The following is a 44255-nucleotide window of genomic DNA, read 5'->3' as shown; positions in this document are numbered from 1 at the left end:
CAAAAAGCCTGTAAACATTCATGTTTACAGGCTTTTTTATTGTTTACGATAAATCACAATCAGACAAGATAAGTGAAGTCTGCTAATAATATAGTTTTACCCCGTACTTTTAAAAAGTACGGGGTTTTTAATTAACTTAATCCATGAAAAGTCATGGTTTTTTTTACTGCATTGATTTTAAACAATATGAAAGATAATAACTGAATAACCTATCTTCTTAATCTCAATGCTCAAAAATTATACAGTGATTAAAAAATGAACAGTTATAATAAAGGTATTTTGCTCAAAAAATTAGCAATCAATGTTAATAAAAAAACAATATTACATAAAATGGCATATCCCAGTTAATGGCATAAGACTTGCTATATATTTTAATGTATACAACTATTTTACAAATTAAATAGACTTACAAAGGGGGAGTGGGTTGTGAGGTTACTACCTGTTCAGGAAGCAGTGGGAATGGTACTTGGGCATGATATGACTGAAATAATTCCTGGGGAGCACAAAAAAGTCGCATTTAAAAAAGGACATATAATAACTGAGGAGGAGATTCCGAGATTTTTAAATATGGGAAAAGAACACATATTTATTATGGAATTTAATGAAGGAGACTTGCATGAAAACGATGCCGCAATAAGAATGGCAAAGGCAGCAGCTGGAAAGGGAGTAACTTTTTCTGAGCCTAAGGAAGGAAAAGTAAGTCTATTATCAAAGTACCCAGGTTTATTAAAGGTAAACTATAGGGCTTTGGATGATATAAATAGTGTTGATGATATAATGTTTGCCACATTGCATACCAATCAATTAGTAGAAGGAAACACAGTTATTGCAGGAACTAGAATTATACCATTAGTAACAAAAGAGGAAAAAATTAAAAGTATAGAAAGAATTTGCAGCGATAAGTATCCTATAGTGCAGGTATTACCTTTACAAAACAAGAAGGTTGGAATTGTTACAACTGGAAACGAAGTATTTTACAAAAGAATTGAAGATAAGTTTGGACCAGTAATACGTAGTAAGTTTGATAAATTAGGATGTACTGTAGAAAAACAGGTATTTGCAAAGGATGATTCAGAGTACATTGCCGCGTCTATTAAATCTCTTATAGAAGAGGGAGTGGAGCTAATAACTGTTACAGGAGGAATGTCTGTAGATCCAGATGACGTAACTCCTCTAGGAATTAAAAAGGCAGGTGCAGATATTGTCTCTTATGGTGCACCAACTTTGCCAGGTGCAATGTTTTTGCTGAGCTATATAAATGATATTCCTGTTCTTGGTTTACCAGGTTGTGTTATGTACAATAAAATAACGATTTTTGATTTAGTAATACCAAGACTATTAGCAGGAGAAAAAGTAACTAAGAATGATATTGTAAAATTTGGACATGGGGGAATGTGTTTACAATGCAAAGAGTGCAGGTATCCAAACTGCAGCTTTGGAAAAGGGGGATTATATTAATTTTTTAATATAATATATTTTTATTTATCCTTGAAAGGAGACAGGTATATGATAAAAAAGAATTTAACTATTAATGGGGTTCAAAGAACTGTTATTGCAGAAGCAGAGGGGCTTTTATCTGATGTTTTAAGAAAACAATTACTTTTAACAGGTACTAAGGTAGGTTGTGGAAAAGGAGAATGTGGAGCTTGTTCTGTAATTTTAAATGGCAAGGTTGTAAGATCTTGCATAACTAGAATGAAAAGAGTTCCTGATGAAGCAGAAATTATAACTATAGAAGGAGTTGGAGACCAAAAACATCTTCATCCATTACAACTAGCTTGGATGATACATGGTGCAGCACAATGCGGTTTCTGTACACCTGGATTTATAGTTTCAGCTAAAGCACTACTTGAAAGTAATAACAATCCAACAAGAGATGATGTTAGAGCTTGGTTCCAGAAAAATAGAAATCTATGTAGATGTACAGGATATAAGCCATTAGTTGATGCAGTTATGGAAGCAGCAAGGTTAATCCGTGGAGAAGTAACAAAAGAAGAATTATGGAGTAAGCTTCCAAAGGGAGAAAGTCTTTTAGGTTCAAAGGCTATACGTCCTTCTGCACTAGCAAAAGTAACAGGAACTTGGGATTTTGGAGCAGATTTAGGATTAAGACTTCCAGAAAATACATTACACATTAAATTAGTACAAGCAACAGTATCTCATGCAAATATATTATCTATAGATACTTCAGAAGCAGAAAAAATGCCTGGTGTTTATAGAGTTCTAACATATAAGGATGTACCGGGAACTAATAGAATAAATGGATTGGCTTTCCCATCTAATAAAGGAGATGGACTAGAAAGACCAATATTAAATGATAAAAAGGTATTCCAATTTGGTGATGCTATAGCTATGGTTCTTGCTGATACACCATGTCAAGCAGAAGCAGCAGCAGCAAAAGTTAAAGTGGAATTAGAAGAATTACCAGCGTACATGAGTGCTCCAGCAGCTATGGCTGAAGATGCTATAGAAATTCATCCTGGAACACCAAATATTTATTTTGAATGTTCTACTATAAAAGGTGAAGATACAAAACCTTTAATGGATTCATTAGAATATGTAGTTGAAGATGATTCATATGTAGGAAGACAACCACACCTTCCACTAGAACCAGATGTTGGATTTGCTTATTTTAACGAAGATGGGAAATTAGTTATACATTCAAAGAGTGTAGCACTTCATTTCCATGCTCTTATGGTAGCAGATGGTATAGGAGTTCCTCTAGAGGACGTAATAATAGTTCAAAATCCTACAGGTGGTACTTTCGGATATAAATTTAGTCCAACTATGGAAGGTCTTCTTGGGGTAGCAGCATTAGTAACAAAGAGACCAGTATTCTTGGAATTCAATATGTATCAACAAATAACTTATACTGGAAAGAGATCTCCTTTCTTTATGCATCTTAAGTTAGGTGCTGACAAGAGCGGAAAATTCACTGCATTAGAAACTGACTGGTCTGTTGACCACGGCCCATATTGTGAATTTGGTGACCTTGTAACTACTAGAGGTTCACAATTTATGGGTGCAGGATATAACATTCCAAATATAAGAGGAAACGGAAGAACAGTTGCTACAAACCATGCTTGGGGTTCAGCATTCAGGGGATATGGTTCACCACAGAGTTTATTTGCTTCAGAAGTTTTAGTTGATAAACTAGCTAAGAGGATGGGTGTAGATCCTCTTGAATTGAGATATATGAATGTTTACAGAGAGGGCGATAAAACTCCTACTGGCTGTGATCCAGACGTAATCTGCTTACCAAGTATGATTGAAAAATTACGTCCACTATATAAGACAGCTAAGCAAAATGCTGCAGAGAAGAATGCTAAGGGCGGAGATAAAAAATATGGAGTAGGAACTTCCTTATTAATCTATGGTTGTGGTCTTGATGGTCCAGATACCTCACATGCATGGGCAGAGTTAACTAAAGCAGGAGTTACTGTAGGAAACTCTTGGGAAGACCATGGTCAAGGAGCTGACATGGGAACTTTAACTATAGCTCATGAAACTTTAAAACCAATAGGAATAGCTCCAGAGAAAATAAAATTAGTTATGAATGATATGGAGAAAACTCCTAATAGCGGTCCTGCAGGCGGAAGCCGTTCTAACGTTGTAACTGGTAATGCTACTAGAGTTGCTTGTGAGAATCTACTAGCAGCTATGAAAAAAGCTGATGGCACTTACATGACTTATGATGAAATGGTAGCTGCAGGTAAAGATTTAAAATATGCTGGATCATGGACAGCACCTTGTAATGCTCCAGATCCAAAAGATGGTCAAGGAAACCCATTCCCAACTTATATGTATGGTGTTCTTATGTCAGAGGTAGAAGTAGATACTACTACAGGAAAGACTAATATAGATAAGCTTACTTTAATAGCAGATCTAGGAACTATAGTTAACAAGCTTGTAGTTGATGGTCAAATGTATGGTGGATTAGTTCAAGGTATTGGATTAGCCTTAAGTGAAGACTTTGAAGACTTGAAGAAACACACTACACTTACCGGATGTGGAATTCCACAAATCAAGGATGTACCTGACAATATAGAAATAATTTATCAAGAAACTAAGAGACCAAACGGTCCATATGGTGCTTCAGGTGCAGGTGAAATGCCATTATCAGCACCTCATGCTTCTATAATTAATGCAATTTATGATGCCTGTGGAGTACAAATTACTGAGTTACCAGCTTTACCAGAAAAGGTTTTAGCAGCACTTAAAAAATAGCATAAAATTATAGTTCATAATTAAGTAACTATATTATTTCAGTACTAGAGAGTGAGAATTCTATTCTCACTCTCTAAGTTCCATAATAAATAATATCTCATCATAAAGAGGTGGAAAATGGATTTAGAAAAATTGTTGAGTAAAGAGAAGCTATGTATAACAGATAAACCATCTCCATGTATAGCACAGTGCCCTATACATGTGGATATAAAGACCTTTATTGCAGAAGTAAGCGAAGGAAATCTTAAAAAGGCCTATAAAACCTTAGCAAAAAGAGTACCTATTCCAAGGGTTATATGCAACATCTGTGATCATCCCTGTGAAGAGGTTTGTATCAGAAAAGATTTGGGCGGTGCTATATCTATAGGTGCACTTGAAAAAGCAGTAATAAAGCACGGTTATGGAACTCCAAAAAAAGAATTTTCCATACCTAAAAATGGTAAGACTGTTGCAGTAGTAGGTGGAGGAATAAGTGGTCTTACTGTTGCCTTAGATTTAGATAAGAAAGGCTATGCTGTGACTATATTTGAAGAAAAAGCAGAAATAGGTGGAAGGATGTGGAATTTTCAATTACCACCAGAGCTTCTTAGGGAGGAGCTTGAGCATATCAAAAAAGGAAAAATATCCATAAGGTTTAATAGTAAAGTAGGAGAAGAAGAACTCCAAAAAATATCAAAGGACTATGATGCGGTCTGCATAGATACAGGAGAATGGCATCAGGATTTGGAGATTAGTGATTCCACATTTCAGACTAAAATACCAGGGGTATTTGCAGGAGGAACTTTAGTAAACAAAAATGATTCAGTTATATATTCTATATCTGCAGGAAGAAGAGCAGCTGTATCTGTAGACAGGTATATTCAAAAAATATCTATGACTGCATCAAGGGAAAATGAAGGTTCCTATACTACGCCTCTTACTTTAAACACGGAGAATATTGAAAAAATATTGCCTATAAACAGAAGTGATAAAGGTGAATACAGTGAACAGGAAGCAGTTTTAGAGGCAAAGAGATGCATTAGATGTCAATGCCTTGAATGTGTTAATTCATGTGTACACCTAAAAAAATTCAAAATGACTCCTAAGAGCTATATAAGAAGCATAAATCATAATGAAGCTATTATATTGGGAGATCACCATGCAAATAAAATGATTAACTCCTGTAGCTTATGTGGTTTATGTGGTGAAGTTTGTCCTTCAAAGCTTAACATGAGGGATATAATTATAGAAACCCGTCAAAGTATGGTAGAAAAAGAAAAAATGCCTCCTTCCGCCCATGATTTTGCCTTGAAAGATATGGAATTTAGTAATAGTGATAAATTTACTCTATTAAAACACCAGCCTGGTTTTGAACGCAGCAGCCACCTATTCTTTCCAGGATGTCAGCTAAGTGCCTCCTCCCCAGAGTATATTTCTAAAATATATAGTTACTTGACTACAAAGATTAAAGATGGAGTAGGTATTATGCTAGGCTGTTGTGGTGCACCAGCAGAATGGTCAGGTCGCAAACAAGAGTTTGAGGCTAGCATTAAAAATACTATTGAAAAGTGGGAGAGTATGGGTAAGCCTTCTTTAATTCTAGCTTGTTCAACCTGCTCTAATATATTCAGAACCTATATACCAGAAATAAATTGTGTTTCACTGTGGGAGTTTATGGATAAGAGTGGAATACCACAGGAAAATAGTAGACATGAGTATAAAACCTTAAGTATACATGATGCTTGCACTACGAGATATGATAGCACACTTCAAGATAGTGTTAGAAAAATCATAAAGAAATTAGGGCATTCTGTTAAGGAGCTTAAATTCTCAAGAGAAAAAACTAAGTGCTGTGGCTATGGGGGTCTTATTTATTATGCTAATAAAGAACAGTCAAAGGAATTCATAAAAGATAGAATAAATGAAGCAGAGGAAGATTATGTAGTTTATTGTTCAATGTGCAGAGATTTATTTTCATTAGAGGGAAAGAGAGCTTTTCATATTTTAGATTTAATTTATGGTGAGGACTTAGAAAAGTTAGGAGAAAGAAAAGGTCCTAAGTTATGGGAAAGAAGATTAAATAGGACTAAGGTTAAAGAAGAATTATTAAAGCTTTACGGTGAAAGCATTCACCATGGTGGAGAAATAGCAGCAAATATTATTTTGTCAGAGTCTATAGAAGAAAAGATGGAAGATAAATTAATTCTTTTACAGGATGTGGAAAAGGTTATAAAGAATGCTGAAAGTAATGTAGAGAAATTTGTAAATCCTAACAATGGTCATTTTTTAGCTAGAAAAAGATTGGCAAATGTGACCTATTGGGTTGAGTATGAATATGAACAAGAAAAATATCTTGTTCACAATGTTTATAGTCATAGAATGGAAGTTTTGGAGGGCTAAAATATGAATACTAAAAGTGAAGAGCAAGTGCCTTGGATTTGTTTTAATTGTGGTATAAATCTACAGCTTAGAAAAACAAATGTAACTTATCTTGGAGGAAACTTTGAAGTGGAACTAATGAAATGTCCTAAATGCGGTATGGTACTTATAACAGAAGAGTTAGCGGCAGGTAAAATGCTGGAAGTGGAAAAGGGACTGGAGGACAAATAATTATGGTCAGTTGCAATGCTTATGAAAGTAGGGCTATGAGGGAAGCTCTAGGAACTACCTTGAGACCAGGGGGATTTTGTTTAACCGATGAGGCTGTAGAATTTTGTAAGTTTAAAAAGGGAGATAAGCTATTAGATATAGGCTGTGGAATGGGAGCTACTGTAGAGTATTTATGGGACAGGTATGAATTAGAGGCTGTCGGTATAGATCCCTCAAGAAAATTAATAGAAATAGGAAAAAAGAGAAATAAAAAACTTAATTTAGTAGAGGGAAGGGGAGAATCTTTAGACTTTGAAAAAAGCAGTATGAAAGGGATTTTTGCAGAGTGTACATTATCTCTTATGGAGGACAGAAATAAAGTTATTTCTGAAGCCTATAGAGTTTTAGCGAAAGATGGGTATTTTATTGCTACAGATGTGTATGCCAAGAATCCACAATTTATTCACGAATTAAAAGATTTTTACTTTAATAGCTGTATGAGAGGGCTTCATGATTTAGAGGAATTAAAAGAGGAGTTTATAAGACAGGGATTTAAAATAGCCCTCTGCAAAGATTGTTCAGATTTATTAAAGCAATTGATGGTAAAAATTATTTTTACGTATGGTTATATGAATATATTTTGGCGTAACAGTACTGAATGCAGTATAAACTCCTCTAAATTTGAAGAAATTTTGCGCAGGTGTAAGGTTGGATATTTCATTATAGTCGGAAGAAAAACTTAATATAATAAAGTTCTCCATAAATATGAGTAATCTGGAGGTAATAAGATGAATGATATAGCATTTGATATTTACAAGCTATCCTCAGAAGGTTTTTGCTGCACACAAATACTTCTTAAGCTGGCTTTAGAGGAAGAGGGAAAGGAAAACAAGGATTTAATAAAAGCAGTAAATGGGCTCTGCGGCGGCATAGGTTTTTCAAAAAGAACCTGTGGAGTTGTTACAGGAGGTATATGTATTTTATCCTTATATGCAGGTAAAGGAGAAGCTAGAGAAAGTAAAGGTGAAGCCTTTAATGAAATGATTAACGAATATATGGAATGGTTTGAAGAAGAATTCGAGAGTATCGAATGCGGGGATATAGTTGGAGCCCATGTGATAAGTGATAGTGAGGGCAATGTAAGTTATCCGATAAAGTGCGGCAATATACTTATAAAAAGCTATGAAAAACTTCAGGAAATATTATATAAACATGAATACGATTTTGGAGAAAGGGAGTAACTATGGATAAAGCTACAGTGATTTCTGAAACAGAAAGTTTATGTCCTATTTGTCTAAAGAAAATAGAAGCAAAAAAAATAAAAGAGGGAACGAATGTTTACTTACAAAAGGAATGTGAATATCATGGGAGTTTTAAAACTATTATATGGAGGGATAGTCCTAAGATAGAGAGCTGGATTAGAAATAAAATACCTTCCTACCCTAAAACTCCCTTTACAGAGATAGAAAAAGGATGTCCCTTTGATTGTGGATTATGCAAAGAACATAGGCAACATACCTGCACTGCACTTATAGAGGTTACAGACAAATGTAATTTAAACTGCAGCTTTTGTTTTGCTAATTCTGGCAGCAGTTTTAATGAATTAACACTAGAGAAAATAGAGTTTCTTTATAGATCTGTTTTAAAGTCTAGTGGTAATTGCAATATACAAATATCAGGGGGAGAGCCTACAGTAAGAGAGGATTTACCAGAAATAATAAGACTAGGACATTCCATAGGCTTTAGTTTTATACAATTAAATACTAATGGAGTCCGTATTGCAGAGGAGGAGGGTTACCTTAAGGAGCTTAAAGAGGCAGGTCTTAATTCTATTTTCCTACAATTTGACGGTATGGATGACAGCATATATGAAAAATTAAGAGGAAAAAAACTTCTCAACTTAAAGCTAAAGGCTATAGAAAGTTGTAAAAAATATAATATTGGAGTGATTCTTGTTCCTACTTTGGTTCCTAAAATAAATATAGACAACATAGGTGCTATTATAGATTTTGCTCTAGAAAATCTACCAACAGTAAGAGGAGTACATTTTCAACCAGTAAGTTACTTTGGAAGGATTCCGGATATTCCTAAGGATGAGGATAGAGTTACTATACCAGAGGTGATTAGGGCTATAGAAAAGCAGACTGGGGGAAGAATTCAAGAGGAAAGCTTTAGACCACCAGGTTGTGAAAATTCTTTTTGCTCCTTCCATGGTAACTATATATATAAAGGAAATGGACAGCTATCTCAAGTAACTAAGCACTCTAGTGATTGTTGCTGCAGCAGTGAAAAAGCAGAAGCTGGAGCGGAAAAAGCAAAAAAGTTTGTGGCTAGAAATTGGTCCGAAAGAAACAATGTCAGCTCTAATATTAAAATGGGTACCTCACAAATCATGAACTGGGACGATATTATCCAAAGTATTAAGAATTATTCCTTTAGCATTTCCGGTATGGCCTTTCAAGATGTTTGGAATATAGATTTAGAGAGAGTAAAGGATTGCTGCATACATGTGGTAAATCCAGAAGGTAAACTTATTCCTTTCTGCGCATATAATCTTACAGATATAAAGGGAAATTATTTATATCGCAGGAGGAAGTAACAGTGAAAAAAACATCTCTTGAAAATTGGATATTTAAGAAAATAGGCAGCAGGGACATAGAAGACTATCAGTTAAGAAAGCTAAAGGAAAATATAAATTATGTGAAAAATAATAGTAGATTTTATAAGGAACAGTTAAGATATATTAATGAAAATGATATTAATTCTTTTGAAGATTTTGAGAAAGTCCCCTTTACTACCGCAGAAGATATAAAGGACAATCCTCTTAGATTTTTATGTGTATCCCAACAATATATAAGTAGAATTGTATCTCTTAACACCTCTGGAACTACAGGAAAATCAAAAAGAATATTTTTTACAGAGGAAGATCAAGAGCTTACTATAGATTTTTTTAAAGAAGGCATGAAGGATATTGTAAATAGTAATGATAGAGTGCTCATACTATTGCCCGGGGAAATATCTGGCTCTGTAGGAGATTTATTAAAAAAGGCTTTAAGTAGAATAAATGTGGAATCCTATATACAGGGCCCCATAAAAGATGTAAAGAAAGTATCGAATATTATCAAATTAAAAAACATAAATTCCCTAGTAGGAATACCTGTTCAGGTGCTTTCATTAAGTAGAAAGGAAAAGGAAGTTTTTTCTAATAGTATAGAAAAGGTATTGTTAAGTACAGATTATGTTCCTAATGCCCTTATAGAGGAATTGACGGATTCAGGGAATTGCAAGGTTTTTACTCATTATGGTATGACTGAGATGGGATTAGGGGGAGGAGTAGAGTGTGAATCTCTAAAGGGATATCATTTAAGAGAAGCAGATCTATATTTTGAAGTAGTTAGTCCTACCACAGGAAGAAAAGTAAAGGATGGAGAATACGGTGAAATAGTATTCACAACTCTTACAAGAAAAGGAATGCCTCTAATTAGGTATCGCACCGGTGATAAAGGAAGATTCAGTGCGAAGGCCTGCGACTGCGGTACAGTATTAAGGACCATGGATAGAATTTTAGGAAGAATAGAAAATAAAGTTGAAATTTATGATGGTAATTTTTTAAATATGAGAGATATAGATGAAAATCTCATTAAAATAAAAGAAATTATGAATTATGAAGTTAGTGTTATGGATAACTCTAAATCACAAATTTACAATAAAAAGGAAGGAAAATTGTATAATTATAGAGAAAATAATATAGAAGAAAAAAGTGAACTTGTTATAACAGCTTATGTTAGCAAGGAAAACTTTGAAGTTGTAAAAGATGAAATTGTAAGAAATCTAAATCAAATACCTGTAATAAGTAAATCTATTAAAAAAGGAATTTTAGAGATTAAAATTTTGCTTCCTGATAGAGAAAAGGAAAGTGGCAATGGCACCTTAAAACGAAGAATTTATGATTATAGAAGGGAGTATGAAGGATAATGATTTTATATAAAGATATTATAGAACTTTTGGATAAAAAAGAAAGCTTTGCTTTGGTCACTATCTTAGATAAATCTGGATCTGCCCCTAGGGAGAAAGGGACCAAAATGATTATAAAAAGAGACCTTTCTATCATAGGAACAGTAGGTGGAGGAATATTTGAGGCTTTAACTATAAAACTAGCTAATATGGTTTTAAATAATAAATGTTCTGTTGTTGAAGATTTCAACTTATCCAATGAAGGAGCTTCTTCTATAGGAATGATTTGTGGAGGAAACTTAAAGGTTTTAGTTGAATATATAGATGGTGAAGGAAGTACTATAACAGCAATATATAAAAAGGCATTTGAACTTGAAGAAAGAGGGGTTAACTTTTATTTAATTAGTAGAATTAGTAAAGATAGTTTTGGTGAAGGAAAACCTTATAAGTGGATTTGTACTGAAACAGATTTTTATGGAGAAGAAGAAGATTCTGTACAAGAGGTTTTTAAAAAGGTTAGGGAAAGATTTAAAGAACTGACTATTCATACTGTAGATGTTAACGATAAAGAGTATTTTATAGAACCGGTACTAAATCTTGAAACTGTATATATATTTGGAGCGGGGCATATATCCCAAAAGCTCGCAGATATAACAAAGCTAGTAGATTTTAAAACTATTGTTCTAGATGATAGAGCAGAATTTGCAAATATGGATAGATTTAAAACAGCGGATGAGGTTATTGTAATTCCTTCCTTTAAGAATTTATCAGATAAAATAAAAATAGACAAGCAAAGTTATGTAATAATAGTTACAAGAGGACATGCTTATGATAAAGAAGTTTTATCTCAGATGCTTAAAACCAATGCTAAATATATTGGAATGATAGGTAGTAAAAATAAAATTAAGATTACTTACAATAATTTATTAGAAGAGGGATATAACAATGAGGACCTTTCTAGAGTATATGCTCCAATAGGTTTACCAATTTCTGCCCAGACTCCTGAAGAGATAGCGGTAAGTATTGCTGCAGAGTTAATAAAAGTAAGAAGGGAAAAAAATAATGAAAGATAGTTGTAAATATTCAGCTATAATACTTTCTGCAGGATTATCTTCTCGTATGAATGGGTTCAAACCACTACTTAAATTTGGAGGGGTTACAGCGGTAGAGATGATTATAAGAACTTTTATTAGTGCTGGTATAGAGGACATTTTAGTTATAGTGGGGCATAGAGCCGAGGAAATAGTAAATGTATTAAAGAAGGAATCGGTAAGGTGTATACTAAATGAAAAGTATAAAGAAGGAATGAGTTCATCTGTTTTAAAAGCACTTAGTGAAATTGATAAAGATTCAAAAGGTTTTTTTTTAATTCCTGTGGATATACCCCTAATAAAAATAAAGACTTTGGAATTACTTAAAGAAGAGTTTTTAAAAGGAGAAAAGGGTATTATTTATCCACAATTTAAGGGGAAAAAAGGACATCCCCCTTTAATATCTACTAAGTATAAGAATAACATAATAAAAAACATTAGCAGCGGTGGCTTAAGAGAGGTGCTAAGCTTATACGAAAAAGACTCATCAACTATTGAAGTAATAGATAATGGAATATTGTTAGATATGGATACTTTAGAAGATTATAATAATTTACTAAATTATTTTACTTTTTATGACACACCAAATGAAGAGGAATGTAGTGCAATATTAAGGAAATACAGTGTTCCTGAAAAAATAGTAAGCCATGGAGAAGCTGTAGCAGCAACTGCTGTAAATATAGCTCAGACATTAAATAGGAAAGGTAAGAATTTAAATATAAATAAAATTAGAGCAGCTGCACTGCTCCATGATATCGTCAGGCAAGAAAAAAACCATGCAGAGGCAGCAGGTAAAATTATGAGGAGTTTAGGATATAGAGAAATTGGTGACATTATAGAAGTTCATATGGACATTTCAGTAAATGAGAAAGAGGAAATCACGGAAAAAGAAATAGTATATCTAGCAGATAAATTAAATATGGACTCTGAAAGCAGCTCACTTAAAGAAAGATTTAATAAAGCCTTTAAAAAATACTGTCGTGATACAGAAATTATAAAAAGGATAGAGCAGAGACTTAAAAATGCAGAGAAAATTGCAGAAAAAATTAATTGTATAGAGGAAATTATCTCATATGAATAAAATTATTTACTTAGTCAGACATGGAAAAATAGATACTGATGATAAAAAAAGATACATAGGTTTTTCAGATATACTATTAAATGAGGAAGGAGTTAATCAAGGAAAGAAATTAAAAAAGTTTTTTAGTGAAATTTATATAGAAAAAATATATTGTAGTGATTTAAGTAGAACGAGGAAAACTGCAGAAATTATTTCAGAAGGTAGAAATATAGAAAAAGTAGAATTAAAAGAGTTAAGAGAAATAAATATGGGTAAGTGGGAAAACAGAACTTTTGAAGAAATAAAAAATAAGTATCCAAAAGAATTTGAAAATCGAGGAAAGTATATAAAAGATTTTACACCAGATGGTGGGGAAAGCTTTGGTGTTTTTAAAGATAGAGTATTAAATATATTCAAAGGTATAGTGCTAGACACAAAGGAAAGTACAGTGATTGTTGCTCATGCAGGGGTTAATAGGATTATTCTAAGTGATATTTTAGGAATCTCTTTAGAGAATATTTTTAAAATAAAACAGGACTATGGGTGTATAAATAAAATAATAGTTAACCAATCAACAACTAGTATAAGTACTGTAAACTACACTTTATCTCATATTTAAAGATTCACTTTATAAAGGGGCGGAGTAAAGTGATTGATGAAAAAATTTTCAGACTTAGTATTAAAAATTCACATGAAAGATGTAAAAAGTGGGGCATTAATGTAGACCAAGTATATAGTAGGAAAATACTAAATGAAGTAGAGTTACAAAAGAAAATTGCTATAAATAGAGAATTGATTGTAACTTCTGCATCCTATATGGAAATGCTTACGGAAGTAACTAAAGAACACGAGTTTTTTGCGCTTCTTACTGATGGCGAGGGATGTATTTTAAATTCTATAGGAAACGAAAAAATACTGTCAGAGGCCTTTGCTATGAAGATGGTTCCAGGAGCATTTATGGACGAAAAGGATATGGGAACTAATGCTATGAGTATGGTTATAAGAGATAAAACTCCAATTAAAATTTTAGGAAAAGATCATTTTGTTAAGGCGTATCATAAATGGGGGTGCTGCGCTGCCCCTATAAGAGATGAAAACAAAAAGATTATTGGAGTACTAGATCTTACTGGATACGCAAAACATATACAATCCCATACTTTAGGTATGGTGATGGCAGCAGCTGCAGCCATAGAAGATATAATGATGACAAAGCAAAGCAATAGGCTACAGGATGTAACAAACAAACATATAAAAACTATATTTGATCAAATTCCTGTAGCATTAATACTGTCAGATGTAGATGGAAAAATTAAGATGTGTAATAAAAAGGGCCTGCATATGTTTGGCAGTAGAGAAAATAAGTTAAAAACCTCAGAAATGAGTGAGCTAATTGAAGATTGGGAGGAAATTAGAAAAAGTATATATATAGGTGAAAGTGTGTCGCAAGAGGTTAATATATACGCATTAAGAAATAGTTTTAAATGTAATCTAACAGCTATTCCTATATATAATTCAGAAGAGGATGTAATTGAAATAGTATACACATTTGAAGAGATAGGAAAAAACTCGGTAAAAAGTAAGAAGGCAGCACAAAACTGTAGAGCTTTTTATACTTTTGATAAGATAATTGGGGAAGATGAGAATTTTTTAAAAATAGTAGAATACGCAAAAAAGATTTCAGATAGTAAGTCTACAATCCTAATAATGGGGGAAAGCGGTACTGGCAAGGAAGTATTTGCTCAATCAATTCATAATTACAGTAGTAGAATCGATGGACCTTTTGTAGCATTAAACTGTGGGGCAATACCTAAGCAGCTTATAGAGGCAGAACTTTTTGGCTATGAAGATGGGGCTTTTACTGGTGCTAAGAAGGGAGGAAATATAGGAAATTTCGAGATGGCTGACGGAGGAACTATATTTCTAGATGAGATTGGAGAAATGCCTATAGAAATGCAAACTAGGTTGTTAAGAGTAGTGCAAGAAGGTACCATAACTAGAATAGGAAGCTCTAAGCCTATTTCTGTAGACATTAGAATTATAGCAGCTACAAATAGAGATTTAAAAAAAGAAGTAGAAAAGGGCAATTTTAGAAAAGATTTATACTATAGGTTAAATGTTTTACCAATATATTTGCCGCCTCTTAGGCAAAGGAAATCAGATATTTTACTCCTTGCAAAGCACTTTTTTAAGAGTATAGGTAAAAGACTTAATAAGCCGGATATAAAAATACCTGAGCAATATATAAATAATATGTTGAGTCATGATTGGCCAGGAAACATTAGGGAACTGGAAAATGTCATTGAATTAGTCATAAATACAGAATCTATACCAACTCACTATTTTAGGGAAGAGTGCTGTGATATGGAACCTTTTATAGAGTTAAAGACTGAATATCTAAACTTAGATTACGTTGAGAAGCAGCATTTGATAAAAGTACTAAAAAAATATAGAGCCAATATAACTCATTGCTCCCAGGTATTAAATATAACAAGAAATACTTTATATAACAAGATAAAAAAATATAATATTGATGTAACTCAATTTTTATAGTTTGGGTAAAATAATTAAGGAAAGGATCAGAAATACTTATGAAGAAAGTAGTTAATATTAAAAGTGTCACAATAGGTGAAGGTTTACCTAAAATTTGTGTACCAATGATAGGAAAAACGCTGTTAGAATTGGCAGAAGAGGCTAATTTTTTAAGAAATCTGGATTTTGATGTTGTTGAATGGCGGGTAGACTTCTTTGATGATGTTACAGAAATAGATAGAGTCAAAGAAGCATTAGAAACAATTAGAAGAATTTTAACTGACAAGCCTATAATCTTTACCTTCCGGAGTTCTAAAGAAGGTGGACAGAAAGAACTTGCTGTAGAAGCTTATTTTCAATTAAATAGAGCAATTGCTGAAACAAAACTTGTTGAAGTCATTGATGTTGAATTATTTAATGAAGAAAAAGCTATAAAAGACTTGGTTAACATAGCTCATGGAAATGGTATAGCAGTTATTATATCAAACCACGATTTTAACAAGACACCAGCGAAGAAAGAAATCATATCAAGATTATGTAAGGCTCAAGAATTAGGAGCAGATATTCCTAAAATAGCAGTTATGCCTACTTGCTCTGAGGATGTGATTACACTTTTAGATGCAACTCGCATTATGAATGAGAAGTATGCTGATAGGCCTATTATTACAATATCAATGGATGGAAAAGGGATTATAAGTAGAGTATCTGGAGGGTTATTTGGATCTGCATTAACTTTTGGAGCAGCTAAAAAAGTTTCTGCACCAGGACAAATATCTGCAGTAGATTTACGTAATATTATTAAATTACTTCATGATAATGCACAAAATACAGACTGTTAATAACTTAGGTTATTAACAGTTTTTTTGTATTTATTCATACTATTATTTACGTAATAGCAGTGTAGTTATGTGTATGATTAACACTACAGCTACTGTTTTTAATAAGTATGAATATTATAAGGTTACATCAATGAACAATAAGAGAGAAAAAATCAAGTTATTTACAATTAAGCAAGTAAGTATAATTAAAGTCAAGTTATATACAAAAAAGGAATAGTTTTAAGCATATTAAAGAATATGTAAAAAATATAAGCTTATATCCACTTATAAGGCGATATTTTAACCTATTAAACCTTTCACTTCGACGGGATAATTTGATATTATGGAATATGTTGTTTTAAATACAACTTATTTAGTAAATATATAAGGAAGGGTAGGTATTTTAAATTGTCCACATTTAGACCTAAGTTTTTTTCATGCATAAAAAATTACAATTTTAACCTTTTTTGTAGCGATATTACTGCTGGAATTATAGTGGCAGTCATAGCATTGCCATTATCAATTGCACTAGCTATTGCATCAGGAGTATCTCCGGAAAAAGGACTACATACGGCCATAATAGCTGGCTTTATAATTTCATTTTTAGGTGGTAGTTCTGTGCAAATAGGAGGCCCTACAGGTGCTTTTATGGTTATTGTATATGGAATATTGACTAAGTATGGACTAGATGGTCTTATAATATCAACTATATTAGCAGGAATTATATTAGTGCTAATGGGTATTTTGCGTCTAGGAAAGATGATGAAGTTTATACCATATCCAATAATAACAGGTTTTACTAGTGGCATTGCCCTAGTCATATTTTCAACCCAAGTTAAAGATTTTTTAGGATTAAACATTGATAATGTGCCAAGTGAATTTATAGGAAAATGGCAGATATATATTTCAAATATCAATAACATTAACTGGACAAGTGTTGCTTTAGGTATTGTTTCTTTATTGATTATAGTTTTATGGCCAAGAATAAATAAAACAATTCCTGGGTCTTTGGTAGCCTTAATAATTGCCACTGTTTTAGCCTATTTTTTTAAATTAAACGTTGATACCATCGGAAGCAAGTATGGAGAGCTTTCATCTGCTTTTCCAGGGGCTCATATACCAGCATTAAAGCTTGAAGTTGTAAAGGAGCTAATTCATCCAGCCCTTACTATTGCTTTTCTTGGAGGGGTAGAGTCACTTCTGTCCGCAGTAGTGGCTGATGGCATGACAGGAGAGAAACATCGTTCAAATACAGAGCTTATTGCACAAGGACTGGCTAACATAGCTTCAGGTATATTTGGAGGTATTCCTGCTACTGGAGCGATAGCAAGAACTGCAGCTAACATTAAAAATGGTGGAACTACGCCTATATCTGGAATGGTACATGCAGTAGTATTACTGCTAATTATGTTATTGTTTATGCCTTATGCAAAACTGATTCCATTATGCACCTTAGCTGCAATACTGATGGTAGTAGCATATAATATGAGTCAGTGGAGAGAATTTAAGGAGCTTCTTGGTACAACTAAAAGTGATATGTTCATATTGTTAACTACCTTTGCACTAACTGTACTTATTGACTTAGTTATGGCTATAGAGGTTAGTGTGGTTTTATCTAGTTTACTATTTATGAAGAGAATGGCTGATACTACCAATGTTGAAAATTTATCTTCACAGCTTTATAAAAGGGAAAAGGGTATTCCAAATGATACTTTAATGTATGAGATAAATGGACCTTTTTTCTTCGGAGCGGCAGATAAGTTTAAACAAGCGGTGGATGAAATAGAAGATGATATAAAGGTTATAATTTTAAAGATGAACAATGTACCGGCTATGGATGCTACAGCCTTCCATGAGTTAGAAGGCCTATATGGAAGTTGTATAGAGCATAACACTGAATTAATACTTCTTGGAGTACAGGAGCAGCCTTATTCTGTACTAGAGAAAGCTGGGTTTATTCATAAAATTGGAGAAGAAAATATGTGTAAGGATTTAAGTGAAGCGTTAGAAAAGGCTGCTTAACTGCTGAGGATTATGGTATAATATGGTTATAAATATATGCCATAAGGATGTGGAGTAAAGTATGACAAAGTCTGTTGTTATTTACAAATCTAAATATGGAAGTACAAAAAGATATGCCGAATGGATAGCTAGTGAGATTGGAGCGGATCTATTTGAAGCTTCGAGAATAAAAGTTGAGGATCTGAAAAAGTATGACATTATAGTATTTGGGGGCTTTATGCATGCAGTTGGCGTTAGCGGAGTTAAAATAATTACTGATAATTTTAAAGAACTGATGGATAAAAGAGTTATAATATTTGCTGTAGGTTGCTCACCTGGTAGGGAGTCCGAACTAAACCAGGTATTATCTAAAAATTTTAAAGAAGAGATAAAAGAAAATATAACTTTCTTTTACTTAAGAGGAGCCTTTAATTATAATAAATTAGATTTTGTTGATAAGATGATGATGAATGCACTTAAGATGAAACTTAAGAGGCTAAAGGAAGAGCAACTTGATGAGGATGTTAAAGGGTTGCTAGAATGTTACAATAATCCTGTTGATTGGACGGATAAGAAAGCCATTAATCCTATTATTCAGTGCATAAATAAATTGTAACTTATATTAGTTAACAAATACCCATTTTATATTTAAGTATCTTAAGAATTATAAAGTTAATACTTATTTACTAGTTAGGAATAAGCACTTTTAATATTGTTTAATTTGAACAATATTAAAAGTGCTTTTATTTACTGAAATTTACTTATTTAATGACTATATTTAGTTAGGTTTAAATAAGTTTATTTGTTATTAAGTTAAGTTTTTTTTACAAACAACTAATTTAATAACAAATAAACATGAAATAGCATTACTTTATACATGTACATAGTGATTGTGCTGTGCTAAAATAAAAACAATTTAAAAATGACAGATGAATTTAAATAGTTTTACCTTAAAAGGGCTTGCAAATATAGTCTATTAAAATAGGAATTATTTATTCATTTCATTTTATAATAAGAGAAAAGATGGTTTTTCTAGGAGGAATGTTTATGGATTCTACAGACTACAAAATTGTTGAGATACTTCTGGAAGACGGAAGAATACCTATGAAGGAGCTCGCACAAAGGGTAGCTCTCAGTGCACCTGCAGTAGCAGAACGAGTAAAGAGGCTTGAGGAGGAAAATATTATAACTGGTTATAAAGCAGTTGTAGACTATGATAAACTAGGGAAAAAAATCAATGTGCTTATAAATGTAGGAACTAGCGTTCAAGGGTCTGAAAAGTTTATGGAATTTGTAAAAGGAGAAAATTCTATAATTGAATGCTATCAAGTTACAGGTCCCTATTGCAAAATTTTAAAAGCCAGACTTGATGACATTGCAGCCTTAGAAAAACTTATCGGAAAGATACAAACCTTTGGTAATACAGAAACCTTTATAATTCTTTCTTCAATTGAAAAAGAAAACATAATAAATGATATAAAAAATACTTAATTAAATAATAGGAGTAAAACTATGTAAGTTTATTAAATTAACTTTCATAGAAAATCATAGCAGTAGATAGGAAATAGGAGGATGTAAGAATGAGTAATTTTAGTATTCAAAGAGAAGAAATTGAAAGAGTATATGGTAAGATTAGCCCCTTTGAGCTTAAGGATAAATTGATTAGTCTTGCAGAAGAATCAAAGAAAAGTGGAACACATTCATTGTTAGATGCAGGTAGAGGGAATCCTAATTGGATTGCAGCAACTCCAAGAGAAGCTTTTTTCACTTTTGGTCACTTTGCTATTGAAGAGAGTCGCAGAGTATGGGCAGATGGTGATTTAGCAGGAATGCCAAAAAAAGATGGAATTGCTAGTCGATTTTTAGAGTTTGTAAAAAATAACGGAAATGCTCCGGGGATTGAACTATTAAGAAAAATAATAAACTATGGTGTAACAGTGAAGGGATTTAAGGCGGATGATTGGATATATGAGTTAGCAGATGGTATTATTGGAGATAATTATCCTCAACCAGATAGAATGCTAAAACATGTTGAGAGTGTAGTTCAGGATTACCTCATCCAAGAGTTATGCTACAACGAGCCTCTTGAAGGAAAGTTTAATATATTTGCTGTAGAAGGTGCTACTGCAGGAATGTGTTATATTTTTGATTCCTTAATCGCAAATAATATACTGTCAAAAGGAGATAAGATTGCATTAATGGCACCAATCTTTACACCTTATTTAGAAATTCCTCATCTGCCACGTTATAATTTTGAAGTTGTCAAAATTTTAGCTGATGAAACAAAGTCAGATGGAACACGTACATGGCAGTACCCTGCAGAGGAAATTGAAAAATTATGTGACCCAACTATAAAGGCGATTTTTATAGTTAACCCAAGCAATCCAGCTTCCGTTGCAATGAAACCAGAAACCGTTAATCATTTAAAAAATATTGTTGAAAATTGTAATCCTAATTTAATGATTATTTCAGATGATGTATATGGTACTTTTGTAGATAGTTTCCGTTCTTTAATGGCTGATTTACCATATAACACTATTGGGGTTTATTCTTACTCAAAGTATTTTGGAGTAACAGGCTGGCGTCTTGGAACTATTGCACTTCATGAAGATAACGTATTTGACAAGTTGTTAAAAGAACAAGATAAGGATAGGAAAGAAAGAGCAAGGATTCGTTACTCAGGAATTTCCACTGATCCAGATAACATCCCTTTTATTGATAGAATTGTGGCAGATAGTCGTCAAGTAGCACTCAATCATACTGCAGGCTTATCAACACCACAACAGGTGCAAATGGCATTCTTTTCACTATTTGCAATCCTTGATAGAGAAAATAATTATAAACAGTTAACAAAAGACATCTGTCGTCGCCGTCAAAGATTATTGTTTGATGGATTGGGGCTTGATTTACAAGCAGATCCTTTTGATGCTGCTTACTATACACAATTTGATTTATTAGAATGGGCTAGTCGCAACTACAATGATGAGTTTGTTAAGTATTTACAAGATAATTATAAACCATTAGATGTTCTTTTACGATTAGCAGAAGAATCTTCTATTGTACTATTAAGCGGAAGTGGATTTGATGGCCCTGAATGGTCTATAAGAATATCGCTTGCAAATCTAAATGACGAATCTTATTCTCGTATTGGACAAGTCCTTTACCGTATATTAGAGGATTATGTTGCGGAATGGAAAGGCTCAAAAACAGCATAATTTATGAAGGTTTTAGATTAACATATCTAGTATAGGCTTTACAATGGACATTAAGTTAAAAACTTAGTGTCCATTTTTGGATTTTTAAGGAAGATGTATTATAATTAATTTATATAGATATTAACTATTAAAGAAATTTTTATAAGAAACCTGAGTTTCAAGGATGTTTGTCTAATTAAGAATTTTGGAGGGGAAACTATGATTAGGGAGGGAAATAAAATCACAATTATTGGGGCAGGTACTATTGGTTCTACAGTTGCTTATACACTTATGTTGAAAGGGCTTGCCAGGGAAATAATCTTGATAAATAGAACTGAAGGAAGGGCTAGAGTAAAGGCTTTAGACCTAGCTCATTGCAGGACTTGTACAACAGAAACAGATATTAGGAGTGGGGATTTTGAGGACTCTTTTAATTCAGATATTGTTATTATAGCTGGAGGAGCACTTCCAAGGAAGGATGGCACAAGAATGGACGTGCTAGAGAATAATATAAATATGTATAAAGATATTATCCCTAAATTAGTTAAGTATAGTCCTGAGTCAGTTATCATAGTAGTGACAAATCCTGTGGATATCATGGCTTATGTTGCATATAAACTTTCAGGGTTCCCACATTCAAGAATAATAGGTTCTGGTACACTTTTAGATACATTAAGATTCAAATATATACTAAGTGAAAGATTTGGAATTGAGGCATCAAAAATCCAGGCAGAAATCATTGGGGAACATGGAGATTCTATGGTACCAGTATGGAGCCGAACAAGGTATTTAGGAACAGATTTACAGCAATATCTAAGCACAAGAAAGCTTATTCTAGATTATAAAGGGAGAGAAGAGATTTTAGAAGAAACCAAAAGGGCAGGGTGGAATATAAGGCTTGGAAATGAACACAGCTGCTATGCAATATCTAGTTCTATTGTAAAAATTATAGAAAATATCCTTAGTTTTGCAGAAGATATGCTTCCTATTTCCACACTGTTAACTGGAGAGTATGATATAAAAAAGGTATTTTTAAGTTTACCATCTTTTCTCCATAAGAAGGGAGTTAGTGAGATTGGGATTATAAACTTAGATAATGAAGAATTAAAACAGCTTGCCCAATCTGCAAAAGTATTAACCGAATATATCAGAGAAGCTGACAGCTTACTAATGCATAAACTTTAGAAAGTTTAAGAAAGTTTGCCAAAGCACGATAATAAATTATATATGTATGATATTTTATGAAAAGAAGGGAAGTGTTAACATGGATATTGCAGGGTTATCAGCAGTTATGAGTCAAAGTAAAGTTATGGAACAGGCTAGTCTTTCAGTGATGAAGCTTGCGATGAATTCCGGTAAAGAAACTGCTGCAGCTATGACAGAAATGTTAGAAAAAGCAGCTAGTCCTAACTTAGGTAATCACATTGACACAAGGGTGTAGCGTAAAAGGGTAATAGTCTGCTATACAGATAAACAAAAAACGTCAAGCAAAGACGAGGCTATTGAAAAGCAGAGGTTTTTCAGTAGCTTCGCAAAGGCTTGGCGCTTTTTATTTATATATGAAGTAAAGAACTTTGAGACAGTTTCTTTACTATGCTATCTATATCTTTGTAGGCTTTTGCAATTGCTTTATCTTTGCCAACAGAAGGGTCATCCACTCCTTGTACAAGTATTTTTTCAAAATTGCTGACACCTAAAAATTTAAATATGTCTTGAAAATAATCTACTCCATGGTTAAGTATTCCATTGAAAAGCTTTGGATAAACTCCTCCAGAAGACTGGATGTAAATCATAGCTCTTTCTTTATCGTCTAGGAGACCTTTTACATTATGCTCATATATCTTTATTGTTTTATTATTAATTATTATGCAATCTACATATCTCTTAAGTCTTGCAGGAAAGCTTGAGCTCCACATTGGTGCAGCAATTACATAGGTATCTGCACTTAAAAATTGGTCGCATAGCTCAATAATTCTTTTCACTGATTTTTTCTCTCCTATTAACAAGGAATCATAAGCATTACCTGATACAGGCTCTCCTCTACCGGTAAATATTCTGTGGTTTATCTCAGGAATATCTTCATTATAAAGATCAAGTTCCTCCATGCGATATTCTGGATTTTTAGATAAGAAACGGATAACAAATTCTCTTCCTACTTTTTTACTAGTAGATATTTCCTCAGGTTTTGAGTTAACTGTAATATATAACAATTTTTTCATTAATTCACCTTCTTTGTAGTAGTTTTTAAAAATGATGTTTGAAATATGATTATTATAAAATATTGCATATATAAATTATTGTAAGCATAATAATTAAAATTATTCCATATGAATATAATTATTGCAGTACTAAAATATTTAAGAAATTGGAGCGTTGTATAACTAGAAAAATAATTATACAAAATTCTAAATATATTATATAATAGCTTTTAGAATTGATTATTAAGGAGGTACATAAGCATGGAAAGGTTGGGTAAAAAGGTTGGTTTTATTGGTGGCGGACAAATGGGAGAGGCTATCATTAAAGGAATGATAAATTCAGGATTATGTAGTGCGGAAGAAATATACGTGATGGATATTTTAGATTCAAGGATAAAGTATTTAAAAGAACAATTGAACATTGTTCATGGAACTAGTAATAGAGAACAAGGATATATTGATTTGGTGAAAAATTGTGATGTTATTATACTGGCAATAAAACCTCAAGTACTTAAGGAAGTCTTAGAAAGTATCAAGGATTGCCCATGGAGAGAAGAACAAGTGGTAATTTCTATAGTTGGAGGAGCAAGGACTGCTGCTATGGAGACTTACCTTAAAGATATCCCTGTTGTTAGGGTTATTCCTAATACGCCAATGCTTGTTAACGTAGGGGCATCAGGTTTGGCTCTTGGAAAAAATGCAAAAAAACAACATGGAGATCTTGCATTACAGATATTTAGGGCATTAGGAGTAGCTTACCTAGTACCAGAAAACTTAATTGATCCAATTACATCTGTAAGCGGATGTGGACCAGCTTATGTATACATGTTTATTGAAGCTATGGCTGATGGTGGTGTTGAAATGGGTCTTACCCGTGAAATGGCTCAAACTTTAGCGGCTCAGACTGTAATGGGAGCGGCTAAAATGGTATTAGAGTCTGGAGATCATCCAGGACTATTAAAGGATAAGGTGTGCTCTCCAGGAGGGGCTACTATTGCAGGAGTTAGAGCCTTGGAACAGGGTGGTTTTAGGGGAACTGTAATGAATGCTGTGGAAGCTGGAAAAGTTCGTATGGAAGAGGTAGGCAAAAAAGCAGAATAGTTTCAAATGGAGGTATAAATATGAGCAAAATAAGAAGTACAGATAACCCAGTAGAAAGAATGGCTAAGCTTATGGCGGAACTTTATTACTTTATGGCTGAAGAAATGATTGACAGGTTAGGTAAAGAAAAAGGAGAAGAGGCTATAAGAGCTTCCGTAACTAAGTTTGGAAAAGCTAGATTAGAGTCTATGTATGAGGAAGCTAGAGAAAAAGGATTGCCAATAAATCTAGATACTTATTTGAAAGTAAGAGATATGCCAGGGATATCTTGGGAAAGAGATCCAGAAAATCCTGATGACATAACTTACTGCCCAATGCATGATATGTGGAAAGAACTAGGTGCTGAAAATATTGGTTCTATATATTGTGAAATAGATGATGTATTATATGAGGGATTTAATGCTGAATTCGAAAGACCCCTTTGCAAAACCTGTGGAGATGATTGCTGTAGATTTCTAGTTAAACCAAAGAAATAACTTTTAAACAGAACCGTACCTAATTAGGTGCGGTTCTTCATATATAAACCTATCTATCATCAGGTTTTCCCAATACGTATACGTTAACTTGATCACTTGGTTCGAAGGAAAAGGTACTAGTATATACATTTATAAGTTTCCATCCTTTTGATAGAAAGTCATTTGCTTCATTTTTGCTGTAAGTTTCCTGTACCTTTACAACATTAAGCAGTTCTTCATTTATCATAGCGTCACCACCCTTTGTATATATTTGTGAATTTAAATTATAATGTATTTATAGAATAGCTTGTGTAACTTAAAGAAATCTATGTGCTATAAAAATACTGAATTAAATTTTTAATTTTGGAGTGATAACTTTGAATAATAATTATAAAAGAAAGACAGTACTAATTACCGGAGCATCAACTGGTATTGGATATGAATTAGCAAAGCTATTTGCAGAGGATGGATATAATCTTGTACTTGTAGCTAGAAACCTGGAAAGATTAAAATTAGTTGCTGATCAGTTATACAAAAGCTTTCATACAAAGGTTAAAATTATAGGAAAAGATTTATCTATAATAGGCTCTGCAGAAGAGATATATGATGAACTAATAGATAACAGTATTGAGATTGATGTGCTAGTGAATAACGCCGGAGCTGGAAGCTGTGGTTTATTTCATGAGACAGATTATCAAAAAGATGTTGAAATAATACATTTAAACATTACATCTCTTACTATTTTAACTAAACTAATATCAAGAAGCATGATTGAAAGAAGAAAAGGAAAAATACTCAATATAGCATCTACAGGAGCATACCAGCCGGGGCCGTATATTGCAGTATATTATGCAACAAAGGCTTATGTTCTATCCTTTTCGGAGGCTATTACAAACGAATTAAAAGATTTTGGAATTAAGGTATCTACTGTTTGTCCAGGTGCCACTAAAACGGAATTTTCTCATAGAGCCGGTAAAGCTGATATAAAAAGTGCTATGGATGCAAAGCAGGTTGCTAAAATTGCTTATGAGGGATTAAATAGGAATAAAAAACTCATCATTCCTGGAAATATTAATAAGATAGCAATAATTCTCTCTAAGTTACTTCCAGGAAAAATATCAGCAAGTATGGTTAGGGGAATACAACAAAGGCTTGTAGAGCAGATGAGGTCATAAAAGAGTTTTTAACAGAAGACAGTATTTTATAAAAAAAGGACTAAGCCTTTTGGGCTAGAGTCCTAAATTCGTCAATCTATTTATTCGAAATATTAGATGATAATATTTATCGCCTTCTTCGCAGGTACAACCATAATCTATCAAAACATTTTTTTCGTTTAGGCTGCCCCAGGAAGTTGGAGACACGATATCTTCATATAACAGCAAAAATCTCTTAGCTAAATTATTAATGTCCTCAAAAGAAGATTCTTCTGGCCTAATTGTTTTTAGGTTTAAGTATTTAGCTTTAATTTTGCTTGTCAACGGTTCAGCCTTTTTCATTACTATCATTCTTGGTGTAAAGAATAAAATCGGACATAAATACTTTTTTTGGTTTAAATCTGCATGAGTATAAACGAAATGCTCAACTTGATTTTGATAATGTCCTTCCCTGCCTTTTGCTAATTTTAAAACTAGTCCATTATTTAAATCATAGACTCTTCTGCTTATCCCTTCTCCAAGAAAACTAAATTTATTTTTAATTTCCTTTCTTTTTAAGGAATTTAGATAATTAAAGTATTCCATTTCCTCATTCAATTATAATCACTCCACAATTATAAACTTGGGGTATATTATCTTATATGCTTTTTTTGCTGTAGTGTTACAAAGTGAAATGTAATTGAAGAAACAAAGGGTTGGAGTTTATGTAAGACACAAAGACCATGTACTTAAAAAAGAGTGGTTAACCTACTAAATTTAGCAGGTTAACCACTCTTTTTCAAGGAACAACAACAGAAAAATTATTTAATTCCTTTAATTTTACCCTTAAGGGCTTTTATACGGCCATTTACATAGTTAACAAGTTCATTTTTATTGTCTTTTATTTCAAATGGAGCATTAGTTACAATAGTAATAATATCTAATTTATTAGCTTTTATTTCCTTGCCTACTTCATAAGCTAAACATATATTTTTCATCTTCCAATAGGTATTATTAAATTCATCTGCTTGCCTTTTATTATAATGACCTTTTTCGATACCAAATTGAAATAAATCTGCTGCTGCTTCTAATTCTTCTAAATCTGTAACTTGTAAAGTTTCATTAATAAGAGCTTGAAATGTCTTCATTTGTAGCACTCCTTTATTAGTGAGATAATAGTATTTTAAACTTATAATATGGCTCCTATACTGGAGTATGTTGGCCTAAATTCCATATATAAAGTATAATCTAATAATAATATAAAAGTAAATGCAAACATTAACTTTTATGGACAAACCAGATATAATATTAATACACTATGGACAAAATGTAAATACATTTGAAGTATAAATTTATTTTCAATTGTACAGTTACCTGTATTGAAAGGATTTTACAGTTTAATTTCAACGGTCGTCAAAACTACATTTGGCAAAAGCATTTAAAAGAACAATATTGTAATATGTGGATTTTTTTAGGTAAAAGGGTTATAATTGGTATTGAGTATAAATTAATTGGGGGAGATGTAAAGTGAAGAAAAAATTTATAATTGCAACTCTTTTTAGTGCTTTTCTATTGATTGCACCTAATGCTAAAGCAGCAAGCTATACCGATAATCAAACTGTAGATGCTAACAAGACGTGGACAATCAAGTTTACAGGCAGTGTTGGGTTTGATGATTCTACGAAACAAGACATCACTGTAACGGATAGCAAAGGTAATCCAGTGAGCGTGGGCATTCAGTTAGGACAAGATGGCAAAACTATAATAGTAACTGCTCCTCAAGGTGGTTATAAAGTGAGTGAAAGTTACAAATTGAACATTGGATATAATGCACATTCTATTAAGGGTAAGAAGTTAAAAAATAAATATATGATACACTTTAATATTAAAAGTGAACCAGAAATAAAAAGTATTGCTTACACTGATGGAGAGATTAGAATTAGGTTTGATAGACCAATGGATATTAAAACAGCCATAAATTCTAAATACTATCAAATAAACGATAAAGGCATAGATGGAGCTAAAATTGAACTTATAGAAGATAATACTGTGGTAAAAATAACAAATTTACCTAATGATATATTAGATGATACAACAAACATATTATTAATTACTAATAATGTTAAAGACACTTATGGAAATAAGATGAATGATTATACAAGACTATCCTTCGATAAAGAAAAAGATGAAACAAAACCGACTATATTAAGTGCTGCTATAATAGATAGTACTACACTTCGTGTTCAATTTAGTGAAGATGTTAGATATGCTTATGCTACTAATATAGATAACTATCAATTAAAAGATGCAGATGGTGTAGACATGATGAAGAAAACTGGAGTATACATAAAGGCATCATCAGACACAGATGAAAAGATAAAAAATGATACTGATATTTATGACATTAAACTGGATAAAACAGTGAAAACACCTACATCAACATATAAACTTGATAGTTCAAAATATACGTTAACTGTTAGAGATATAATCGACAAAGCAACTGAGCCAAATAAAATGGATGATCAGGTAATCTCTATAGATGGAAGTGATGATATACAATTAAGTGTAGAAGCATTCAAGAAATCAAACTCAGAAGCAGCTATATGCTTTGGAACAAAAATGGATTTATCTTCAATTACTGATAAGCGTAATTACTACTATATTAATGGAAACGGTGATACAGAAGATCTTCCAGACAATGTTGATATAACAGTAGGTTCTGACAATAAGTCTGTAGTTATAGACTTTAAGGATACCAATAAGACAGTAGATCCATCGGCGACTTCAGGAGATAATTTTGTAAAGAAAATTGGTATTAAGACTGTGAAAGATGTTTCAGGTAAGGAGTTCTATCCAGAATCATTAACAATAGCCTCAACTTGGACTACTGGGCCCAAATTAGAAGAAAATACATTTAAGTTATATAAAAATGGAGATGATGTTAAAGCAGAGTTTCAATTAGATAATGCTTTAGATACAATAAACTGCGCAGATTTTAAAGTTTCGGGAATAGTTGCAGATGATGCAGAGCTCTGTGATGGTAAAGTAACTCTTACATTCAGTGAAGGAAACAATGCAGATGCTGTACTAGCTCTTGGAAGTAATGCTATGCTTCAAATAAATCCATCTTCAACAGATCCATCAAAAGATGCAGCTGGACGTACAATAGAACCAAATACTCAAAAATTATACTATAATAGCATAGCACCAGAGACTGATAGAGATAACTACAGTGCAAAAGTTACTGTAGATGGTACTACTAATAAAGTAACGGATGCAAAAATATATATTACGCTTAAAACACCAGTTGATCCTGACATAATAGGAGCATATAAGGATGATTTTATATTTATAAACAGGGGCACTAAATTAGATGTTGAATATGTGAAATTAGATACAACTGGACATAAAACTACATTAGTATTCACAATAAAAGACCCCGAAACAAAAGTTGCAAGTGGAGATAGGATAGGTATAATTGCAAATATAGAATCAGACGATATCGATTTAAGAAGTCAGAAAGATGGAAATGGAAACTATGTTATATTTGTTCCAACATATGATGACTTAATAGTTAAAACAGTTAGAGTTACAGAAGTGCATACAAGTGACAGCATCACACAAAATTAGTCAATGTAAGTTTTACTGTGAATGAAAATGATATTTGTAAATTACCTAAAACCATAAAATATGGTTGGCTGAATAACAGAGGCACTATTACTAAACATTATAGAATGGTGCCTTTTTGTTTTGCAAAATTGGAGATGTCGAATGAGTGAAGCAGAAGCCATAGAAGACCATAAAAAAGTGATATAGAACAAAAGATACAACTGGTTAGTATAGAAAAATCACAGACATAAATAAAGCTAATGATTAATTACAACTCAAAGAAACACCGGAAAGAACCAATGTGTCATGTTAAATGTACGTTAAAATCTTTGAAAGTATTGAATTGGAAAACTTATTGTATTATAATTTCTAATGTTGTCTAAATTTGTAAGTATGGGGATGAAATTATGGAAGAACAAATTGAAACACTAAGAAAAGAATTAAACCAATTGGTAGAAGAAACTAGCTCTCTGTATTCAGAGGAAGTAGTTAAATTAAGCCAAAAGCTGGACAAGCTTATATATCTTATTTACTTAACAAAGGGAGCAGTATAATAGAAAATTATGTTTTTATAAAAAATAAGCTGGCTCTGAGTCATCAATATGAATTTAAGAGATTGTGGAAGAACGATAGGTACCAGATCACAAATAAGTGACATCTTGAAATAAAGTTGATAAAGTATACATTTTGGTATATAGTGGTTAACAAGAGATAGATTTCAAAAAAAGATGGAATTTTGTGAGTGTTTAGTATCTAAAATAGTTAACTTAATATTAATTCTAAAATTGAGGGTGTAATACCTTTAATTGTTATGGAATTAGTTACTATTTATAGATACAAGTCCAAGAAACTACTTTAGGGTTTAGTGCCCTTTTATTAAGTTTACAATTAAAGTTGTGGAGTATCCATGGCTTTTTTATTTTATAATTAATACTATGAAGATAAAGAAGAAAAGATATAGGAGAATACTTCAAGTGGTACTTTCTAAAGATTTATTTATAGTTTATACTTATATTTGACGTCAAAAGTTTGTCAAAAAACAAATATATCATTATAGAAGAGTAAAATTAGTGTATGTTTCTGTTATTTACAGCAATTTTTCAAATGTATAAATCATGAATTAAATTTAAAGTATAAATTTATTTTAAATAGGAGGATATTGGAAGATGGTAGACAGATTAAGTAGAGCGAAGGAAGTAGTAGAGCAAGCATTTAACAATGACAAAGCCGATGAGATGGGCAAGATGGCAAAGAGATTTAAAAATCTTTATTTTGAAGCTATAGAAAAAGGTGAGGAGTCGAAGGAATATCACTACGCTGAGTACATAAAAAAAGTTATAATATTATATTTTGAGAATATTCTTAATGGATATGGTGATGCAGAAGCTTTATATGAGGAATGTGAATATGAAGCTCAACTAGCGGAAATAAGCTGTAATATAATGTTTGAGTATCAATAGGGAAAAATGTAGACTATTGGAAGTTGAAAAACATAAAAAAGTTGTTTACTAATTATAAGTTCTCATGTATAATAATTAGTATAATAAGTGAATAACTGAGGTAGAGGCGCAGAGTTTAAGAGTAAAACTGTAGAGGTAAGCACGATGAAGCAGTTTGAAAGGGAACTTTGCCGAAGCATACAGCACATGCTTTACTGCTGTATAGCTGGGTTTGCATATAATATATGCAAGACTGTCACAAGGTAAATTGTGGTGAGCTATCATTCAATGTGGAATTAATAGGTGTTGCATAGAAATGCACATTTTTATACCCTGAGTGAATGCTCGGGGTATTTTTTATTGCTTATCTTAGTTAATTCACTTATCGGAAAAAATAAAACCGATAAGGGGGAAGAAAAATGCAAAATGTTGCAGAACAAAACAATATAGGTTCACAAGAACTTAAAAGAAGTTTAAAGGCAAGACATCTTAACATGATTGCCATGGGAGGAGCCATTGGAACAGGTATATTTTTAGCATTAGGTGCTACAATTAATCAGGCTGGTCCAGGGGGCGCTATGGTGGCGTATATTTGTATAGGAGCTATGGTTTACTTCTTAATGACTAGTTTAGGAGAAATGGCAACTTTCATGCCTGACTCAGGTTCTTTTGGAATTTATGCTTCAAGATTTGTTGATCCAGCTTTTGGATTTGCTATGGGATGGAATTATTGGTATAACTGGGCGATTACCGTTGCAGCAGAGATGGTGGCAGGTGCGCTGCTTATGAAGTACTGGTTACCTGGTGTGCCAGCTTTGGTCTGGAGTGTTTTATTCCTTGTATTAATAGTTGGACTTAATCTTTTATCTGCAAGAGCATATGGAGAGTCAGAATACTGGTTTGCTGGTATTAAAGTAATTACTGTTATTATATTTTTAATAGTTGGAGTCGCAACAATTCTTGGAATAGTTGGTGGTGAAGCAGTAGGATTTAAAAACTTTACTGTTGGAGAAGCACCATTTGTTGGAGGTGCTAAATCAATATTTATGGTATTCTTAATTGCAGGTTTTTCATTCCAAGGAACGGAACTTGTTGGTATAGCTGCTGGAGAAAGTGAAGATCCTGAGAAGAATATACCTAAAGCTATAAATACCATATTCTGGAGAATTTTAATATTTTATTTAGGAACAATTTTTGTTGTAGGAGCATTAATAACTTACACAGATGCGGGCGTTGATACAAGTCCTTTCACAATGGTATTCCAAAAGGCTGGTATCGCAGCAGCAGCATCACTAATGAATGCAGTTATCTTGACTTCAGTTTTATCTGCTGGAAATTCAGGAATGTACGCTTCAAGCAGAATGTTGTATGCAATGGCTAAGGATGGTAAAGCACCAGCATGGCTTGGAAAAGTTAACTCAAGAGGAGTTCCAATAAACTCATTGATATTAACTACAATTGTAGCATCCCTTTGCTTCTTAACAGGACTTTATGCTGAGACTACAGTTTATGTATGGCTTGTGGCAGCTTCAGGACTTGCTGGCTTTGTTGCATGGTTAGGTATAGCGTTATGTCACTATCGTTTCCGTAAGGCATATGTTGCTCAAGGCCGTGATTTAGGTAAATTAAAATATACAGCAAAACTATTCCCATTAGGCCCAATTATAGCATTAGTACTATGTACAGTGGTTATTTTGGGACAGGGTGTTAGCTACTTCCAAGCAGATAAGATAGATTGGAGTGGAGTAATTTCTTCCTATATAGGACTACCTCTATTCTTGGCTTTATGGCTAGGGTATAAGATGAAGCATAAGACAAAGGTAATAGACTTAATGGATGTAGATTTTGATATTAATAAGTAGTTTGAGAAAAAGTATTTTAACAAATTTATAATAAATAAAAATATCGGTGGAAGATAAATTCTCCACCGATATTTTTATTATCTTAATGTTTTAAATCTTCGTCTATCTTCTTTACATATTTGCTGTGCAATATGTCTGCCGTGCATACCGCCAGTAGGGAGACCACCTCCAGGTTGGACCCATTGACCTATCATATAAAAATCTTTAAGTCCTGGAAGAGTCTTTTTAAGAGTTTTATCTAGATTATCTATAGTAGGTATCCAACCTTCAAAGCTTCCCTTCCAGTTATTGGTGTGGTTTTTGTAGGTATAAGGAGTAGCTACATCATAAACTTCTACTTTGGACTTTACTTCTCCAAATAGTTTATCTATCCTATCAATTACTTCTTCTGCAATTCTTTCTTTTTCAGCCTTATATTTTTCCAAATCAGAGTTTCTTAGCTCAGTCCAATAATTATAGTCTGCTTCAATAAAAGTAGTTATAGAGGTCTTGCCTTTAGGTGCCATGGTAGGGTCAAAGTTATAAATCACCAGACCTAGACTACTAATGGTATTCTTATTATCAATGTATATAGGAGCACTAAAATTAAAATTATAAGTAACTGCATCAGGTATTCCCTTAAATAGTCTATCAACACCTAAAGATACCTGAAGAAGAGAAGGGAAAGTTTTAAAGCTTTTATAGTAACCTTCAATATCTTCATCTATAAACTTGTCATCAAGCATATTATAGAGGGTATAGTGGCCATCTGCTGCTGAAATTACAAGATCTGAATAAGCTTCCTTACCACTATTTAGCCTAACCCCCTTAGCAGAATTATTTGAAATAAGTATCTTTTCAACCTTTGAATTGTAATTTATTTTGCCGCCTAGGCTTAAATACCTGTTTTTAATAGATTTTATAAATTCTATTGACCCACCTATAGGGTAGCCAGCAGAATTAATATCGAAAAGCGCCAGGGTATAAACTAGAGCTAGAATTGGCATTTCTTCGTACATACCAAATAATTTACAGAAGTTTTTATTTAGAAGAGGACTTTTAAATTTTTTCTGGAATTCTCCTATGGACACTTTCATCCACTTATTTAGAAGTTTTACTAGTGGAAAATCCTTAAACAAAAATTTCATATTGTGGAATAAGGTAAATAAATTTTGAGGCTTTAGAACAGGTATATCAAATTTTTTGCAAAGGTTAATTGCATCTATAAATTCTTCTATTAGTTCTTTGTCCTCAGGAGCATTCTTCAACATTTCTTCCTGTAATTTGTCCACGTTGGTGTAAACTGAAAAACTTTTTCCTTTTTCTAGTTCGGTGTGAATAAAGATTTCATGGTTAACTATATTTTTCTCATCAATAGCATGAAGTTCTTCCCATATGGTATGAAGTTCATTTTTAGGACTTGAGCCGCAAAGCCAATGAATGCATCCGTCAAAGGTATATCCCTGCCGCCTCCAACCAGTACAAAGACCTCCAGGGGAGCCGTGAAGCTCAAAGATTTCTGTTTCATAACCGTTCATCTGAAGGTAGCAGCCTGCTGAAAGTCCAGCAATCCCAGCACCTATTATTATTACTTTTTTTCTACTCATCTTTCTCTCCAAAAATATTAATTTCCTTTTACTAGAGTATTAATCACATTACTATTTAGAACAATTTTCTCTTTTTATTATAATAAAAAGAGGTATCATAAATTTGGCAATAAAAGTTTAGAGATATGTTATGAGTTTGCTAAATTATGGAGGTTTAGTTATACCTTTAAATGTCATACAAGCGGTCTTAACTTTGCAAAAAAATGACGAAAGGGTATAATGTATGTGAAAATACGATTATTTTAGTTTTAATTTATCTATCTTTTAAAGAACTAAAATTAAAGGTATGTTTTCTAGAATATTATTCTAATTGCATTGGAGGAATACAAATGACATTAAGCAGCTTTCTAAAACTAGTTGAAATTCAAACAAAACTTGCAAGTGTAATTCCTTTTGTTCTGGGAACACTTTTTGCTTTATACCGTTATAATAGCTTTAAGTTTGAAAACTTTATAATAATGTTCATATCCCTTTTAACCTTTGATATGGCAACAACAGCTATTAATAATTATTTTGACTATAAAAAGGAAAAGGAACTTATCAGAGAGAATTGTAAAAGTGAAAATATTATCATAAATGCGAGGATACCGGAAAAAACAGCTAGCTTTGTAATATTCGCACTGCTTACTATTGCAGTAATATTTGGAGTTTTACTGACACTGAAAACAGATATAATACTTTTGATAATTGGAGTCATCTGTTTTATAGTAGGAATCCTATACACCTTTGGCCCTATTCCGATTTCACGAATGCCCTTAGGAGAAGTGTTTTCAGGGTTCTTTATGGGATTTATAATTCTATTTTTGTCAATTTATATTCATATATATGATTCAGCATTAGTTACTTTAATGTATACAAATAATATTTTAAGTCTAAGCCTTAATGTAGTAGAAATACTTTTTATATTTTTAGTTTCAATTCCTTTAGTAACTAGCATTGCAAACATAATGCTTGCCAACAATATTTGTGATGTGGAAGAGGATATAAAGATTAAAAGATTTACTCTGCCATACTACATTGGAAGAGAGAATGCATTAAAGCTATTTAAAATATTGTATTATGTTGGGTATGCAGATATTGTGATATTGGTGTTATTGAAAATAGCTCCGGTAGCTAGCCTACTGGTATTAACTACTTTAATTCCAGTAAATAAAAATATAAAGTTATTTATTAATAATCCTAGCAAAAAAGAGACCTTTGTTGTATCTGTTAAGAATTTCTTTATAATTAACTTTAGTCATATTATTGTAATGACGATTACATTATTATTTAAACTATATTAATTGAGGTGATGTCCATATGAAAATAATTCATACCGGTGATTGGCATATAGGAAAGATTGTAAGTGAATTTAGTATGATAGAGGAACAACAGTTTATTTTAGAGCAGCTTATAAAGGTTATTCAGGAGGAAAAGCCTAGTGCTTTGATTATAGCAGGAGACTTGTACGATAGAAGTATGCCGCCAGTGGAAGCTGTGAAACTTTTAGACAAAGTATTCAGCAGAATTCTACTGGAATTAAAAGTGCCTATATTAGCTATAGCAGGTAATCATGATAGTGCAGAAAGGTTATCCTTTGGAAGTAAAATTTTAACCAAAAATGGATTACATATCGCTGGAGTTGTTGATAGGGAAGTGAGAAAGGTGGTTATTGAGGATGAAGAAGGTCCTGTTAATTTCTACTTAGTTCCCTATGGAGATCCAAGAGAGATAAAGTACATTCTTCAGGAAGAAGAGATATCTACCCATGATAACTCCATGAAGAAGATTATAGAGAATGTTAAGAAAAGTATGAGTGAAAATGAGAGAAGTGTAATGATAGCTCATGGCTATGTTACTTTCATGAAAGACGAGGCTTTAGATAGCGAAAATGAAGATGTACATAAAAAAGCAGGACTTCAGACCAGTGAGTCAGAAAGACCGCTGAGTATTGGTGGTACAGATTTAATAAGCGGTGAATATTTTAACTGCTTTAACTACACAGCCCTTGGACACCTTCATAGACCTCAGAAGGTTGGAAGTGACAGAATTAGGTACTCCGGTTCTTTGCTAAAGTACTCTTTTTCAGAAAGAGATCACAAAAAAGGTGTAACTGTAGTTAATATTAATGGAAAGGGAGAAGTTTTTGTAGAACTAAGGGAATTAACTCCTAGAAGGGATATGAGAATTATAAAGGGACCAATAAATGAACTGATAAATCCAGAAGTTTATAAACAAGGCAATGTAGAAGATTACGTGTATGCAATTCTTACAGATGAGGGAGAATTAGTAGATCCTATATCTAAATTAAGAGCAGTTTATCCAAATATAATGGGATTGAGAAGAGAAGAACTGGGACAACTAGAGGAAAGTAGAACTTCTGCATCCAAAGGATACAGAGAGAAAGCTAAGCTTCAGCTCTTTGGAGAATTCTATAAAGCTATAGGAGGAAAAGAGCTGACAGAAGACAAGTTAAATATCATGAAAAAGATTATAGAAGAGGTAGAGAAAGAGGGGAAATAAGGTGAAACCACTTAAGTTAACTATGAGTGCCTTTGGTCCTTATGCATCAGTAGAAATAATCGATTTTACAAAGCTAAAGGATAAAAGCATATTCTTAATAACCGGTCCTACGGGAGCTGGAAAGACTACTATTTTCGATGGTATAAGCTATGCTCTTTTTGGAGAAGCATCAGGTACAACTAGAGAAAAAGATAGTTTAAGAAGTGACTTTGCTTCACCAGAAACTTCTACCTTTGTAGAATTGGAGTTTTTACTTAGAGGCAAGGAGTATAAGGTAACTCGCTATCCTCAGCAGGAAAGAAAAAAGTCAAGAGGAGAAGGCTTCCTAATAAAAAATGCAGATGCAGAATTAGTAATGCCTAACAATGAAGTTATAACCAAAGTCAGCAATGTTGATGCTAAAATAAGTGAACTACTAGGAATAAATAAAAATCAGTTTAGACAAATTGTAATGCTACCTCAGGGAGAATTTAGAAAGCTTCTAGATGCGGAAAGTAAGGAGAGGGAACTAATATTTAGAAAAATATTTGGAACTGAAGCTTTTGCATTTATTCAGTCCAAATTAGATAAACAAAGTAAAGAGCTATATAAAAAAATTGAAAGTATTAAAACTCAAAGAGATACTCATGTAAAGCATATTGATGCTAGTGAAGAGGAAACTTTGCTAAAGCTTATAAATGGGGAAAATTTAAATATAATTGAAATAATTCAGGTTACAAAGGAACTTATAGAAAAGGACAGAGAGAAGAAAGATAAGCTCTTTGAAGAGATAAAAAGTTTAAAAGAACAACAGGAAAAGCTTCAAAAGGATATAGTTAAAGGAGAAGAAATAAATAAAAAGCTCAAGGATAAGAAAGAAGTTAATGATAAATATAATGAACTTTTATTAAAGAAAGAGGAATATGACAAAAAGCAAAACAATTTAGAAAAGGGGAGAAAAGCCCTAGAGGTAAAATTAGTAGAGGATTTATTAGTAGAAAGAGAAAATAAGATTAAAGAGAAAGTTATCCAGCATAAGGATATAGAAGAAAAGGTAAAAGAACTAGAAGAGAAGGTTAAATCATTGGGAGAAACTCTGAAAAGAGAGGAGGCTAAGGATACAGAAAGAAAGAAGCTTGCTGATAGTATAACTACTTTAAATAATTATGAGGAAAAGGTTAGAGGTTATGAAGAAAAAAATATAAGAAAAGAACAGCTTAAGAAAAAGCTTATAGATAAAGAAAAGGGATTAAAGAACTGTAGAGAAAAGATAGGCAGTGAAAAATTTAGTCTCCAAAAATCCAATGAGGCACTAAGGCTAGCACAGGAAGCGAAGGCAGAGGAGGTAAAACTTAATAAGGAAGTTGAGAATAAGGAGAATCTTATTAAGGAAATGAGGTTTATTTATAGTAAATGGAAGGAATATTTTACTCTTCAGCTTTCTCATAAAAAGGAAAGTGATGAATTTAATGAATTTGAGATAGAGTTTCAAAAGATAAAAGCAAAATATGAGCTCATGGAAGATAACTTTAGGAGAGGGCAAGCAGGACTTTTAGCAAAAAGTTTAAGAGAAGGAGAGCCTTGTCCTGTGTGTGGTTCTATAGAACATCCATCACCAGCAGAACATATTGATGGAGTCCCTACAGAAGAAGAACTGAAAAGAGAGAAGGCATTATATGATGAAAAAGTTAAAGATAGAGAAAAAAGGTACGAAGAGCTTATTTCTTTAAAACAAAGGATAAAGAGTCAAAAGGAAAGCTTATCAGAATTAACAATTAAGATAGAAGAATCCTTAAATGAAAATATAAAAGACATTGAAGAAAGTAAAGTACTTAATTTCTTATCGGAAAAAGGAAAAATCCTTGCAGCAGAGTTAACTAAGTTAAAAGAGAAGCAGGATAAAGTAGCAGAACTTGTGAAAAACAAGGAAACTATAGAAGTGAAAATAAAAGCCCTAGAAACTGATATAAAGAAATTAGAAGAGGAAGCAGATGTTTTAGAGAAGGAGCGAACAGAACTATACGGTCAGGTAAAAGGTGAAGAGGAGCTAATTAAGAATATCGAAGAGGAAATTCCTGAGGATATAAGAACCTATGCTAAGCTTTCGGATAGAGTTAATAAGCTCAAAAGCTGCTTAAAGGAGCTGGAAGACTCTTATAAAAAGGCACAAGATAACTATAATGATTCTAAGAATGCACACGCTGCTTTACAGGCAGATAAGGAAGCTAGGGGAAAGAATATAGAGGAAGAAACTGCAGAAATTAAAACACAAAGAATATTGTTAGGAAATAAGATTAAGGATTCTGGTTTTGAAGATTACAGTCAATATGTTTTATTTAGAATGACTGAAGAAGAAATTAAGCTTTTAGAGAAGGATATAATAGAATATCATAAAAGTTTAAATTCTTTAAAGGGTATGCTTGAAAAAGCTAAGAAGGAAACGGGAGAATTAAGGGAAGTTGTCATTGAGACCTTGAAAGAGGCTTTAAATGGAATTAAAGTCCACCAGGAACAGTTAGAAGAGCAGGAAAAAAAGATTTTTGCCAGAATAAATAATAACAAAAAGTCTCTTAAGGAAATTGAGGACATAAGCAAGACTATAGCAGCAGAGGAAGAAGAGTATAGGATTATTGGAGAACTATCCAGTATGGCTAATGGTTTTAATAGCGAGAGAATAACCTTTGAAAGATATGTGCTAGCAGCCTACTTTGATGAGATAATAAGTGCTGCTAACATAAGACTAAGGAAGATGAGTTCAGGAAGATTTATATTAGCCAGAAAGGAAGAAAAGGGGAAAGGAAAGAAGCAGGAAGGTCTAGAGCTTGAGATATTTGATAACTATACTGGAAAGGCACGCCATGTTAGAACATTGTCTGGAGGAGAGAGCTTCAAAGCATCTCTAGCTTTAGCTCTCGGATTAGCAGATGTAGTTCAATCCTATGCTGGAGGAATAAGCTTAGATACTATGTTTGTAGATGAAGGCTTTGGGACACTAGATAACGAATCCTTAGATAATGCAATTCAGTGTCTTATAGATCTTCAAAAAGGGGGAAGACTTGTAGGGATCATATCACATGTTCAGGAGTTAAAAGAAAGAATAGATGTGCGGTTGGAGATAACTCCTGCTAAGGAAGGAAGTAAAGCTAGGTTTATAGTATAAGTAAAAGACGACGTAACTTAGGAAAATACTTACTAAGTTACGCCGTCATATTTTCAAATTATAAATCAAAGGGGGATATAAATGAGGATAGAAAATAAAAAAGCACTTGTTGCTTCTTTAACATTAGCAGTAGTGGCAATGTTTTGGGGCACAAGTTATGCTATTGTAAAGGATGTGCTAAATGATATAAAGCCTTTTCAATTGATGACTTTAAGATTTGGGTTTTCAACATTGATATTGAGCTGTATATTTTTTAAAAAACTTAAGAAGATAACCAAGAAAGACATATGCCAAGGTTCTATAATTGGGATTTTTTTATTTTTTGCTTTTCTATTTTTAGTAATAGGAATATTATATACAACTGCTTCAAAGCAGTCTTTTATAGTTGGAGCTTACGTAATATTAGTACCATTTTTAGCGTGGATTATAAACAAAAGACCTTTAGATAGATATGAACTTATTGGAGCGGCAGTGGCGACTATTGGGATTGGGTTGCTTACATTAGATAACAGCTTTAGCATTAATAAAGGAGACGGAATATCTATACTTTGTTCTATATCCTTTGCTTGTCACATGATTGCTATAGAGTATTATAGTAAAGAGTCTGATCCTATAATCTCAACTATAATACAGTTTGCTATTACGGCAGTGTTTTTTATTCTACTTACAGGAATTTTTGAGTCTTATAACATAAAATTAGATAGAAAGATGATAAAAGCAACCACTTATCTTGTAATCATGACTACGGTAATACCCTTTTTAGTTCAGAATATAGCTCAACAGTATATCTCATCTACAAGCACAGCACTAATTTTCACTTTAGAGTCTGCCTTCGGAGGAATATTTGCAGTATCCTTTTTAGGAGAAGAAATGTCAACAAGAATGATAGTAGGGGCTATTATAATTTTCTTAGGAATTATTACCGAGGAGACAAAGTGGAAATTCTTTAAAAGATAATATTGTGTTTAGAATTTTCTTAAGTTATAATTAATAACTAATATTATGTAAAATAAATTCAAAGGAGGTATACCAAGGTCTATTAACTTTGGTAAAAAATTATGAAGGAATTAATAAAGGTTACATCTAGAGAAGATATATTTTCAAAGTACATAGGCACTCCTGTAGAAAAACTTCTGCTTAGTCACAACTTAGGACAGTTAGATGGTCAGTATTCTTCTGCAGAATTATTAATAGGAATGTGCATGGATAACCGCAAACAGTTAAATATACCAAGTAATTTTGCTTATATCCTTCGTACTGGTGGTGGAAACTTACGTTTTAGTGAATTTAAAGTATCTTATGCTGTTTCAGTTGGTGGAGTTAAGGCAATAGCGTTGATAGGACATAATAACTGTGGAATGGTAAATTTGATGTCCAAAAAAAATAAGTTTGTTAACGGTCTAGTAGAAAATGCAGGATGGGATGAAAAGAGAGCAGAAGAACATTTTATGAATTTTGCTCCTATGTTTGAGATTGATGATGAAGTTGATTTTTTACTAAGTGAAGCAGTACGTTTAAGGATGAAATATCCTAAAGTTTTAGTAGCTCCACTTATGTACAATGTAGAGGACAATCTTTTATATTTAGTTAGAGAAGAGTAAAAGCTTTGAGAGAGTATGTATAATTAGTTTGTGAAATATATACATGCTCTCCATTTATGAGCAGTATAATAGAATGTGAAATAGAATTAATGATAGTAAGGAGAATTACAATGAAATTAGATGGAGCTAAAAATGAAGTAGATAAGCTTCATATGATAATGCTATTTATTTTTATTGCAGTATTTGTTTGGTCAATAATTAACCCTAAGGACTTGTTCACTTGGTTTTTAGAGGTACTCCCTGCAATTATAGGTTTAGTGACAATACTACTAACATACAATAGGTTTAGGTTAACCAACCTAGCTTATATTCTCATATTGATACATTCTATTATCTTAATTATTGGTGGACATTACACCTATGCAGAGATGCCTATCTTCAATTGGTTAAGAGATACTTTTCATCTTTCTAGAAACTACTATGATCGGTTGGGCCATTTTGTACAGGGGTTTATACCTGCAATCATTATTAGAGAAATACTATTACGTAAATCACCCCTAAGGCAAGGAAAACTGCTAAACTTTTTAACTATATCTGTTTGCTTAGCAATCAGTGCTTCTTATGAATTATTAGAATGGTGGGTAGCAAAAGCTACAGGTACTGCTGCAGAAGCTTTTTTAGGAACACAAGGGGATGTGTGGGATACGCAGTGGGATATGTTTTTAGCGCTAATAGGAAGCATTTGTTCATTATTGACTTTGTCCAGCATACATAATTTCTTTTTGCAAGGTTTATGCTCGAAAAGGGGGCGTTAAAAATAAAGCATTTAGAATTTACGAATAATAAAAACATAGAGTTAGCATATGATATAAGTGCTGGTATTATGGCTATTATAGCAATGGTAGTAGTGTTACTTCAGTTTACCAATTCTATTGATGCAGCTCAACGATATTACCTAAATATTATTGATAAAGTTATCTATTTTATCTTCCTAGCAGATTCAGTTGTTCGTTTTTTGTTATCTAAAGAAAAGAAAAATTATTGGAAACATAATATTTTTGATCTAATTGCAGTTATTCCCTTTGATTTATTTACAGCATCTCCATCAGGAAGTATTTTTAAATTATTGAAAGTTATTGCCTATTTCTTAAGAGTATTTGATAACCTAAAGGACATCCTGTTTACTAATGGGTTCATCTATTCATTATGTGCTACAATTTTGATAACTCTGATAGGTTCGGTGGGTATATACTTTGCAGAAAAAGGTATTAGCCAGTCTATTGATAGCTTTGGGGATGCTCTATGGTGGAGTTTTGTTACGGTGACTACAGTTGGGTATGGGGACATCAGTCCAACCACTGTAATTGGAAGGGTTATTGCTTGCTTACTAATGTTTTCAGGAATTGGTTTTTTAGGTATTCTTACAAGTACTATTTCCACATATTTCATTACTAAAAGCTTTCAAAAGAATAAGAACAAAATGCTAGAAAAAGAGTTTGTTCTAGATCTTACTGAATATACTGAGATTGAAAGAAAAGCTATTATAAGTTATGCAGAGTATATTAAGGAGAAAAACCTTAACGACACAATGTAGGGTAAGGTTTATAGTTGAGGCAATTAGAGTAATGAAAGTGCCACTGTTTCATTTTTGTAAGAGATATTGGCATTTTGGTGTATTATTTAAATACTTCAATATTAAACTTGCTTCATATGGTGAAATACAACTAAAGTATAAGAAACTAGTCCTGGCGTACCGCTATATAAAATTTAAAGAAATGTAAAGAAAAATAAAGAAAAAGCAACTTAATTTAGGTTGAAGTGGTATTGGGGCTAGATTTGAAGAAACTAAAGCTGATACAATAACATTCGTCGCTTGGTGAGCGGCAAATAAGTATTACAAATGTTTAGTTATGTTTAAAAAAGTGTTGTTGACACTAAAAAATATTTGTGATACTATATAAAAGCTGTCAAGAAAGATTGAAAATAAAAAATATTAAAAATCTTATTGACAAAGCAAGATAAAAATGATAAGATATACAAGCAGTCGAGTTAAATCGACATGATCCTTGAAAATTAAACAGAGTGAAGATAAGATAACTTATTTTTGAATAAACCAGCAATTCTTTAATGAATCTTCTCAATAAATTGGGAAGTAAGCGACTATCACAAAATCATAGGTTTTGGATGTCTGCTTAAGTAATGAGTCACAAACTTTTAAATTGAGAGTTTGATCCTGGCTCAGGACGAA

General features: G+C 32.6%; 38 protein-coding genes and 1 riboswitch. Of the genes, 33 read left to right on the top strand and 5 right to left on the bottom strand.

Features of this window, described 5'->3' with window-relative positions:
- The first annotated feature begins 426 nt into the window (after positions 1–426).
- The 19 genes from P8V03_RS16190 (at position 427) to P8V03_RS16100 (ending at position 22883) form a co-directional block, all read left to right on the top strand.
- A complete protein-coding gene (locus P8V03_RS16190) occupies positions 427–1458 on the top strand; it encodes a molybdopterin-binding protein (protein ID WP_318798979.1) in 1032 nt (343 codons plus the stop codon).
- Between the two features lie 48 nt (positions 1459–1506).
- On the top strand, positions 1507–4227 hold the full coding sequence (locus tag P8V03_RS16185; RefSeq protein WP_318798977.1) for a molybdopterin-dependent aldehyde oxidoreductase: 2721 nt from the start codon (positions 1507–1509) through the stop codon (positions 4225–4227).
- Positions 4228–4344: 117 nt separating this feature from the next.
- Positions 4345–6606, top strand: coding sequence for a pyridine nucleotide-disulfide oxidoreductase/dicluster-binding protein (locus P8V03_RS16180; protein WP_318798975.1), 2262 nt, complete (start codon positions 4345–4347; stop codon positions 6604–6606).
- Between the two features lie 3 nt (positions 6607–6609).
- A complete protein-coding gene (locus P8V03_RS16175) occupies positions 6610–6816 on the top strand; it encodes a DVU_1557 family redox protein (protein ID WP_261673294.1) in 207 nt (68 codons plus the stop codon).
- Between the two features lie 2 nt (positions 6817–6818).
- Positions 6819–7538 carry a DVU_1556 family methyltransferase gene (gene trsM / locus P8V03_RS16170; RefSeq protein ID WP_318798974.1) on the top strand — a complete coding sequence of 240 codons (720 nt, stop codon included), beginning with the start codon at positions 6819–6821 and terminating at the stop codon, positions 7536–7538.
- Positions 7539–7583: 45 nt separating this feature from the next.
- On the top strand, positions 7584–8036 hold the full coding sequence (locus P8V03_RS16165) for a DVU_1555 family C-GCAxxG-C-C protein (protein WP_261673292.1): 453 nt from the start codon (positions 7584–7586) through the stop codon (positions 8034–8036).
- A gap of 2 nt (positions 8037–8038) precedes the next feature.
- Positions 8039–9394, top strand: coding sequence for a radical SAM (seleno)protein TrsS (gene trsS, locus P8V03_RS16160; protein WP_318798973.1), 1356 nt, complete (start codon positions 8039–8041; stop codon positions 9392–9394).
- 2 nt (positions 9395–9396) lie between these two features.
- Complete coding sequence (locus tag P8V03_RS16155) at positions 9397–10770, top strand: DVU_1553 family AMP-dependent CoA ligase (protein WP_318798972.1); 1374 nt, start codon at positions 9397–9399, stop codon at positions 10768–10770.
- Entirely contained in the window at positions 10770–11822 is a 1053-nt protein-coding gene (locus P8V03_RS16150; RefSeq protein WP_318798971.1) for an XdhC family aldehyde oxidoreductase maturation factor, read from the top strand. The genes P8V03_RS16155 and P8V03_RS16150 overlap by 1 nt, the downstream gene beginning before the upstream one ends.
- Positions 11812–12921 carry a DVU_1551 family NTP transferase gene (locus P8V03_RS16145; RefSeq protein WP_261673289.1) on the top strand — a complete coding sequence of 370 codons (1110 nt, stop codon included), beginning with the start codon at positions 11812–11814 and terminating at the stop codon, positions 12919–12921. The genes P8V03_RS16150 and P8V03_RS16145 overlap by 11 nt, the downstream gene beginning before the upstream one ends.
- Positions 12914–13519 carry an alpha-ribazole phosphatase gene (cobC, locus tag P8V03_RS16140; protein ID WP_261673288.1) on the top strand — a complete coding sequence of 202 codons (606 nt, stop codon included), beginning with the start codon at positions 12914–12916 and terminating at the stop codon, positions 13517–13519. The genes P8V03_RS16145 and cobC overlap by 8 nt, the downstream gene beginning before the upstream one ends.
- Before the next feature lie 29 nt (positions 13520–13548).
- Positions 13549–15450 carry a sigma-54-dependent Fis family transcriptional regulator gene (locus tag P8V03_RS16135; RefSeq protein WP_396125160.1) on the top strand — a complete coding sequence of 634 codons (1902 nt, stop codon included), beginning with the start codon at positions 13549–13551 and terminating at the stop codon, positions 15448–15450.
- Between the two features lie 38 nt (positions 15451–15488).
- Complete coding sequence (gene aroD / locus P8V03_RS16130; RefSeq protein ID WP_318798970.1) at positions 15489–16268, top strand: type I 3-dehydroquinate dehydratase; 780 nt, start codon at positions 15489–15491, stop codon at positions 16266–16268.
- 420 nt (positions 16269–16688) lie between these two features.
- On the top strand, positions 16689–18269 hold the full coding sequence (locus tag P8V03_RS16125; protein WP_428978986.1) for a SulP family inorganic anion transporter: 1581 nt from the start codon (positions 16689–16691) through the stop codon (positions 18267–18269).
- Between the two features lie 61 nt (positions 18270–18330).
- A complete protein-coding gene (locus P8V03_RS16120; protein ID WP_318798969.1) occupies positions 18331–18864 on the top strand; it encodes a flavodoxin domain-containing protein in 534 nt (177 codons plus the stop codon).
- Positions 18865–19295: 431 nt separating this feature from the next.
- Positions 19296–19739 (top strand): Lrp/AsnC family transcriptional regulator, encoded by a 444-nt coding sequence (locus P8V03_RS16115; RefSeq protein ID WP_261673284.1) that lies wholly within the window; start codon positions 19296–19298, stop codon positions 19737–19739.
- Between the two features lie 89 nt (positions 19740–19828).
- A complete protein-coding gene (gene aspD / locus P8V03_RS16110) occupies positions 19829–21463 on the top strand; it encodes an aspartate 4-decarboxylase (protein WP_318798968.1) in 1635 nt (544 codons plus the stop codon).
- 198 nt (positions 21464–21661) lie between these two features.
- Positions 21662–22627: a malate dehydrogenase gene (locus P8V03_RS16105; RefSeq protein WP_318798967.1), complete on the top strand. Its 966-nt coding sequence runs from the start codon at positions 21662–21664 to the stop codon at positions 22625–22627.
- 79 nt (positions 22628–22706) lie between these two features.
- Complete coding sequence (locus P8V03_RS16100; protein WP_318798966.1) at positions 22707–22883, top strand: YjfB family protein; 177 nt, start codon at positions 22707–22709, stop codon at positions 22881–22883.
- Positions 22884–22995: 112 nt separating this feature from the next.
- Here P8V03_RS16100 and P8V03_RS16095 read toward each other — a convergent pair whose 3' ends face one another.
- Positions 22996–23661 carry an FMN-dependent NADH-azoreductase gene (locus tag P8V03_RS16095; protein WP_318798965.1) on the bottom strand — a complete coding sequence of 222 codons (666 nt, stop codon included), beginning with the start codon at positions 23659–23661 and terminating at the stop codon, positions 22996–22998.
- A gap of 240 nt (positions 23662–23901) precedes the next feature.
- Here P8V03_RS16095 and proC point away from each other — a divergent pair, with 240 nt between their 5' ends.
- Positions 23902–24741, top strand: coding sequence for a pyrroline-5-carboxylate reductase (proC, locus tag P8V03_RS16090; protein WP_318798964.1), 840 nt, complete (start codon positions 23902–23904; stop codon positions 24739–24741).
- A gap of 20 nt (positions 24742–24761) precedes the next feature.
- Positions 24762–25217 carry an L-2-amino-thiazoline-4-carboxylic acid hydrolase gene (locus tag P8V03_RS16085; protein WP_261673274.1) on the top strand — a complete coding sequence of 152 codons (456 nt, stop codon included), beginning with the start codon at positions 24762–24764 and terminating at the stop codon, positions 25215–25217.
- A gap of 49 nt (positions 25218–25266) precedes the next feature.
- Here P8V03_RS16085 and P8V03_RS16080 read toward each other — a convergent pair whose 3' ends face one another.
- Positions 25267–25443: a hypothetical protein gene (locus P8V03_RS16080; protein ID WP_261673273.1), complete on the bottom strand. Its 177-nt coding sequence runs from the start codon at positions 25441–25443 to the stop codon at positions 25267–25269.
- Between the two features lie 124 nt (positions 25444–25567).
- On the opposite strand from P8V03_RS16080, the gene P8V03_RS16075 reads away from it, so the two are divergent.
- Positions 25568–26371: an SDR family NAD(P)-dependent oxidoreductase gene (locus tag P8V03_RS16075; protein ID WP_261673298.1), complete on the top strand. Its 804-nt coding sequence runs from the start codon at positions 25568–25570 to the stop codon at positions 26369–26371.
- 54 nt (positions 26372–26425) lie between these two features.
- On the opposite strand, the gene P8V03_RS16070 is transcribed toward P8V03_RS16075, so the two are convergent.
- Together P8V03_RS16070 and P8V03_RS16065 are read right to left on the bottom strand one after the other, a co-directional pair.
- Positions 26426–26947, bottom strand: coding sequence for a hypothetical protein (locus tag P8V03_RS16070; RefSeq protein WP_318798963.1), 522 nt, complete (start codon positions 26945–26947; stop codon positions 26426–26428).
- Between the two features lie 203 nt (positions 26948–27150).
- Complete coding sequence (locus P8V03_RS16065; RefSeq protein WP_318798962.1) at positions 27151–27477, bottom strand: hypothetical protein; 327 nt, start codon at positions 27475–27477, stop codon at positions 27151–27153.
- A 379-nt stretch (positions 27478–27856) separates the two neighbouring features.
- On the opposite strand from P8V03_RS16065, the gene P8V03_RS16060 reads away from it, so the two are divergent.
- From P8V03_RS16060 to P8V03_RS16045, 4 genes are all read left to right on the top strand, one after another.
- Positions 27857–29959 carry an Ig-like domain-containing domain gene (locus P8V03_RS16060; RefSeq protein ID WP_318798961.1) on the top strand — a complete coding sequence of 701 codons (2103 nt, stop codon included), beginning with the start codon at positions 27857–27859 and terminating at the stop codon, positions 29957–29959.
- A gap of 386 nt (positions 29960–30345) precedes the next feature.
- Positions 30346–30492: an aspartyl-phosphate phosphatase Spo0E family protein gene (locus P8V03_RS16055; RefSeq protein WP_318798960.1), complete on the top strand. Its 147-nt coding sequence runs from the start codon at positions 30346–30348 to the stop codon at positions 30490–30492.
- A gap of 612 nt (positions 30493–31104) precedes the next feature.
- A complete protein-coding gene (locus P8V03_RS16050) occupies positions 31105–31398 on the top strand; it encodes a hypothetical protein (RefSeq protein WP_318798959.1) in 294 nt (97 codons plus the stop codon).
- 93 nt (positions 31399–31491) lie between these two features.
- Positions 31492–31666, top strand: a riboswitch (Lysine riboswitch).
- Positions 31667–31796: 130 nt separating this feature from the next.
- On the top strand, positions 31797–33239 hold the full coding sequence (locus tag P8V03_RS16045; protein ID WP_318798958.1) for an amino acid permease: 1443 nt from the start codon (positions 31797–31799) through the stop codon (positions 33237–33239).
- Between the two features lie 77 nt (positions 33240–33316).
- Here the strand turns inward: P8V03_RS16045 and P8V03_RS16040 are convergent, their stop codons facing one another.
- Positions 33317–34825, bottom strand: coding sequence for a phytoene desaturase family protein (locus tag P8V03_RS16040; protein ID WP_318798957.1), 1509 nt, complete (start codon positions 34823–34825; stop codon positions 33317–33319).
- Between the two features lie 329 nt (positions 34826–35154).
- Here P8V03_RS16040 and menA point away from each other — a divergent pair, with 329 nt between their 5' ends.
- From menA to P8V03_RS16005, 7 genes are all read left to right on the top strand, one after another.
- A complete protein-coding gene (gene menA / locus P8V03_RS16035; protein ID WP_318798956.1) occupies positions 35155–36108 on the top strand; it encodes a 1,4-dihydroxy-2-naphthoate polyprenyltransferase in 954 nt (317 codons plus the stop codon).
- A gap of 16 nt (positions 36109–36124) precedes the next feature.
- Positions 36125–37327: an exonuclease SbcCD subunit D gene (locus P8V03_RS16030; RefSeq protein ID WP_318798955.1), complete on the top strand. Its 1203-nt coding sequence runs from the start codon at positions 36125–36127 to the stop codon at positions 37325–37327.
- A gap of 1 nt (position 37328) precedes the next feature.
- A complete protein-coding gene (locus P8V03_RS16025; RefSeq protein ID WP_318798954.1) occupies positions 37329–40466 on the top strand; it encodes an AAA family ATPase in 3138 nt (1045 codons plus the stop codon).
- Positions 40467–40547: 81 nt separating this feature from the next.
- Complete coding sequence (locus P8V03_RS16020; protein WP_318798953.1) at positions 40548–41423, top strand: DMT family transporter; 876 nt, start codon at positions 40548–40550, stop codon at positions 41421–41423.
- A gap of 101 nt (positions 41424–41524) precedes the next feature.
- Positions 41525–42067, top strand: a complete 543-nt coding sequence (locus P8V03_RS16015; RefSeq protein ID WP_261673263.1) for a carbonic anhydrase — start codon at positions 41525–41527, stop codon at positions 42065–42067.
- 110 nt (positions 42068–42177) lie between these two features.
- A complete protein-coding gene (locus P8V03_RS16010; protein ID WP_318798952.1) occupies positions 42178–42822 on the top strand; it encodes a DUF2238 domain-containing protein in 645 nt (214 codons plus the stop codon).
- Complete coding sequence (locus P8V03_RS16005) at positions 42801–43601, top strand: potassium channel family protein (RefSeq protein WP_318798951.1); 801 nt, start codon at positions 42801–42803, stop codon at positions 43599–43601. The genes P8V03_RS16010 and P8V03_RS16005 overlap by 22 nt, the downstream gene beginning before the upstream one ends.
- Positions 43602–44255: the final 654 nt, after the last annotated feature.

This window comes from Clostridium tanneri, assembly GCF_033659955.1.
GTDB lineage: Bacteria > Bacillota > Clostridia > Clostridiales > Clostridiaceae > Clostridium_AM > Clostridium_AM tanneri.
Note: the sequence above shows the minus strand (reverse complement) of the source record. Positions and strands in the feature narration are given on the sequence as shown.

Bases quoted from the DNA above. Each gene is read 5' to 3' on its own strand.
- P8V03_RS16185 (WP_318798977.1), top strand. From the start codon at position 1,507: ATGATAAAAAAGAATTTAACTATTAATGGGGTTCAAAGAACTGTTATT.
- P8V03_RS16180 (WP_318798975.1), top strand. From the start codon at position 4,345: ATGGATTTAGAAAAATTGTTGAGTAAAGAGAAGCTATGTATAACAGAT.
- P8V03_RS16175 (WP_261673294.1), top strand. From the start codon at position 6,610: ATGAATACTAAAAGTGAAGAGCAAGTGCCTTGGATTTGTTTTAATTGT.
- trsM (WP_318798974.1), top strand. From the start codon at position 6,819: ATGGTCAGTTGCAATGCTTATGAAAGTAGGGCTATGAGGGAAGCTCTA.
- P8V03_RS16165 (WP_261673292.1), top strand. From the start codon at position 7,584: ATGAATGATATAGCATTTGATATTTACAAGCTATCCTCAGAAGGTTTT.
- trsS (WP_318798973.1), top strand. From the start codon at position 8,039: ATGGATAAAGCTACAGTGATTTCTGAAACAGAAAGTTTATGTCCTATT.
- P8V03_RS16150 (WP_318798971.1), top strand. From the start codon at position 10,770: ATGATTTTATATAAAGATATTATAGAACTTTTGGATAAAAAAGAAAGC.
- P8V03_RS16145 (WP_261673289.1), top strand. From the start codon at position 11,812: ATGAAAGATAGTTGTAAATATTCAGCTATAATACTTTCTGCAGGATTA.
- cobC (WP_261673288.1), top strand. From the start codon at position 12,914: ATGAATAAAATTATTTACTTAGTCAGACATGGAAAAATAGATACTGAT.
- aroD (WP_318798970.1), top strand. From the start codon at position 15,489: ATGAAGAAAGTAGTTAATATTAAAAGTGTCACAATAGGTGAAGGTTTA.
- P8V03_RS16120 (WP_318798969.1), top strand. From the start codon at position 18,331: ATGACAAAGTCTGTTGTTATTTACAAATCTAAATATGGAAGTACAAAA.
- P8V03_RS16115 (WP_261673284.1), top strand. From the start codon at position 19,296: ATGGATTCTACAGACTACAAAATTGTTGAGATACTTCTGGAAGACGGA.
- aspD (WP_318798968.1), top strand. From the start codon at position 19,829: ATGAGTAATTTTAGTATTCAAAGAGAAGAAATTGAAAGAGTATATGGT.
- P8V03_RS16105 (WP_318798967.1), top strand. From the start codon at position 21,662: ATGATTAGGGAGGGAAATAAAATCACAATTATTGGGGCAGGTACTATT.
- P8V03_RS16100 (WP_318798966.1), top strand. From the start codon at position 22,707: ATGGATATTGCAGGGTTATCAGCAGTTATGAGTCAAAGTAAAGTTATG.
- P8V03_RS16095 (WP_318798965.1), bottom strand. From the start codon at position 23,661: ATGAAAAAATTGTTATATATTACAGTTAACTCAAAACCTGAGGAAATA.
- proC (WP_318798964.1), top strand. From the start codon at position 23,902: ATGGAAAGGTTGGGTAAAAAGGTTGGTTTTATTGGTGGCGGACAAATG.
- P8V03_RS16085 (WP_261673274.1), top strand. From the start codon at position 24,762: ATGAGCAAAATAAGAAGTACAGATAACCCAGTAGAAAGAATGGCTAAG.
- P8V03_RS16080 (WP_261673273.1), bottom strand. From the start codon at position 25,443: ATGATAAATGAAGAACTGCTTAATGTTGTAAAGGTACAGGAAACTTAC.
- P8V03_RS16065 (WP_318798962.1), bottom strand. From the start codon at position 27,477: ATGAAGACATTTCAAGCTCTTATTAATGAAACTTTACAAGTTACAGAT.
- P8V03_RS16055 (WP_318798960.1), top strand. From the start codon at position 30,346: ATGGAAGAACAAATTGAAACACTAAGAAAAGAATTAAACCAATTGGTA.
- P8V03_RS16050 (WP_318798959.1), top strand. From the start codon at position 31,105: ATGGTAGACAGATTAAGTAGAGCGAAGGAAGTAGTAGAGCAAGCATTT.
- P8V03_RS16045 (WP_318798958.1), top strand. From the start codon at position 31,797: ATGCAAAATGTTGCAGAACAAAACAATATAGGTTCACAAGAACTTAAA.
- P8V03_RS16040 (WP_318798957.1), bottom strand. From the start codon at position 34,825: ATGAGTAGAAAAAAAGTAATAATAATAGGTGCTGGGATTGCTGGACTT.
- menA (WP_318798956.1), top strand. From the start codon at position 35,155: ATGACATTAAGCAGCTTTCTAAAACTAGTTGAAATTCAAACAAAACTT.
- P8V03_RS16030 (WP_318798955.1), top strand. From the start codon at position 36,125: ATGAAAATAATTCATACCGGTGATTGGCATATAGGAAAGATTGTAAGT.
- P8V03_RS16020 (WP_318798953.1), top strand. From the start codon at position 40,548: ATGAGGATAGAAAATAAAAAAGCACTTGTTGCTTCTTTAACATTAGCA.
- P8V03_RS16015 (WP_261673263.1), top strand. From the start codon at position 41,525: ATGAAGGAATTAATAAAGGTTACATCTAGAGAAGATATATTTTCAAAG.
- P8V03_RS16010 (WP_318798952.1), top strand. From the start codon at position 42,178: ATGAAATTAGATGGAGCTAAAAATGAAGTAGATAAGCTTCATATGATA.
- P8V03_RS16005 (WP_318798951.1), top strand. From the start codon at position 42,801: ATGCTCGAAAAGGGGGCGTTAAAAATAAAGCATTTAGAATTTACGAAT.